Origin of the sequence: Pseudoalteromonas luteoviolacea, from assembly GCF_000814765.1 — a bacterium.
GTDB classification, from domain to species: domain Bacteria; phylum Pseudomonadota; class Gammaproteobacteria; order Enterobacterales; family Alteromonadaceae; genus Pseudoalteromonas; species Pseudoalteromonas luteoviolacea_H.
Map to the genome: position 1 here is coordinate 55,441 of NZ_JWIC01000006.1, position 57,671 is coordinate 113,111.

Consider the following 57,671-nt stretch of genomic DNA (forward strand, 5'->3'; position numbering starts at 1 on the left):
GATGCGGGACCTAACATTTCATTTGTTGGGTCTGCGTCGATGAGTCTCTGATATTCCTGCTGAAGCACCGTGAGCCTTGATATAACGTCATTTGGCTCTCCGTTATCATGAGAGGGCACCGCGACGATTGTTGGCCTGTAATCAATGGCCTCTTGATATAATTTTGCTGTGTTGATCGATTGTTTTAAAAGATCAATACATTGTTGGTCTGATATTTCTCTATATAAATTACCGCCTGCGTGCAGGTGACACATTGGCGGACCATTGACTAAGCTACTTTCTTTTTCGAAAAGAAATACATCAGCGCCTTGTTGGCTTAATTTCAATGCGATAGTCGCACCGCCAATACCACCGCCTATGATTCCTACGCGGGTATTGGCATATTTTGAGAGTGTATTTGGCATGTTTTAGACAATAAATAAATGATAAAATGTTAAACCTTCACAAGGTTCATATTCTTACTCTGCTGGTGCCGTTAAAGAGGCTAAGGTTTCAATGATGTTTGCAAAATCATCTAATACCAAAGTCGCGCCATGGCTATTAATGTCTTCACCATGATTATACCCATAGGTTAGACCGATACTTTGCATACCTGCTGCTGTGGCTGCAAAGATATCGTTTTTCGAGTCACCTATCATTAAACACGACGAAGGCGTAACACCAAGCTTGTCGCAAACATAAGTTAGTTGCATTGGATCGGGTTTGCGTTTTGGTAGGCTGTCGCCTCCAACAACCATTTCGAAAAAGTCGTTTAGGCCTAAATGTTTTAAGATAGGGCGAACAAACTGTTCGGGCTTATTGGTTACAATTACTAGCCGATAGCCGTGGTTATGCAGACTTTTCAATGTGCTTTTGACGTTAGGATATAACGTGGTCTCAACGCAAACATTTTGCTCATAATAAGTTAGAAATATTGAAAGTGCTTCCTCGACGAAGGTGGCATCTAGATCAGGATTGATATCGATACTACCTGATAATGCTCTCTGTGTAAGCACCGCCGCACCGTTACCTACCCAGCTTCGAATAGTGTCAGTTGGATAGGGGGTCATGCCTAATGCGTCTAGCATTTGATTAATACTAAGTGCCAAATCAGGCACACTGTCGATCAATGTTCCATCTAAATCGAATAGCAATACGTCTTTGTTAGTGAATTTCAATGTATATTCCTACTTTGTACCCTTATCTAAACTCGCGCTAGTGTATCTTTTAAAGGGTTCGCTTTCTACGGTCAACCTAGCTAAATTTGTGTTCAGTGTATGTCTTCTGAGATTTATTTTGATATTGGTTAGGTAATTGTGAATGCCATCCTTTGTTGTTAGTTCATCATAATACGGTCTTTTTGCTGTTTAGGTTTACACGCAGCAGGAATAATTTAAAAATTACTGAAAACGGCTCGTTATTTGCTTTTGAAAGGCGCTCAAATATTGTTGAGATTAAGGGGGGGGTGAATAAATAGCTTATGGTTTTGCGAACTCTGCTGAGTTGAGAGCTCGTTATTTCAGGGTCTAGTTTATCTAAATCAAAGAGGCGTGGTACGCCATCGAAACTTGAGACAGGCACAAATTTCTTGCCAAAAGAAATCGAACGGACTACTGTTTAAATATCCAGTTAAAGTTAAAGTGAACAGGAATGACAAGAGCAAGGAAAGCACTGATCGATTTGTCGTCGACATCCTACTATCATTTAGTCGCACGGTGTGTTCGCCGAGCTTTTTTATGTGGAGAGGATAAGTACACAGGTAAAAACTTTAACCATAGGCGCATATGGTTAGTGGAGCGTCTTAAGTTGCTAAGCAGTGTATTTGCTATTGAAATAGCGGCGTATGCCATTATGAGTAATCACTATCATTTGGTTGTAAAAGTAAATAGACAGCAAGCGCTCAATTGGCCAGATAACCAAGTAATATCGAGGTGGTACAAGCTGTGTAGAGGAAGTCCAATTATAGATAGATACCTCCATGGCGACACGCTTAGTGAGGCAGAACAGCTACAAGTATCTGAGTTGATTGAAAAATGGCGAACTAGGCTGTATGACATTAGTTGGTATATGAAAAATCTCAATGAATACATTGCAAAGACTGCAAACAAAGAAGACAGCTGCACTGGTAAATATTGGGAAGGGCGATATAAATCACAAGCCTTGCTAGATGAGACGTCATTGTTAAGCTGCATGGCTTATGTAGACTTAAACCCCATTCGATCGGGTGTGGCAAATACATTAGAAGATAGCGACTTTACATCTATTCAAGAACGTATTAACCATTTTCAAAACAAAGCGAACGTCAAAAAATCAAATCAATATGAATTCAAGTGTCAAGCCAATCAACCAAGATCACTTAAACCGTTTGGTGAAAGAGTGCATGAACACACATTACCTTTCTCGTTTTTGGACTACCTTGAACTACTCGATTGGGCTGGTCGGCACGTTCATCAAAAAAAGGCAGGGTACATATCAACGAACACACCCAGTATATTTGAGTCATTGAAAATTGAAGTAGTAACTTGGCTGGATAGGGTACAAAACTTTGGTACTCATTTTGGTAACTTCGCAGGCTCTCAAACCATATTAAGAGCACATGCCGCTAAAAATGATGTGAATTGGTACAAGGGTGTTGGCTAATAAATGCTAATTTAATCACATTTTCTTATTATAAGTCCTGCTTTTTATTTATATTAATATATTCCTAATTTCACCCTGCTAAAACTGTAAGGTAAGGTTTGGTATTGTTTTCTGGTGATTAAGTCTTATCTTTCAAGTTAATGAATTTGATTCGATTGGGATTCAAGAAGTGCCTGTCCTTTTAAATTGCTTTTAAGTTTTCTTTAAATTTTTCCATTTTTAGTTGTTTAAAGTTATCACAGGGGTGACGGCAGTTTGCTTTATCGGTTTTTAATTCTGGTTTGTTTTATTGGTTTTTAATGATAGTTTTTAACTTGGTTTAATTTAGGTTTTCAAATCATTAAATTTGTTTTTTAGTGCTCTCTGTGTGTGGTTTTTCTTTTGAAAGTTTTTTATATTTGTGGGTTGTTTTTGCTAGTAATGGTTTTTTGTTGATAATAAGTTGTTGCTCTATTAATATGCCAATTGTTGATGATTTTTATTTTTTAAAGTGTGATGATTGTTTTTTTGAAAAGGAAAGTCAAACACCACAAAGTTTTTAAAGGAGTTTTTATGAAATCACTTTTTCTTATTTTTTTATTCGCGTTTTTTTCTAGTCAATCGATAGCAGGAAACATAGATAGTTCAGGAAAATATGTTGGTAAGATAAAAAGTGTCGCTATAGGTCATTGGGGGCATGTAGGTGTGCAGCTAGACAATGGTGTTGTTTGTAACGGTAAAAAAGTTGTACTATTACGCACTGATGATCCATTATTTGATGCTTATTATTCATTGCTATTGACAGCTCAAACGACAAGTCAAAGTGTTGAGATAAACCGCATTACAAGCTCAGATAATCATCACTTGGGTTATTGTACTATTAAGTATATTGCTTTAGGTGATCTTTCTGAGTGGTAGGTTATTAATATATGGCACTTTTTTAATGAAGTTATGAGTGGTGTAATAAAAAGTGCCGTAATTAAGAACTTTTACTAGATAATACAAATAAAATGATAGTCACTAAACCGCCAATAAGTAGCCCGATCATGGTTCCATGGAGAGAATAGAACAATAATCTGTTTTTAGTGCCAAAAAGTGCCTGTCCACTTTTTACTTCATACGATAATGAGCCAAATCACTTGACTTGCATACCTTAGTCTCTTACTTTGCGGTTTTCATTGATACGTATTATGACGAGGGGAATCAATATGAAGGTTCAAATTACAAGTATTTCTGGACATCAGACGAGTAAGGTGTTTGCCATTACGATAGCAGTTTTAATGTTGCCAATGAGTTTTTTGCCACTCTTTTTCTTCTTTTTGGATCCAGGCCTTCAAACTAGTGATGGTGAACAAATTTCTAACTTCCCATTTTTGTTCTTTGCGCTTGCTCCCATATTGTATGGGGTCATGTTTTATTTTATGCAGCGTATATTTTGTTGGGCTTACAATTTAGTTGCTAAAAAAGTAGGTGGTTTTGAATTTGAAACCTCTGAATAAGAGGTTTAATTCAAGTGCCTTCGATTTTAGCCTGTCCCTTTGAGTTGCTTCCTGATAAATATAGATTAATTAACTTTTTTAAATTGGTAAATAATGAGAAGGCGATAGTTTTAATTGCGTGAAAGCACACTCTTCGTTGAAGTTCATCACACTGTGAAAGCTGCAATGTTTAATATTCAAGGATGTCGCTTTAATTATTTTCTTATTACCAATGGAAAGCGCCAATGTTTATACTAAAAAAATTGCTTGAACTATTTAACCCCAACAGAGCAATACCAATCAATTGGAGACCAAAGCAAGTCATCAGTGTTGGAGATATCAGTCAACTAATTATACCTGACTCTCTCCCTTATGGAGGTGCTTTGAAAAAGATTAGAACTGAGTTGGTTAACTCCGGGTTGATGATTGAACTCGATTCTTTTTATACACAGAGCCCCATTAAGCTTCATAACCACTTCAATGAACTTACTTATAATTTTGTTTCAGTCGATGGTAAAAATGCTATTGCTTATGAAATACAATGGAGAAAAGTTGAAGGGTCTACATATTATGAAGTCGATTACGACGGCAACGTCATCTTTCAGTGTAAGACGTTCGGTTGTGATAAATCATCTCCACATTTCGAGGAGTATGTTAGAAACATGCAACGTATTTTCTCTACCATTGGAGAGTATCAGCGTTTTACAGAGCTTGGTAAGTAACAAAGTGAATAAAAAGAACAGATAACAATTATTTTCTTCACTCGCTACACTTCAATCATTTATAACATTTTTTTGTCGTTGTATAAGGGTTTGGGAAGTGAAGATCTAGGTGCAGTTTATTTTTATACTAAGGAGATAAGCTTGTTATAAATCTGTTTTAGATATTTAACCAGAGGCGTAAAGTGTTGAAGATAAGCTTTTATTAGGATAGGCAAATAAGAATTGGTTTTGTGTGTTTCTATACTGCAAAAACACTGTTCTAAGTCGTGTGTTGTGGGTATGAGATTGGGCAATAAAATGAGAGTGTTTGTTTTAGTTTTGGTGTTTTTCTTAAGTCTAGACGTAGGTGCAAATAATACACAACGACTCGTTTTTACTGATTGTTGGTTTTCTGTTGCCTTTAACAAAGACTGGCAAGTCACTTCTAAGCCGGTGAAAAAAAATAAATGTCAATTAGAAGCTAAACATAAAAACAGTAGTGCTAACCTATCTATATCAGTTGGTTACAGCGAGTATTTACAAGTATTAAGCGAGCATGGATTTGATTATTTCAATCAACAGTGGGTGACTGTTGGAAGGCAAGGTGCAATAGAAATCGCTGAGCCAGTGAAATTTAAACATTGGCAAGGTTTAAAAGGGACTGTGGCTGTGGGGTGTCATGACGATGGTGGCTATATAGGTATATGCCCACATGATGTTCTTGTGTTACGTGAATCATCAATGCAAGATGGTAATGTTTTAATAATAAAAAGCTTTTCTGAAACTGAGATGGATTTTTCAGATATCTATAATACATTAGAAGCTGCGTATTAATAGACTGGTAGCAGTGTTATGCGTTGAAAAAACAATCTGGGTAGGTCGGTTTTTACACGTTTTAGTTCACTGTTTATGTAACTTCTGAGCGTGTTATATTGTACGTGGTTTCAAAAAGGATATTGTATGACGGCACATGATAAAATTAAACGTCTAAGCATGAGCAGGGAGTTTATTGCCGAAAACTACCAAACTTCTTTGTGTTTGACTGATATAGCTAAGCAGTCTTACATGTCTCCATATCATTTTTTGCGCGCCTTTAAAGAGGCTTATGGAGAAACCCCCAATGAACTGCTGATTAGGCTAAGGCTTGAGGAAGCGAAAAAAATGCTTATAACAGAGCATGTTAGTATTTCAGAAGTCTGTGAGAAAGTTGGTTATTCAAGTCTTGGTAGCTTTTCTTCACTATTTACAAAGCAGGTTGGTATTGCGCCGACCTTGTATCGCCGCAAGCTATGGGCCTTATCATCAGAAGCTTATCGGTTTCCGTCTCAGGCTATTCCAGCATGCTATGCCTATCATTTTTTAAAAAAACATGGGAAATGAGCAATATTGGAGAAATATCCTTTTTATTGTTTGTATAAAATGAGGATAAATTCACAACAGGAAATGTATCAATGATTACATCCATAGCGCACACAACAATTTATGTACTGGATCAGGACGACGCGCTTGATTTTTACAAAAACAAACTTGGTTTCGAGGTTGGTGATGATATGAAGGTGGAGGGCGATTTTCGCTGGCTGACTGTACATCCAAAATCTAAACCACAGCATCAACTGGTATTAGCTGAGCCAAAAGAAGGGCCGATGTTCAGCAAAGACGCTGCTGAAAAAATACGAGCTTTAATCCAAGAAGGGGCTTTTGGAGCAGGTGTTTTTGAAACTGAAAACTGCCAAAAAACGTATGATGATCTTGTGGCTAAAGGTGTAGAGTTTATCCAGCCTCCAACAGAACAGTTGTATGGTGTTGAAGCCATGGCACTAGACAATTCAGGTAATTGGTTCAGCTTAGTTCAAAGATAAAACATGATAAATTGAGTTAATATGACGTCGAATGCGGCGTCTCGTATTTTTAGATGTGGAAAACTGTAATGAATATGGACACGCGCTTCAAAGTTCTGGAGTCTCTGAATGCTGGTGATTTTCAACATTTAAATGGAGATCTGGAGCGCCATCTCAAAGGTACTGCTTCAATACTTGAAAGCTGGGGCGCTTCTGAGGTGTTGCAAACCGCGGGGTTGTTTCATGCTGCGTATGGCACAGCTGGATTTGATATGAATATGGTGTCACTTGAACAGCGAGATTCTATCGCTAAAACCATAGGCAAAGATCAAGAAGCGTTAGTCTATTTATATTGCTCATGTGACAGAGAGTTTGTTTTTCGGCAATTTGGTCATCAAGATAAAATCCAGTTTAAAGACAGGTTTAACGGGCGGTTCTTTCCACTAGATATTCACAGAACCAAGATGTTTTGTGAGCTAACCGTCGCAAATGAACTAGAGCTCGTATATTCAAGCGAAGCATTTAAACAAGAGCACGGGAAGGGCCTATATCACTTGTTTGTTAGAATGGAAGCTTATCTGTCCCATTCTGCTATTCAAGCGTTTAAGGTTGCATTAGATAGTGTGTTTTAATACTTAATATGCTGTGAGTAGATTTTGCGAGTCAACAGCAATCGACCAAGGGAAAAAAGAACCACATTTTAAGGCTTACTGTTGGGTGAAGCCTACAGTTGAACTATTTATAACAGGCGGCTGTTTCTTTAGCAAAGGGGGCAATAAGTCTTTCTTTTCAGCATTGGTTAGTCTGACCTCCGTTCGCTTTCAAATAACTACACTCATTAGTAGAGCAAGTTGTTCGTATTCTTTTGATGTTTCTTTACTTGTGAATGTGAGTTTAAGCCTGTGGCGCATGCAGGTATCTCTAATAAAAGGTGATTTTTATTATTAGGTTAATATATTCAGTATTGGCTTGTATATTTTATACTGCCTCAATCGTATCTGCTGTTTTTTGGGGCTATGTTGCTTGGAATAGTTATCATAAAAGCTGAATAGTAATGTATTAGTAATGCTAAGCATGGCAGTCATGCCACATGTCATTTCCCTGATTGTGGCTAGTTGTTGCTTAAACCGCAGAAGGGAAAAAATTAAAGGCATATTCAGATCTGTATCAAAACCAACGTATGCTTACTCGGGTTACCTACTGATAGTAATTAATCTCGTGTGTTTTTCGGCTGTTGGGCTTTTCGCTCTAGAAGTTGAGAGTAAATACGTCACATTGTCTTTTTTAGTGTTTACATATTTGGGGAGCATTTTTGTCGGGTGGAGTAAACAAGAGACTGTGCATTACTGATATAGCGGCGCTGTTTCTTCATACTGATTAGCCTCGCAGTGGTTATCAGTCGTTAGTTATTTTGATGTCACTGCTTTTGAATATATTGAACTTTAATGGTGGCTTTGCGCTATTGCTAGTTGTGTGAGATTAAGTGTTTATCAGTTGCCCCTCTATTCGTTGTTCGCGTTGCTCGCACCATTGGGGCTCTGTCACCCTATGTACTAACTCTAGTCAAATTACCCACATTGACTTTGTCTAAAGAGAAATGAAGCATAAGTGAGTTTTGCATTTAAGTCTTTTTGGACTGATAAACCCGCAGTGTATTGCCTGCTCAGTAAAAGCTTACGATGAAATGAGCCTGATAGGGTTACTGATCTGTGAAAATAGAATGTTAGACCATAAGCTTGGCAATCATTGTTTGCTCTGATTAGGGTTATGTCGGAAGAGAATAGGTTAAGTTACCAATAAACGATGCTGCATGGGTATTGGGGTTTTGATCAGTGTGAACCAATGCATTTGAGTAAGTTCTGCTCCGGTTCAGCCTATTAACTAGGCCACTTAACCTAAACAATATAGTTTGGGTTAAGCGTACAGTCTCGTTTTTAGTGATAATAACGGAGCGAATTGTGTTTAGTTAAGCTTTAAATAAAGGCTGGCAGAATCTTCTCGGCAATGACTTGTTTGAAAGGAATGTTGTTATCATTCGCAGTGTGGACAATTAGCAGATCGAGCTCTTCAATTATCATGATGATTTGGCCATTACCACCTTGGGCTGAAACACCTAAATAATGCTTATCTCCAACTTTCAAGTCGACTCCCCACCATAGATACCCATAACCTTGATTAGATACATCTTTGCCACCCCAATGCACCTCATCATCGCCAGTCATAATGAGTCTGCTGGTACCATCGGTGATAAATTTCTCGGGAATAAGTTGCTCGCCGTGCCACTTCCCTTTGTTCATAGCAAGCATGCCCCATTTTATCATATCTCTGGACGTCATATTTGTGCGCCACCCAGCTTCGGGCAAGCCAGATGCGCCATTTGTTCTCCACCGATAATTGTTGATCCCTATTTTGTCGAGTACTTCTTTTTTGATAAAGTCTTTAGCAGTTCCGGGGACGACGGCGTCGAGTACATGCATGACCAAAAGCGGACCATAGCCGTATTTGAAGGTTTGAGTCTCTTCAGTGACAGGCTGGCTGTGCTCAAATATCGCTTTAATTTCTCCTTGTCCCATTAATTGATTTGGCAGCTTTTCTATTTTCGCTCTTTGTTCACTATTAGTTCGAATACCGGATGTCATGGTTAATGCATGACGTAAGGTCACTTTATCAGCGCCTTGTTTTACCGATTTACTTAAATCTAACTCTGTCAGGAAGCTTGTTAAAGGTTTGTCCAAGTCATCCATAGAAAGATAGCCTAGCTGAATGGCACGACCAAGAGCTAAGCCGGTGTAGGTTTTTGTTACTGATGCTTGGTAATGAGGGAGGTTGACTCGCCCCTTTGCATAATAGGATTCAAAAACGAGCTTCCCATTATGCGCAATTAATAAACTGTCATAATGGCCATGTTTAAAACTACCAAGTTCTTTTGCAAACTGGGTGATCATCTGTTTTTTACCCCCATAGAGGTCTAACTTACCTACCGGGATCCCATCCTTTCTGTTTTTTGGGGAAGTATCTACGAAGGCAGTATCCAGATATGGGACTTCGGTATAGGTGATATGAGCATCCGCTTTTGACACTTCTGGGGCGTGATGCTCTTTGGTGTTTGCCATAGCCGTTGTCATGTTATTGCTTAAGAGTACTGCAATCGCGAGTAAGCTTTTTATGGTGTATTTGAGAGTCATAGCTGCTCCTTTTATTTGTTTATAAACATTACATAAATTGGAAAAAGTAATTGTATTCTGCTTTGCAAAACTCCAATTTAGCGGTTACCTACTACAGTAAACAGAAAAAAATATGGTGCTTGAGCTTCTTATGATTTTTTGGTTACACCTTTATGATTTAATAATATATTCAATACTATCAAGTTCTTGTATGAGGCTATTGAGGAGCGAAGATATAATCTCTGACTTAGTTTCAGATTGATATTGAGCACAGTCATGTAGACACAGGCTCTAAATATAGAAAGGGAATATGGATGAGGTGTGCAAAGTTTGTTGGAAGGGATTACCCGTAACTCGTCAGAGCGCGTTTTGAATCATTACGAGACTTAATATTTGAGGTGGCGAGTGAGCTTGATTTGGGCGCTGTTGAAGAGTCTATCAAGTGGTGAAAACCAAGTTATCAAGTAAAACAAGGCAGTCCTATTAGGAACGATTGGAAACTGGCTACACTTAAAAACTATTGGTTGTTCTTTTATCGCCAAACAAAGTGATTTGACACTTATAAAGTGCTTTATGATGAAGTTTTGGCGTTTCAGGGGAGATAGGGCTATTGTTTTGCCTTTATCGGAACCTGTACTAAAAGTTATTATAAAATGTTGTTTAGCGTTAGCGCTCACTTATCAGCAAATAAAGCACTTGCCACTTTTGGACGCCTAAATGTATTTTACCTTTCTCTGTGATACTGTGTTTATGTGACAAGCTGTTGAATTACTCATCCAAAGAGTGAGCAGCTCACACCTGTTAATAACGTGTTACCTGTAGTGTGTAAGCACATTTACTTATTACGCATATCCTAACGGGGTGGCTTGATTTTAATATGATGACGAGTAGGTTTTTCATCTATTCTGTTGATGTGTTAATTGAAGTATTTAAATGAGTTAAAGTCGAACTTTGGACTTCGAATGCATAAAATTTTGGTGACTTACCTTTTTGAGAGATTAACACTTTATTATCGCTGATTAAATTAAAGGCGCCGATATCCTGCAATACGAGACTTAAGTCTTTGCCATCAAAAGTTGATGTAAATAGCTTGGCTGAATCATCTGAGTCCAAATAGCCGTTTTGATTGGTATCTTCATTGATAATCAGATAAAGATTCTTATCAAGTAAATAGCCAGCCTCGTTTGTTGCGAACTTTGCTTTTGAGATTTCTAGTATCAACCCATCTTTTTTCAATAACATGTGGCGTTCGCCATTTTCTCTCACAAACATCAAGTTGACGGCGTTTTTGGATAAGTATGGCACGGTATACAAGTCGAGCGACACTTTTGGTTTGGCGAACATTTCAACGATTTCGCCATCGTGGGTTTGATTAATATCAATCTCTTTTGAACTTAGCTCAAAAATGTATACGTCTTTTAATTTAGCGAAATACTCTATGGTGTACTGTGTTTTTTTGATTTGAGTGTGTTCGTCTTTGTTATCGACAAGTGCAATTTTGGGGGGCTCATATTTGTTGTCGAGCAAATCAGTTATAAAGTCGATAGATACTACGATGATAAATAGTGTAACCGCGACAAAGAACAATACTTGGTTAGATTTTTTTATAAAGCTTAGCATTTTACTCATATTGGTTCTCAAAAGTGGTGGACATATTGGGTTTTACTGGCTCATTGTTTTTCAATGTCCGAAAAATAGTTTAGGCACTTTATCAGTTTATAAATTAACTGTAAGTATATTTAAAAAGTGGCTTTCCTTTACTTTATCTTCTCGATGGCATAAGCCTAAATTTTGACGTTATACAATGGAAAATATGAGGCTAAAGCCAAATATAACGTTATTCGTTGCAGCTAAGTCATGTTTTTAGTCACAACTTCAGTATTAGTTTTTTATTTTTGTATATTTCAGTAAAATTATCAAAAAAGTGTAACAGTGAGGCATTCACAGCTTTTGTCTTTGTGAGCTTAGAACTAACTCATTAATTTACTTAACATAACAGAGAGCGAATGGGAGGAAAAGGTGCTGAAATTTGATAGTGAAGATTCATGTTTTAATTGTCGCAGTGTCGCTGTCATTATTCATAATGGTCATATATTACTTCATCGAAATATTGATGATCCCTTTTGGGCTTTGCCGGGCGGTAGAGTCGAGTTTTTCGAAAATTCAGATTCGACAATAAGTCGAGAGCTGCTCGAAGAGTTAGATGTCGTTACGGTGGTAAAACGTCATATCTGGTACGTTGAAAACTTCTTTATATACGCAGGGAAAAAGTATCATGAGATCTCAAATTATTTCCTAACAGAATTAGCGGCACCAGAGAGGTTGCCTATCGGTAATACGTTTCGGGGGATTGAATCTGATATAGAGCTTGAATTTAAATGGTATCCAATAGGCAACTTGTCTAATTTAAATTTGAAACCCGCGTTTTTGAAGAGAGAGTTGCAAGCTATACCAGAAGAAACTAAGTATATAAAAGTAAACGATATCTCTAGCTAAAAGGTATATTTTTACTCTCGATTGTGGGTCGCAAACATTGGCAAAGCAGCCAGTATCATTACCGAAATGTATGGCTAAATTGCAGTTACGGATAAAGCATAGCGTGAGTTAATGACCATAGTCAGACGTACTGAGTGACTTACTCTAGGCTAATATCTAGCGGGCATTACAGGGTAAATGTGCTCTATATGTTTTGTTTGTAAAAACAGAATAGAGTGTATTTTAAATAGTCCCGATTGACAGTAAAATGTACGTTGCGCTGGCTGTCGTTGATTTTTGCCATCGGCATTACAATTAGACGTTTATGATATATGAGCTTCAATTAAATTCAGTGCCTATTCAATACTAAGTCATTCGAATCTTATAAAGCTATTTGGGAAATTTTAGTGAACAATTTTTTTATTTGTTTGGTTTTTCTTGTTTTCAGTATGTCGGTGTTTGCTGAGTGCCCAACCACCTCAACTCGACATGTAAAAGGGGATGAGCCGTTGGCTTCAGTATTATATGAAGCTGCAAAAAAAGCTGAAATGGGGTCATGGCAGGATGGTACCTTTAACTGGGAAGTCTTTTCTTATTTAGGGAGTTTGACTGACGAAAAGGGCCGAAAACTGTATGTCACGTACCTTGAAACAATATGGGGCGCTTCATCATGCAGAGGAAGCTATAGGCTTATTTTTTTCAATGAAAAAATGGAGCAAGTTGGTCAATATAGCAGCATCGAAAAACCAAAATTCATAGGGCCCAATAAGCTAGCATTTCCTTATGAAGATGAGCCAATTACAGAGTGGGAGTTTAAGGGTAAACTACCATCATGTTTGGAAGTTGCAGATGATTGCTTTGAACTCAAAAACGGGAAAAGTGCGCTCGGGTATTGAAAAGTAGTCTTATGATGAAAGCGTTAGTAAACGCGCCGATTGAGTTAGCGACATGGGTGTTGATTGGTTTGAGTTACGCGCAAGGCAGTATGGAATGAAAATTAGAACAAGAGAAGAATTAGCCGAGCATTTAAAAGCGGGTAATCAAGTTAAACACCTCTTTTTTTGGGGTCATCAAGAACGAAGTGGGCATGTGACAAAAAGCTGCTTTAGTCAGTGGTACGAAGCAAAGTTCGAAGAAAATGGGGGTTTATTTGCCACAGCTGAGCATTACATGATGTACCACAAAGCAAAACTTTTCGATGATAACGACGCATGCGAAAGGGTACTCGGTGCTAAAACGCCTGGGGCTGCAAAGGCCATAGGTCGTGAAGTACGTGGATTTGAACAGAAAGTATGGGAAAGAAAGCGCTTCGGCATTGTTGTAAATGCTAATTTTGCAAAGTTTTCTCAAAACCCAGCACTTAAAGCATTTTTAATCAATACCAGAGATAGGATACTGGTTGAGGCAAGTCCTGTAGATAAAATATGGGGAGTAGGGTTAGCACAAGATGATCCACGCATTGAAGATGTGTATAGCTGGCAGGGCCTTAATTTACTTGGGTTTGCGTTAATGGAAGTCCGTGAGCAACTGATAAATTGCACCGACGAGGAATTAAGCCCTTAAGGCGCTTTATTCGGTAAAACGCATTACTCCCAGATACAATGATGCGTGGGACTTACATCATACAACTGCCTGTGAGACATTGTGCCATTTAACACAATGCAGATATCAACAAAGTACATGAGGTAATTTTGGACAAAGCGAGCACTTTAAAAGAACCTAAATTTATATATAGCAAAATTATGGCTGTGATGAGTTTGACTCAAATTCTCATATTGGGGGGCTTAGCATCATCCAGTTTTGAGCTTTACCAAATTTTCACGAATTTAAATGTGCAAGATACACCTGAAGAGACAGCCCAAAGGATCAGTCATGCGTTAGTACCGTTAGCGACTTTTATGATTGTATCTTTTCCTGGGTGGCTCTGTGCAATGTGCATTTTAATGTTTACTCAATATCGAAATAGAGACTTTTACTATTTTAGTACTTCTATGTCTATTATGATGACTATTGGATTTCCCATAAGTACGCTATTTGGCATCATATTAGGCTTAGCTCTGTTCTTGAAGCGTAAGCAATTTAAGCATTGCGATTAATTTATCGTTATATTATTTGAGAGTAATTATGAAGATCAAAATAACGGCTTTCTTTTTCTTGCTTTTACAGGTGAGTGTTGCAATGGCAACCGACTACAAAGTTCGGGGAGTCGTTGCCTCTATGACACTACCGCCTAATCACATGTGTACAAAAAAACAGACATTAACTGCCAACGAGTATACAACCAGCCAAGCAACCAGTGATTTCTTAATTATTTCCGGTATTCACGGTAACCATGAGTTCTTTTTAAAAATGGTAGAAGACAGCTTTGAAACGAGTTCATTTAAATATGCAAAAAGTATTGGTGCGAATTTTGTTGTAAGCCAACCTGTGACGATAAAAGCGAATGAGGAGGTGCCGCACGAATACAAGCATTTACTTTTCACATTCGGCAGTAGTGAGAGAATACTGCTTTCGCCTCCCATCTTTTTCGTATGTAATGAAGGTAGTACCAAAAGTCCTTAATGAGTGAGCGCATATTGTTGGTTTACGGTTTTTACCCCCGCTAAATCGACATCTTTTACAATAAGAAAAATAAGGTCGTTTTATGAAAGCAACAACAGAATTTCGGTCTGTTATTCTGGCAGTTCTGTTTGGATTTTTGGTTGCCTGCTTTTTTGTATCTCACAGTATACATGCGAATTTAGCCAGTGAGCGACATGGACAAAAAGTGGTGATAGATGCGTCAATGTCAAAGATTGAATTGACAGGCTTAGAGCAGTATGTTGAGGCATTGATTGAACGGGGGATAGCGCAACATACCATACCCGGAGTGACTGTCTCTATTGTTAAAGACGATAAGATAGTGATGCTCAAAGGATACGGTTTTAGCGATGTCAGTAGTCAAAAAATGGTGAACCCTCATACGACTTTGTTTCGCATTGGCTCAATTACAAAAACAATGACCGCGATTGCGGTTATGCAGTTAGTGGAGCAGGGAAAACTCGCATTAGATGTTGATATAAATGAATACCTCACCGAATTTAAAATCCCTGACACCTTCGAAGACCCTATCACTATTGCCGCTTTATTGAGCCATCGAGCGGGGTTTGAGGAAGCTGATGCTGGCAATTTATTAAGTGGTCATGCCGAAGAGGTGTTGAGTACATCGCAGTATTTGGCGACCTACATGCCGAGTAGAGTTTGGCCCGTAGGTTACAATATGTCTTATTCGAATTATGGGTTTGGTTTATTGGGCTATTTGGTGGAGTTAAAGTCTGGTTTAGATTTAGCCACTTACATGGAGCAACACATTTTTTCTCCGTTAGGTATGCATAACACCACACTGCGAGAGCCGCTGGGATCTGAGGCGACATCTATGCAGCGCGCTTTGCAAGCGCACTTAGCAACAGGCTACTTCAAAGACACAGCGGGACGAAATTTAGCGAAACCTTTTGAGTTTATAGGGCATATCGGCGGTGCGGGCGCTGTGTCAGCCACAGCAGAGAATATGGCATTGTATATGCGCTCGCTGCTGCAAGAACGACGTGGGCTAGTCTCACCGCTTACCGACAGCATAATGAAACAGAGGTTGTATGACGATAGAGTGCTTGCTACAGGGGTTGCACATGGCATGTTCGAAGGTAATATCAGGGGATATAAGTACTACCATCACTCGGGTGCAACGCTGACTTTCTCTGCCAATATGATTGTCTTTCCTGAAATACAGCTCGGTATTTTTATTGCTAGTAATATGGTGGGGGGCGCTGCTCAGTTAGCAGACTTCTTACCTAGGGCTATTCTTAATAAATACTATAAAAGCCTGCCTATACAAATAGACGAATCGCCTCAATTGGGCGCATATAATCAATTTATGACAGCGCCAATTGTGAAGCGTCAATTAGAAGAATATACTGGCTCTTGGTTGAGTACGCGTCGTTCATATACTCAATTAGAAAAAGTGTCGGCTTTAGACAGTTCAGTGATCATTTCCCTTGATGCACAAGGCCAGTTGGTTATGCGCCGCTTGGGAAGTCATACTAAATTTGCGCTTAAACGACTCAAAGAAAACGTATTTCAAGCGCAGTCAGATCAGGGTTCTATATTTTATTTTTATCCTGACAGTTCAGGGGAGATAACGCGTTTTTCAGCAAGTATGTGGTCTGGTGACTATGAGAGAGTAAGCTTGTTCCATAGTCCATTTTTCTTTTATTTTGTCTTGATCCTTGCGTCATTACTGTCTTTGTCCACCCTGTTACTGACGAGTCTTCAAAAGCGTCGAGCTAAAACCCTCCATGTATTTAAAAAAGTGACACGTATCGTTGCCGGATTGTTACTGCTTACTGTGATAGGCTTTATTTTTATGAACTCTGGTCTCGTTTTAGACGAGTATAACTTCCTGATTAATTTCCCGACATTGGAAGTAAAGCTGTTACTTTACTTGGTACTGGTTATTGCGCTTTTGACGTTAGTCAAAGTGGTGGGACTCGCATATATTTGGCGTCATGAAGAGTCTGGGATGTTATATAAGATCCATTATTCGATGTTTACTTTGAGTTGCTTCAGTTTTCTGTATGTATTTTGGGTATGGAATGCGATAGGCTTTAATTATGTCAATTAAAGCCATACTTTGCGCGATATGGGCGCAAGTTGAACGCTGGGCAAATTAATGTGTGTATACCCGCCTACTCAGAGTAATTAACAAAGAGTAAGTGGGTGTTTTCTATATGACTATGACGGCAACAAGGTCACCTTGTTATTCGCTTACCTTTTTTAGGTTTAAGTCATGAAAGTTATAGGAAAAGTCAGTACTACGACTTATCGCTTTCATTTTGAATCCCGAGATATTCCCTTCAAAATCAACGTCAAAGTTAACAAAGGCATCAGCATTAAGTGTTCTGTCAGTCCATTTGGCGGCAAATCGATTGCCTTGCAGGTGAACCAAGGCCCCCCTCAGCGCTTTACCGCGAGAGAATTCAATTAATAACTTTTCGTCAGACACAATGACTTTAACACTACCATACCAGTCATCTTGGTAAGTGCCTGCGTATTGACTCAGCGCTAAAGGCGGCTTAGTTGAACTTAATTCGAGTGGCTTCTCGGCCTTATTTTGTTGTTTTAGGTACTCTTTGTAACGTTTATTACCTTCTATATAAACATCAATGTAATCGGTTGGCTGTTGTTCAATGTAGTGTTCTAATATCGTTGCCGTCAGTCCTTGCGCCGCGCGCGACCACTGATTAGTTAGCGCTATCACGGCGATGTCTTTTTCAGGTAGAAAAGCGATATGAGAAGTCATGCCTTGCACAGCACCGCCATGTGACGCATGTAAATGACCATGGAAGTCTTTTAAGCGCCACCCCAGACCATATGCTTGAAAGTGAGTTTGCGCATATTTTTGGTCAATGTAGGAGACTTTTTGCAATGTAACTGATTTCCACATTTCTTTCTGCTGTTGTTCTGTGATTAATACTTGCCCTTCAGGTAATTTACCTTTGGATAGGAACATTTGCGCCCACTTGGCCATACCTGTTATGTCGCAATTGATGTGTTCATCGTCTTTGAAAAAGGTGGTTTTTAATTGCCCATTGACTGCCATGTGAGGTATGGCACGTTTATCTTTTTGCGTAATTCGTTTGGGGCTGGCTACGCATCCGGTCATTTTTAAAGGTGAAATCAACGCTTTTTCCACGTATTGATCCCAAGGCATTTTAGTGACGACGCGAATCACTTCTTCCGCAACGGTATACATTAAGTTGTTATAGGAATACTCAGATCTAAATGAGCTTGTTGGCTTTAGGTACTTTAATGCGGCAATAATTTCGTCTGGTTGAGCGTGTGCGTCTGGCCATTGCAACAGGTCTCCTGCTCCAAGTGGTAAACCTGAGCGGTGGGTTAATAAGTCCCTAATGGTAAATTCTCGCGTGACCCAAGGGTCATACATTTGAAAGTGAGGGAGGTGGTCAATGACTTTGTCATCCCAGCTGAGTTTACCCTCGTCAACTAATCGCGCAAATGCCGCGGTTAAAAATGATTTAGAAATGGAGGCAACTTGAAATAACGTGTCTGTATCTACAGGTGTATTTGTTTCAATTGATTGAACCCCATGTCCTTTGGCGTACAAGACTTCATTACCGCTCACCACGGCTAAAGCGATACCTGGAATATTGAGTTTACCCATTGCTTTTTCGACCAAGGCATCAATTTGCTTGTGCTCTAGTGTTGAGCCAAAACACGTTGGTGTAAAAAGAAATTGTGACAAGATAATGCCTGTAAAAATTGAGTTTTTGATATAGTTCATTAATATTCGCCCATTGAAGCAATTTAATCATTAGTAAGGACATTAACAATTACTTCTTATCTTTCTAGTACTTATATGCAAGCGGTAGGGTATTTTCTGCAAGTGGCAGTGAGGTATCTTGGGTTCTTCTCAATAAGTACAAAGCAGTGGTGGTTTTCAACCAATACGCTGAAGACTATACTATTTTTTGTATTTGCTTTGCTTTTTATTTCTCATAAAGTCCATGCTGATAACTTTAATAAGTATTTTATTCAAGAGGTTACGGTGTGTTATGACGATGTTGGTGGGCTAACAGCTGCGAATTTTTTTGAGCAAAAGTGTGAGCAAGTATCGTTAGATAAAGTCGAGCCTACCAGCAAACTCATTTGGATAGGTACATCTTTTGACTTGGATTTACCAAAATTGACCGATAAACCATTGGGACTGTTCTTTTCTGCCAAAGCATCTGGGGAGTTTTATTTGAATGGGCAGTTAATTGGTAGTAACGGTACTCCCTCACTCACCAAAGAGGGTGAGATAGAAGGGGTGATGGATACGGTGATATATGTGCCTAAAGAGCTCATTAAAAAACGCCAAAATGAGTGGGTAGTAAAACTCTCTGCACATCATAGTCGTCACACAATGAGTAATTTTATTTCGTTTGCGATTTTTACTCAGTATGAGTCTCCACAAGATATTGTGTTACGAAACTATTTACCATCCTTTGTTCCTTTAGGGGTTTTGTTCATTGGTTTTGTGTTTTCTTGTGCATTGGCTGCGCTTCAATCAAAACGTCAACGTAATGTTTTATTGCCTATTTTTGCGCTACTTGTGGCGCTTCAGTTGTTAGTAGAGGTGTCTAGAGGATTGATATCATATGAATATTCTTTTCAAGACACGAGACTATTGGCTATCTTATTGTTAAGCATCCTAAGTGGACAGTGTCTGTTGCTCTATACAATACGTAGTTTTGTGAGACAGGGTCAATGGATTTGGTTTGCGCTTTCAATGTCATTCACACTGGTCATAGTATATTTTGGAGCGACAATTGAAGACAAGACTGTGCTGGCTTTTCAAATACCTGCTGGAATATGTTTATTAATTACTGGGTACGAATCATATCGTAAGCACGCGCTTGCCATTCAACACGCAACTGCTTTTTTTGTTTTCTCCGTGGCCATAGCTGCGAAGCCAAATGCATTTCTAGACATATATTATTATTATTTTGTGGCTTTTTTACTGGTGTTTTTTTCTATACAACACGCGGTTGCTTACAAAGTGGAGAAATCACAGAAGTTACTTGCGCAAGCGAACGCTCAGCGGCTGCAACATGCATTAGATGAATACAAAGAGCAGCAGCAACCCTCAAAAATTAAATTAAACCTTTCAGGCAAGATTGAGTGGGTATCAAGTGATCTAATATGCTTTGTAAAAGGGGCGCGGGATTATGTGGAAATCACGCTTTCAGATGGGAGGTGCCTTCTTCACAATGAGGGGCTTGCGATAATGGAAGATAAATTACCCGCGACTTTCTTGAGAGTTCATCGCTCATATATTGCCAATAAACACTTTATTCAGTCATTAGAAAAGTTGTCTTCAGGTGGTGGTAACCTCTCATTAACTACTGGTGACAGTTTACCAGTGAGCAGGAGAATTATGCCAAAGGTGAAGGTGCAACTTAATTGATAAATGTAACCAGTATTCTAGGTGGTTAAATTATACCCTGCTGATTTTTTATTTTTCAATGCTTATATAAAATCACTATATAAAATATAGCTTCACTATTTTAATTTGATTTAAGCTAAATGATTAATGTAGGATCCGTGCGCTCAAAATTTGGATTAAATTTTGGTGCTAGAATGGTTTTAATATTGGAGTAGTATATGAAAGTTAAAGTGTTATTTTTGCTTGCGAGCTTGTTTTTAGCTGGGTGTGCATCTGGCCCTAGTGAACTGGAGATTGAACAAGCGGTAAATAGTTTTGAGTTGAAGCCAGTTTCTGAGGGTAAAGCACGAGTTTATATATACTATAGAATGTCTAGTCATGAGCTTGGGGATATTGCTTTTAGTCTTTCACCGGATGGAGACTTTGTCGGCAAAGTTTTTTACGATGAGCACACAACATTTGAAGTACCTGCTGGTGAAAACACCATTTATTATAGAGGTTTTGGCAAGTCCAATAAGGGAGTTCACCTTGACTCGGAAAAGTTTACTTTTGATGAAGGTAAGACTTATATTTTAAACGTGGTACATGGCACTATTTTTAATCAATATGCAGATGATGGCCAGAGCTTGATCAGTTCCTTAAACTTAAGAAAAAATCAAAATGCAGCAATCTACTACTTGGCTAAAACAAAAGAAGCATCAAGCAGTGAGATATGTTTAAGCGAGAAAAGCGTTAGTCTGTTTAAAGTTGTTTTTTGTGGTCAGTGACCGAGTAACTTGATTTACTTTAGGAGAAGAGGGCTAGGGTGTGGTTTTCTTTTATGTTGAATGACCCCACTATTGCAAGTGCTCCATTATGTATAGCTCTCTCTTTTATGAAAGTATGGCAGGTCAGCTGGTAATGGAAAGTGCACAGTGGTTTTTAGTCCATTGTGCACACGCCCCTTAGGGTTGATTATAAATGTCTCTTTAAAGTCTTCTAGATCACTTGTGAGCGTTACCTCTGGGAATTGAATCTCTTTTAGCTTGGAACAAAGCTCGTTTTTCTGGGTCGGATGATTTTTCAACTGCTTTAGCAAGAAACTGTTCGGTTTTTTCTTTATTACCTTGCGTGTTATAAAGTTTAGCAAGTTCAAAGTAAGGTTCTGGTATATAGGGCGTTTCATAAATAACTTCTTCAAGTTGTTTGATCGCCTTTTTATATTGGCCTTTATCAATCGCTCTTTGAGCCAATTGAATTTTATCAAATGGTGTTGATACGTTACTCTCTAGTAGACTTTCTAAGCGACTAATTAGTGAGCTATCAGACTGACTCTTTGCGACCAATAGATAATTTGATAACAAGTTTGGACTAGTAAAATGATTTTCCACAGCATATTGATAAATTGTATTAGCCTGCTCGGTTTGTCCACTGCGGCGATGCAATACAGCGGCAATATTGATTAGCTCAGGGTGATAAGGTCGATAGTATAAAGCTCTTTTAAGCAAACTATAGCTTTGATTAAATTGCTCGCTGATCAGTGCATCAACCGCTTTGTTCGCATAATATTTTGAAACAAGGTCTTGGTAAGTCGCGTTGTTTATAAAAAAGCTATCTTGTGCTGGAAAATAATCTACAACGGTACCAGCACGAAGAATGACAAATGCGCCTGGTTGTAATGGTTTTTCTGGTGCTAATAACTTGGTACGGAAGTGATTGGAAATTAAAATGGTATCTTTGTTTTTGCGAAACACAGGCATAGTGCCCACTTCAATGAAGGTCGTATCTACCTTGGCTAAGGATGCATAGGCCTGTGTGAGTATTGCCAAAGATATGCAGTTGCCTTCATTTCTCGTTAAAGACTCTTTAGCTGTCAACGTCTCACCATCATAAGTAAAGTTATCTAAGCGGTTTTCGAGATATTTAAAGATGGCTTTGTCTGGTCTCACGCCTTGCGCTAGTGCATTGTGATAAAAAGCTAAGAACTTGTCTCTTTCGTATTTCGGTAGGTCAAAGATTTGCTGTTCATTGATTGTTGGCGCATCTTCAAAGGCGTGATTGCTCAAAAGCTCTGTGACTGGTGGTATATCGGCAACGACTGAGGTGTTAGTACTGGAGCAAGCCGTTAGCGATAATACAAAGATTAATAAAAGTATGCGATTAATCACGAGAACTCCTTTAAAGTGAATGTTTTTAATATATGCCACGAACTAAAGTTTTTATCAACTTATTGCATAATATTAAAATTGAGTTCGTTTTAAATATCGCCACATGTTAAATGCGTGTGCTTTGTGATTTTTTAAGTGAAATTTGTTATTTTTTTGGTTTATATTATTAACTTGGTTTTTAAAGAGGGGATATATTGAATAACGCATAAGGATTAATCAGGGTTATTAATGATGTGAGCGTGAACTTGAGCGTTTGACTTATCTATTTGGTTTTTGCCATTGCGCATCTTGTGGGAAGGTGGTTGAATCATAGCCAAAATAATGTACATGGTGAGTCAGCGAGCATTTTGGCAATGATAGCTGATGACGTTAGTGTTAAGGATAGCTAGGTATAAATTATGAAAGCAGTCGTTCTAAATCTCAGTCTTGACGATGAAAAGAAGATAGCCGATGAGTACGAGTTAGTCATAGGAAACGGTTATGAGCTGATTGAGCGTGCACGCAGTATACGTTATGAGGTGTTTACCAAAGAACAAAATATTGCGACAGAGTTAGATCATGATGGTTTAGATGAAGAGTCACTTCATGTACTGGTGAGTAATGAAGGGCGAGCCATTGCAACTGCACGTTTAACGGTGGGGATCAAGCAACAGTCGTCTATGACCAGAGTGGCAGTATTAAAGGCTCATCGTTCTCAAGGTATTGCGACGACGGTAGTAAATGCATTAATAGAACACGCGAAAACGCTCAACATAGCGTCAATTCACATTCATGCTCATAATTATTTAAGACAATTTTATGAAAAGCTTGGGTTTAGATTTATTGCAGAAGTTGAGGTCGTATGTGGGCATCAATTGATTGAAATGAAAATAAATCTTTGTGCTGATAGTTAGAGTCATTAATTACAAGGTGGAATAAAATATCATCAATATTGAATGATGTTGGATTTTAAATGGGCTTTTTGGGGTAGAGTGGTGCCGGTTGCGAGTTTATTGGTCCACATCATAGTCTATATACACTTAAATTAAATATTTATTTCTTGAGTGTGAATTTTTGTTTAGCCACCACTGGAAACTTTTTTAACAAGCTTTTGCTTTCTTCACTTTATTCTTGACAAATACGCTATTTAATTAAAAGATTGGCTATTATTCATATCATTAAAATTATAATTGTGACACCTTCAAATAATTTGATGTCGAAACTGACATCCATCGTAGAAGCCAAATCATTTCAAAACTTTTTGGTCGCTGTGATCCTGTTCAATGCAGTAACATTAGGTCTTGAGACAACTCAGTTTGGCAAAGATAATGCATTGTTATTGCATAAAATAGATACAGTCATCTTACTTATTTTTACCCTCGAGTTGTTACTTAAACTGATTGTTTACCGACTTAAATTCTTTAAATCTGGTTGGAATTGCTTCGACTTTATTATCGTTGCGATATCTTGGATCCCTGCTGGTGGAGCACTTTCTGTTTTACGTGCATTTAGGATCCTCAGAGTCTTGAGGTTGTTCTCAATTGTGCCTCAGATGCGAAGAGTAATAGGAGCCTTGGGGCATTCATTACCTGGAATGGCATCTGTTATTGGTGTGCTAGGTATCGTTTTTTATGTGTCAGCGGTTTTAACTACGAAATTATTTGGTCAACATCCAGATCCAAATATGCAAGAGTGGTTTGGTAGTCTGGGTGCATCAGCATATACACTTTTCCAAGTCATGACGCTGGAAAGTTGGTCTATGGGAATAGTGCGACCTACAATGGAGCTATTTCCTGAATCTTGGCTATTTTTCGTGCCGTTTATCATTATCACCAGCTTTGCGGTATTAAATCTATTCATTGGTATTATTGTCGATGCGATGCAAGTGATGCATGACGAAGAAGTCAAAACAGAGCAAATGTCCGCAACCAAAGAAGACATTGATCGTCTTGAGGCCAAGCTGGATGAATTGTTGAAGCAGAAAAAACACGACTAAGTGTAATTAAGTGGGTTGATGGGTTTAGGCACTCAACTCACTTAATATTTAACCTTAATTATAACAGAACGATCAATTAGATTGCGCCATATAATCTAATGTAAATTCAGTTAAAGCGCGGGTGCCCAACTTAAATGCAGATTCGTCAGCAAAAAAGTAGGGTGAGTGATTACTCGGAGCGTCTTTTGGATGAGTCCCTTTTGGTGTGCCCCCTAAAAACACGAATAACCCCGGCACTTCCATCGCGTAAAAAGAAAAGTCTTCTGCACCAGTGACCTTTGGCATTTCAATGAGTCCATCACTCCCAACTACTTTCGCAAGTGAAGGAAGCATTTTGTCTGTTAAGGCGGGATCATTGACAGTAACAGGGTAGCCTTCTTTTATGACTACTTCCGCTTTACTCCCTGAAGCTTGGGCAATATGCTCTGCTGTGTGCTTTATTTTGTCGAAGATTTGCTGTCGATTATCCATATCGAAGTTACGAATAGTGCCCACCATGCTGACTTCTTCTGGAATAATATTATTTCGAACGCCACCGGAGATTTTACCAAACGAAACGATTGCAGGTTCTTTTGTAATATTGATTTGACGACTCACAATGTGATTGATGCCAGAAACAACTTGCGCAGCCGCTGCAATGGGGTCTGCACCAGCCCACGGAGTTGAGCCATGAGTTTGCTCGCCCTTGACTGTGATTTCGAATCGATCTGCACTGGCCATTGTTGGACCACTACGATAGCCTATCTGGCCGACATTGAGTTTAGATGTGATATGTAACCCAAATGCGACATCGGGTTGATACCTTTTAAATATCCCTTCTTTTAACATCAACTCAGCACCGCCTTCTTCTCCATCTGGTGCCCCCTCTTCAGCAGGTTGGAAAACAAACATGACATTACCAGCGAGCTCACTTTGCATGCTTGCAAGTACTTCAGCTGCGCCCATGAGCATCGCAACATGGGTATCGTGACCGCAAGCGTGCATGATACCTACATCTACACCGCGGTAATTTGTAGTTTTGGTTGAGCTGAAAGGGAGGTTGGTTTTTTCAGTAACCGGTAATGCGTCCATGTCAGCTCGCAACATAATGGTAGGTCCGGGCTTTGCGCCCTTTAAAAAGCCCACAACTCCGGTATGAGCCACTTGTGTTTCAACTTGCATGCCTAACTTTTTTAGGTGCTGCGCTACCAAGGCTGCTGTACGCACTTCTCTGTTACCAAGCTCTGGGTTTTGGTGAATATCTCTGCGCCAATCGATGACTTTAGATTCAACTTTTTGCAATAATTTAATATGGTCAGACGAAGCAATTGCGTTGTGATTCACGCCAGAGAGCAATAGTGATACACCGATAGCTTTGGTTATTTTATTCATTTCCTTTCTCGTATGTTAGTTGTTGTTATTCTTCATTAGTAACATAAAAAATCATTAGTAATTTAGAAATGCGATGAGTGATACTTTGCAGCTATCACAGTATTAAGTGCTGGTTCAATGTGATGTGTTCGGATAGGCGCTCAGTAGTAGTGAGTTGGTATTTTTTATTGCGCGAATGATCAGTTTTATTGATGTAACTAGGTAGTTCATGCCATGGAGAGCGTTGAATGTTACTAAATTAATATGCTGAATATAAAGCTTATTTTTTTGCTTTTTCCAATGAATCTGCAACAGGAAGGGACTTTCATAAAAAATCAATTAGAAGTCATGTACACGTAAGGTTTTTAGTCGTTGGATCCGCTAATTTGGTAGTGAATTTAATCGATATCAACGTCAATAAAAGCGTTTACCGAGCCTACAGTAAGGAAAAAAAATGAAGCGACTTTCACATTCAATCTCTCTAATACTTTTGGTTGCTGTGAGCAATACAGTATGTGCTAAAGATACCTCCCCTCTAGTAACAGGGCCTTATTTTGGGCAAACCCCTCCGGGGATGACTCCCGAAGTGTTTGCGCCGGGTATTGTGTCGAAGGAACACAGGGATTGGACTGGCTGGTTTACACCCGATATGAAGGAATACTATTTTACTCGGAATAATCGTCAAGCCAGAACCAGTACTAAAATGATGCTCAAACTTGTGGATGGGCAATGGCATGAAAAGGTACTTGATTCTGGTATTGGGGGGTCTATCTCTCCAGATGGAAAAATAATGCATTCAGGGAACTTCTACCGAGAGAGAACTGCTCAAGGTTGGTCAGAGCCTAAAAGCCTTGGCAAAGCATTCAGTGATATCCCCATCATGGTATTGAGCGTTTCTGCTAATGGCACCTATATATTTGATGAACGTGAGGTGACAGGTACGATTCGTTATTCTCGGCTAGTTAATGGTAAGCGGGAAGCCCCTAAAGCCTTTGGGAAGCGCATAAATTCAGGTAAATGGACTGCTCACCCATTTGTTGCGCCAGATGAAAGTTACATTATTTGGGACAGCGAACGGGAAGGGGGGTATGGAAAGACGGATCTGTATATTAGCTTTCAAAGTAAAGATGGCATATGGAGTGAAGCGATTAATTTAGGAGATAAAATCAATACAACAGGGCCTGATACTGGCGCGGTGGTTTCTCCTGATGGAAAGTATTTATTCTTCAACAGAAAATTTAGTGAAGATGATTCAGATATCATGTGGGTGGATGCGCAGGTTATTGAGCAGTTAAGACCTAAAATATAGTGTCGCCATCATCGCCACATTATCAACTGGGTTAAAGCTTGATGGTTGTTATGCTTGAGTCCAGCTGATGGTCACATTTTGTGGGTACTAAAAAGGAGAGTAGTCCCCTAATGCACGAATACTTCCTCGTTTTGTTTTGTTCAAGTTTGTGCCAAGCGCTTGTTAAAGCCCGTATTATTAATGTATATATACTTAGCTGGTGACTTACCTTTGGTATATTTTTGCCGTACACTGCAATGTTAAGTTCATTACTTATTTTTGCATAAGATGTCATATATGGCGCGGTAAATTGAATGCGGCGAGGAGAATTACTTGGCTAAAAAATATTACGTTGTTTGGAAAGGTCGGCAAACGGGGATCTTTGATACATGGGCGAAGTGTCAGGCTTTAGTCGATGGGTTTGCAGGGGCGAAGTTTAAGTCGTTTCCAAGTTTAGCCGAAGCAGAAGCTGCATTTGGCGGGAAAGCCGCGTTTAAAACAAACACCAGCAAGCCGAATAAGGCACCTAAATCTAGTCCGCTTTCACAATCACAAATTGACTCATTGCCATATGATATAAAAATATTCACAGATGGGGCTTGTGACCCTAACCCTGGTGAGGCTGGTACGGGTATTGCGATTTATCAAAATAATGTCCTAACTGAGCTTTGGTATGGCTTTTATCAACCCGTTGGTACAAATAATACGGCAGAGCTACGCGGTTTAAATCAAGCATTGCACTTAGCAAAGAGTAGGCTGGAAAAGGGTCAGTCAGTAGGTATTTTTTGTGATTCAAAGTACTCGATAGATTGCATTACAGAGTGGGCTAGAGGCTGGCAAAAGAAAGGATGGGTTAAATCAGGTGGTGAAATTAAAAACCTAGACATTATTAAACCGGCCTTTGAGGTATACCAAGAAATTGCCTCCAAAGTTATGGTGCATCATGTAAATGGGCACGTTGGGATCGAAGGCAATGAATTGGCAGATAGAATGTCAATTGTTGCGATTGAAACTCAAAATGAAAATTTAAAACAGTTTGAAGACACGGATGACATTGCATCTATTTTAGCATTACGTGCTGGCTAATGCCGTGGTTGTCGGTTATTGCTTTGTGCACTAGTGCACTTTAAAGCTGGTAAAAATAGGCGTGTGATCTTGTCGCACCAAGGTATGTCAAAGCAAGCAGGGAAAAAAGTATATGCAGTTTGGTTTTATATTTATAATGATATTACTCGTATCGGGTTGTACATCGCAATTGTGGCAGCCACCAAGTTATAAAGAAAGAGTCACAGGCTTTTATGCACAGGAACAAGCACGTTTGCTATTAATCGCGGGCGAGCAATATAGTTATGTGTTTACCGTCAGTGATGTCTTGATCAAATCACTTCAGCTCAGTAGAGAAATGGAACTTATTCCACACTACAGTGTTTTTAAACTGGATGAAGACAATCACATTAGAGGTACATTTAAACTCACGTCGAATAAAACTGAAGACAACAAAGTGCTGAAAGAGCAGGGTTTTCCAGTGGATAAATACGGTAATGTCGTACTTGAGTTTGAATTAAAAGGAAAGCGGTATACTGCGCAAGGAGATTACCCTTTTCAAAGGTTGGCTAGCGCGCATCATGTTGTGGTTGAAACCCCAGAGTCAGGAGCATCTACAGCGGGGAAAATAATAGTCACACCACTGACTATCGCAATTGATGCCACAACTGTCGTGCCAGTTGGTGCTTTTTTTACTGTACTTGGTGTACTAAACAAGAGTTAGAATAAACTTATTTGTGGCGTGGTACACATGTCGCAAATTAAAGTATTTAAACTGGTATTTGGGGTTTGTAAGTGAGCAATAAAAACTCAGTGATCACGTTAGAAGGGGTGCCAGCAGTTGGTAAAAGCACGGTGGCTAAGTTACTTGAGCAAGATCATGGATATTGTCGAGTCCCCGAAGTGAATGAATTATTTCCAAATCGTCCATCTCCAGAGCCCGCTCATTGGTATGCATTAAAGCAATTAGAAAGAAGCCATATCGCAACGCAGAATGAATATAGTCTATTGGATGGAGATATTTTTCAGGTGATATGGCTTAGTTGGATTTATCCCGACAGAGGGTTTATCGAGTATCAAACCGCAGCAGATTTATTCATTGAAAATATTGATTTACTGAGGCTACCGTCGTTGTTTGTCTACTTATATGTCAATGATGATACTCGCTATCAGCGGGAGCTTGAGAGAGAAACGAGGCGGGGCCATGATCATCAGCAATTTATTAAAAAGTATCAGAGATATAAATCAATGAGAGGGCCTCAACAATCGCTATTTAAAGCAATCAACAAACAATATCCAGGATGGGTGTTATTTCTCGATAATCATGACTCTCACTCAAGTGTGAAGAAAATAGCTCAGCGACGCCACAATGCAATCATGCCATCACCAAAAGAATTTGTTGTTTGGTTGCGAGGCTGGTTATCACGACATAACCCGATAAACCCTTAACGTTTACTCACAATTTACACTATAGCAGTCTGAACATTGACTGGCTGCTTTTACACTTCTTCATATTCACTCTTTGCAAGAGTACGGAATAATCACTTTCTTTTATGCTCATCTCGCGCTTTTTTAAACACTAAGCCCTTCGTTCAACTTCAAGGCATACTTAATGTTTTACATTAGTTTACACCCACTTTTTCTGTAAGTTGTTACATTGACCTCAGCTGCCTAACTGGCCAGTTTAGCCTGTGTAGTCATGAACTTGGTTGTTGCTGTATGACACCAGTAAAGATGCTAGGCAACGAATTATAACAATCATAAAAATTAAAAGACCCAGAGTGGCGCTTTGGTTCTTATAAACAAAGGATGTAGGCATGAATAAAATACAATCGTTTATCAACGCAGCGTGTTTGGCAGTGACCATAGCTGGGGGAGCTAACGCGACGGAAGCATTTCCAGTCTTAGAAGGTGATTGGTTTGGACAGCAAGTACCAGGTTTGACACCTGAGCTATTTGCGCCAGATACAGTGTCAATGGAAGGGCGTTATGAATTTGGCATCTCTTTTTCTCCCGATTTAAAAGAGATGTATTTTACGGCATTGGATGAAATTGAAGGTGTAGATACCAGCCCTAAAATCATGTTTTCAAGTGTAGAAAATGGACGATGGACAAAGCCTAAAGAAGCGCGTTTTACTAAAGGGAAGATGGCGTATGAGTTGGTGCCTTATGCAAGCCTAAATGAACCAAGAGTCTATTTTACAGGGCGTACATCTGGCTCAAAAGAATCTGGTATTTGGTATGTGTCTCGTCAAGACGGAGGCTTGAGTGATGCAAAAAGGTTTGAATCGCCATTAAATACAGGGCGTCTCTCTGATTTTAATCAGGGCATTGGTGGCGATATGATTTTTACCAATATGTCAGAGCGGAAAATGTATATTTCGAAAAAGGTAGATGGCCGATTCTTAGATGCTAAGCCAATGGACATTGAGTTTGGGATCCATGGATTTATTTCACCGAATGAAGACTACTTGTTGGTCAATGCTCGAAATCGAAATGATAAGAATAGAAAAGACAGTGATTTATTTGTTTATTTCAAAGAACAAGACGGCAGCTGGTCTAAACCCATTAATTTAGGGGCGACTGTTAATTCGAAATATTCGGAAACCGTAGCAAGGGTATCGCCAGATGGTAAATTTCTTTTCTTTGCTCGTTACAATGAGCCAAATGGTATTTCAAATTTATACTGGGTCAGTACAAAAATTATTACGCAGTTAAGGGATACACATTTTGACACACAGTAGCGGGAGGTAAATTTTGGGCAAGTGGAATTTACTGTGCCCCTTAATTTATGGTTATTATATTGTGAGTCACTATTTTTTGCTATTGATGAATGAAGTACAAAAAGATAGTCGATGAGTTTCGTGTCAAAAGTGAAATTAAAATGAACCTTATTATAAAGTTAATATCTATACTCCTTGGGTACGCTGTGCTTTAAAAATAAGCGTATTTTGAAAACTTTTCTCCTCACTGTGTTTACATTAAGTTAAAACTGCGCCTTAAGTGTTAGAGCTTCAATGGGATGCATCCGGTGGTTGATTAGGTGAGATAGTAAAAAATAAAATAAATCAAGGGTATATGGTGTATAAAGTCGTACTTATATTAGTAATGCTGTTTCAATTTAGTGCTTTTGCAGAATCTGACGTTAGCATAGCGAAAAGTTTTGAATTTAAGTCAAAGTCGCTGAGAGAAAATAGAACCATTGTGGTTTCTTTGCCTGATGGGTATGAATCTTCAAATGCGCACTACCCTGTACTTTACCTTTTGGATGGTGTTCAGAATTTAAAGCATGTTGTGGGTAGCGTAGATGTTTTGACCCGGGTTGGCGGTATTCCGCCAATGATCATTGTAGGTATTAAAAGTAAAAGTCGAATGAAGGACTTCACACCAACAAAGGCCGCGGGTATTGAAGAAAGTGGTGGCGGTCAAGCATTTCTGAATTTTTTGGGGGATGAACTCATCCCTTATATTGATGGTAAATATAGGACTAATGAATTTCGAGTGTTAGAAGGACACTCCGTTGCGGGTCTATTTACGGCTTTTACGTTTATGGAATCGCCTAATTTATTTGATGCTTACATTGTTATGGGCCCCCGCGTTTTGGTGGAACAAAGAGGAGCCTGTAAGAGAAGTTAAATCATTTTTGAGTACAACCCCAAAGTTTGATAAAAAAATCTATTTTGGAGTTGGTAAAGAGGATGGTAACCGACACGCTTTAAAACGGTTTGTAGAAGAAATCAAAGCTGCTGCGCCTGGTCAATTAGTATGGAAACATGAAGAGTTTGATGATGAAGGGCATATGTCGGCACCTTTGTTAAACAACTATTTTGCACTTAAGTTTATATTTTCGGATATGAAGTTGCCGCAAGAGATCAAGGATAACTTTACGAGCAAAAAGTTTTTAGAACATGAAGCCGGTATTATGAAAAAATACGGAAGCGCAGCAAGGCAGCCTCAAGAAATTTACGTTCCGTTGGCTATGGAGCTAATTAAGCAAAAGGATTATGCAGGTGCTGTGAACGTGTTTAGGCGCAATGCTGAGGCATACAAGATGAACAAATATCCACAAAACTACGTGTGGTTAGCAGAAGCGTTAGAGAAAAACAAAGAGCCTGCAGAAGCACTTAAAGTTTATAAGCAAGCATATGAGTTATCAAAAGAAACTGGCTATGGGGAGCTTGACAAGCTTGCTAAAAAAATAGCAGAGTTAAAAGCAAAATTATAGAACAGTAGTCTTGATGTAAATCGGTGGACAGCTCAAGGAAAGCATTACTATCCTTGAGCGTACTTGACGTACAACAGGGCTTATCCTAGGTGATTAGCGCTTTCTGATACCAGGCACACAGCGGTAGAAATTAGTTTGCGGCATACCAAACCAGCCCATTGCTTTAGAATCTTGAACTGCATAGAGCTCATATTCTGCGCCTGGCTCTAAAGTAACAGCAATAGAAGTCATCCCTTTGAAGCCAGCTTGCTCAGGCTCCTTACTTAAGTTACATTCAAGGTTAAGTACAACTTCGCCTGACATGACTTCACGAGGTTGGCTCCCTTCACCTGTGTAATATATAAAACCATGTTCATCATATTGTACGCCAGGAATTTGTTGTGCGTTATTGTTATCAAAATCGAAGTCAGAGACAGCAACAATTTTAACGACATCTACATGTGCGTAAATAGTTGGATCTGCAACGACAGGCGCATTCAGTACTTGATCATATGAATAGATGGTTGCCGTTGTTGCCATTGCTGAAGTAGAAAGAGCTGTTAATGCAAGTGCTGTAAGTAGTGTTTTCATTTTTTATCCTTATAAAGTTAATTTTACTTAGCGAAGTGCCTGTTGACGGAAGCATAATATCCATGGTTTATTTTAATTTGGTTTATTATTTGTTAAGTAATTATTAATTTAATTCCGTGTCTTTATATTTTAAATGGTGTTTTTTTGGGAATTTAATATTCCAGTTTGTTTTAGGCAATAATGACGTCGGGTGGTTATCAGTTTGAAAAGAGGTTGTATTTCAAGGTACGGCTAGAAGCAATCTAGGGGTGATTACAGAGGTGGATTGCACATTAGTTGTAGTGATCCTGTGTTTATATTTTGCTATTGACGAGACAAAGCAGGGTTGCATGTACTGTTCACTGAATTGAATTATTAATATGCCAGCTTAACAAGCTCATTGAACAACGTTACCATAGCGAAAATTTAAGTATTGCAGCCTCATTGTGAAGCTGGGGTTTGCACAATAATGAGTAGCGTATGCGTAAATCAGATAAAAAACTAGAGAAAGCCATTGTTGCAGCATTGACTGAAGCGTGCGAAGACGCCCTGAAAATATATGAAGGTTTCGAATGGTTAACTCATGTGGTCAACTATCAAACATTTCCGGAGAGCTTTACCATTGTGTGTATTTTTGACAACCAAGATAGCTTATTGAAGGCGCTGAGTGAAAATAAGGGGGAGGCACTTAAAACGGCTATAGAGAGCAAGCTAAATACGCATAATATAAAAATAAAAGGGGTTAAAAAACGTATTTTGTTTGATACAGAAGAAGCCTGTGCTTCAGAGTCTGGAGGAAAGTGGGGGAAAAGGCTCGAAGGTATACATCTTGCTCGCCATGTTTAATGGACCTTATTGTCTAGATAATACGGTTGGTTACCTCATACTTTTTCGCTTGTATTGATTATTGAATGTTAACCAATCACATAAGCGAACGGTCATGGGGGTGCTACCTTAATTGATAAAAAACGTTGTATGTTTAATTTGGATTAGAATAAAAGCTCTAATATTTTAAGGTGGCTATTGATAACTGGTTATACCAGTTGTAAGCTATCATGACTTTGTCATCAGATTGTTTACCACTATGCCGTTCATTGTTTGTCGAGAAATCACAATTCACTGCGAGGATAAATACCCCCTTGCTGCAACGGTGTTTTTACCTAAAGGCACTTTAAAAGGGGCTGTTGTCATTGGCCCTGCAACGGGCATCAAACGCCAATTTTATACTGCATTTGCTGAGTTTTTAGCAGGCAGCGGTTATGGTGTACTTACCTATGATAATAGAGGGATAGGTCAATCTCTACACGGTGAAATTGACAAGCATCCAGCGACATTACAAAGCTGGGGGCAGCAGGATTTACCCGCGGCTATTTCCGCTTTAAAAAGCGAGTTTCAAAATGTGAATTATCACTTAGTAGGGCACAGCGCTGGTGGTCAGCTTATTGGATTGGCACCCAATGCGACAGAGTTATCATCTATGTTCAATTTTGCCAGCTCTTCGGGGCGTTTATTGAATATGAAAGTCAAAGATCAGTTCAAGTCCCATTTCTTTATGAATGTGTTTATTCCCTTTTCAAATTTGGTCTTTGGTCATACTAAGTCACATTGGTTTGGTATGGGGGAGCCATTACCAAAGGCGGTAGCTGCTCAGTGGCGCACCTGGTGTAATGGTTGTGGGTATGTCAAAACGGCTTTCGGCAAAACCATAGATACTCACTATTTTAATGAACTCACGTTTCCAAGCATGTGGGTCAATGCAGTGGATGACTTTATCGCCAATCACAAAAATGTCAAAGATATGATAGCCGTGAGTCCTAACTCTGTGGCAGAAACATTAACGTTAGTACCAAAAGAGTATGGGCTGAAAGAAATTGGCCATATGAAGTTCTTCAGTCGAAAATCTAGTATACTGTGGCAAATCTGCTTAGATTGGCTTGATAATTACGGCAGAGATAAATCAGCTAACCTAAACTAAAAATTGATTTTTTATCATCATAAGTTTGATTTTTATATAGAGTAAATAACTGGCATTTAGGGTTTTACATCGTTAACTTTTAATATGAATAAAATCAAAGTCACTCTCGTTTATTGCCTTTTTGCGCTAATAACGATGAGTCTTGGACTCTTTTCTAGAGCAGATATTATTGAATTTCCGACTTGGGTTAGTCTTTATTTAGGCGATTTTTTATGGGCATTAATGGTTTTTTGGCTAATATGCACGGTCAGACCAAGCATGTGCCCTCGCCAAGTGTTTGTTATCGCATGCTTGTTTTGTTTTTCGGTTGAGCTTTCCCAGTTGTATCAAGCCGATTGGCTCAATTCGATTCGACAAACTTGGCTGGGTGCGCTGGTACTAGGTTTCGGTTTTAAATTCAGTGATTTAGTTGCTTATTTGTTGGGTAATGCATTTGGTGCTTCTATAAGGTATAGGCTGCGTGGTATCAGCGAGAGTTTTATCGTTTTGAAATAGGGAGTAGCCATAGTTTATCAAACGAGCTGTGGAGTAATGAGCGTACGAGTCAATCTACACATTCAATAAACGTTTATTAATATAAATGCCTTTTTTCAAAGGTAAACTGTGTATACTTTACTGATATTTTAAATACACAAACTTGTCGTAACACGATTTGTTCAATTACAAAATAGAGGCTATCAGTGGACTTATCACCTGCAATGGATGGATTGATACTGCTTGTGAGTGGATTGATCATTTTACTCTTTGCTTTTGGGAAATTGTTTCCCGATGTGCTTAAACATGAAAAAGGGCATGGTTTGGTAATGCCGCTGTGTATTGTCGGGGGAGTCATTTCAATTATCGGTGTTTTATCTTTTTTTTAAACGTTTTATCAATTCACTAGTATTCCTAACACTTTGCAATGGCACCAAAAAGTTTATTACTCTATGGGTAATCTAACTCCTATCGAATTTTAGCTATTCAAGGTTTACGAGCATCACCTCTCACAGTCAAAATACAGAGCAAACAATTGGCAAGGTGTACGCTTTGCTTAGTATTTTTTCTTAAATCTAAGGCACTGTGTGTTTATCATGCTTAGAATCCGGACAACATTGAACTCTAAGCTAATGATGGTGAAATTAAAGGAATGACTTTATTATTTTGTATATCTAAACAATGGTATGATTATCGGGCCAGCTGCATACCAAGCAGCGTCGAGATATACCAGCTAATCGAAGCATTACATCTCAACAAGTCATTTAAAAAGCTTTATATAGGAATTGAACATGAGACGAGTCGATTACTCCACTTACTCAATTGAAGAATTGTTAGAGGTCAAACAAAACATTGATCCGACTTCAGAGAATTACCCAGCATTGGTTGCTCAAATTGAGAAACGTGAAGGGGAGATCTCAGTATCTGAGGAGAATAAGCGGGAATCGCATCTTAATTTAGCCGTAAATAGAGTGAAAGCGATTGGCTATCTGCAACTGGTAGCTGCTGCTATTATCCCGACCATGATATTTATGTCGGGTGATGTTTCTTTAGGTACAGCGGTGATTACAATCCTATTAACATTGCTTAACCTTGTTGCTGGTTACACAGCAGTCAATGCATTAACTCGTTTTTATTGGATCTCTATATTGAATCAGTCTTTGCAAGTGGTCAGTTTTGGTATCGGTAATACTGTATTGAACTATTCAGGTTTGGGAGGCATTAATCTAAAGGTCACGCTGGCAGAGGTGTCTTCTTTTGGTTTTGCTATTCAGTTTAACCCTGGGTTTTCTTATGTAAAGTACACAGGGCAAATCGCTGAGCAGTTCATCACAATTGACGTGCTAGGGGTTATTTTTATTGGCGCATTAGTGTCCACTGGCTTTTGGAAAAAGTTTGATAAGCGCGAAATAAGTGACTAGGTTATCTATTAGAAAAACCAAGCTAAACCAATGAAAGGCATCCAGTTTAAAAAAGTAGTCAAATTTCTTGACCCTCACGTTACGTGATAGTTAATCATGGTCTTGCCTTTTAACAGTACACAATGGATTCTGAGTTGAATAAGAGAAAACGTTTTAGCGTAAGCCAATTGAGTGAATTGGCAGGGGTCAGTGTTCGTACATTACATCATTACGACAAAGTAGGTTTATTGAAGCCTCATAGAGGTGTTAATGGTTATCGCGAGTATACCTCGACGCACTTAATGCGCTTGCAACAAATTATAGTGTACAGGGAGCTTGAGTTTAGTCTTGAAGATATACACAACATCCTCAACGCCACTGATTTTGATTTATTGCAAACCCTCAAAGATCAGAAAAGTATGCTGTTGAAAAGGCAGGAAAAAACACAGTTAATTATCAATAGCCTGGAGAATTCAATGAGCATATTAAATGGTCAAACTAATTTGGATATTTTATTTAAGGATTTACCCCTAGAGAAAGTAGAGCGCTGGAAAGATATGATGGCTCAGAGTACAGAGGCGGGGTCTTTGGATGAGTATTATCTATCTTTACAACATTTGGGCCGTGAGGATGCAGAGCTTGAACAGCAAGATTTTGAACAGTGGGTATCAAGTTATAAATTGTCACTAAACTCCCCCATAGACAGCAAAGAGGTGCAATCCTTAGTCGAGCAGCATTACGTCATGACCAATCGCATTCTAAATAAAACAAAAGAGAGCGATGCTGAGTTTGCAGGAGTGAGCTATGAAGGCTATTTAGCGTTTGCCGACGCAGTATTATCCGATCCTATTTCTCGGGAAATGTATGAACATTATGGCCAAGGGATAGCAAGCCATCTTCACGAGTCGATGATTTACTTTGCTGAAAATACGTTAAAAGAAAACGTTGATAAATATAGGAAACTTGGACTTGAATAAACCTAACAAAGGTTAGTACTTATTATAACGCACTACGTAAGGGCCAAGCATTGGCCTTTTTTAATCTCAGAATGCGTAACTGACTTTGCTCTGTGTTTACCATTGATAATGTCATTCACTTTCAGTATTGCATGGTTTTGCGCTTGTGAGTCGAGTGTAATCAATTTGAAACATAGGTGTGACCAGTTAATTACCTTGATTCCTTTTAAGTTCCTACCGTTTTATGTAGTCTAGACGGGTTTTAATTTTTGGAGGCTTTTCGCTATGTTGCGAATTCTTATCTCTGCAAGCTTAGGGTTTGCAGTAAGTGCAGGTGTGTCAGCGCAAGAGGTGATGACCCCTGAAAAGTTATGGGAAGTCAAACGTGTTACTGCGTTGGGATTAAATAAAGATAAAACCCATGTCATTTACAGTGTGACAACTCCGAGTGTGGCTAACAATGATTTTGCCAGCAAGGTGTATCAGGTGCCAGTCAAAGGTGGAAAAACTCAGCTATTAGAGGCATATCAAGGCTTATTGATTGATAGCAATATCTCTCCAGATGGCAGTAAAAAACTCTTTCATGAAAAGGTAAATATTGAATCGGTGTTAGCAAGCCATAGGCATAAAGACCTGTCACAAGCAAATGCATATGTATTCGATGACTTGAATTACCGCCATTGGGATACTTGGAATGATGGCGGCTTTAAACATGTCTTTTATCAAGATTTAGCGACCGAACAGAAAGTCGACATCATGAAGGGCAAGCCTTACTCGAGCCCAACCTCTCCATTTGGTGGTTCGAGTGATTATATTTGGGGTCCAAAAGGTGAAAATATTTACTATGTGAGTAAAAAACTCACGGGTACAGAGTATGTGACGAGTACTAACACAGACATCTATCGTTACAACCTAGCTAGTAAAAAAACAACCAATATCACTGAAAGTAACTTAGGGTATGATAAGAGCCCTGCGTTTTCTTCAAAAGGAAACTTAGCATGGTTACAAATGGACGTGCCAGGTTACGAAGCAGATAAGAACGACATCATCGTACGTATCAAAAACAAAGAAGTAAATTTGACTGAGCATTGGGATGGCACGGTAAACAGCTTTAAGTGGAGTCCAGATGGTAAGCGCATTTACTTTGTTGCACCAACCGATGGTACAATCCAGTTATTCCAAGTATCAGTCAGTACTAAGCCAAAGATCAAGCAGTTAACGAAAGGCCAGTTTGATGTCAATGGTATTGTCGCGGCAATGGATAGGCACTTAGTCGTGACACGCAGCAGCATGAACCGCGCATCTGAAATTTTCCGTTTTGACCTGCGTAAGAAAAAACTAACTGCGCTGACAACAGTGAACGACGCTTTTTATGCAGGCCTTGACTTACCAACCGTTAAAAAGCGTATGGTGACGACGAAAGATGGTCAGCAGATGCTAACTTGGGTGATTTATCCACCTAACTTTGATGAAAGTAAAAAATACCCAACGCTGCTTTATCTTCAAGGTGGGCCTCAGTCTGCGCTTTCACAGTTTTATTCGTTCCGCTGGAATTTCCAAGTGATGGCATCACAAGGTTACATCGTTGTCGCGCCAAATCGCCGTGGTATGCCGGGTCATGGTGTTAAGTGGAATGAAGACATCACCCAAGATTGGGGTGGTAAGGCGATGCAAGATTACCTGGATGCCATTGATGATGTATCAAAAGCATCATACGTTGATAAAAAACGTATCGGTGCTATTGGCGCGAGTTTTGGCGGTTATTCTGCATTTTATTTAGCGGGTAACCATGATGGTCGTTTTAAAACCTTTATCTCACATTGTGGTATCTTCGATTTACGCAGTATGTACGGCACAACTGAAGAGTTATTCTTCGTAAACCATGAATTTGGTGGCCCTTACTGGGATCAAGGCAATGCGTCTATCAGCCAAACTTACAATGAGTTTAATCCAATTAACTATGTAGATAAATGGGATGCACCTATGTTTGTGATCCATGGTGGCAAAGACTACCGTGTACCATTAGGTCAAGGGATCCAAGCATTTCAAGCTGCAAAGCTACGTGGATTAGAAAGTCGTTTCCTATATTTTCCTGAAGAAAACCACTGGGTATTGACGCCGCAAAATGGCATTGTATGGCAACGTGAGTTTTTCAAATGGTTAGAAGACACACTATAAACTAGTTAAGTGCTAGTGTGTGAAACGTTTTAATGCCTGAGTACACATCTGTGCTCAGGCATTTTTATAATTACTTATGCTCGGGCAGGTTTATATGAAGTTATTACCTTTGTTCATGATACTTTTATTGTCTGCATGTCATGCGGTTACAATTAATAAAAGCGAACCCAATATATTGCACTCTGAGCAAGGTCACTTTAAAGCGGGTGACGTAGAAGAACATCAAATAGTTGATGAACACTTAGTGGCATACAACAGCAATGAGTATGAAGCATTTAAAGCTCTTTTTCACCAAGAAATAGAGGTTTACGATTTTCCTAATAGCTTGTCTTTTAAAGGGCTGGAAGCACTTGATAAAGTATATAAATCGTTAGTTGAAAAACTAGATAAGCAAGCTTTTATCAGTAAAAGGATCATTGATGGCAACTTTGTAGTGGATAAAGAAGCCGTTAAGTTTCATGTTGCAGGGCAAGGAGAGCAATTGTTAGAAGTACTTGTAGTTTATCAAATCAAGGATAATTTAATATATAGAATTATGTTTTTACAAGATGAATGACAGTGCATTCGAGTAGGATAGATAACTCGTATCTTTACAAAAGAGCATTATTTATCCTACTTTGGGTTTCAAAACAGTTTATATATTGAGTTCCACCACATCCTGATTTAGCTCTATAAGCTGCTCTAATAACACGTGTTCACCTTTTATGTCTGATATTTTCCATGCGAAGGGCTTCAGTGGTTTTAATTTCCTGATGAGTTCACCGTTTAAGTCGTATTGCGTTAAGTAATCTGACTCCATGTCATAACTGTAAAAATACTGTTTATATAACACCATACTGTGTCCATTCAGTGTCGGCATTGGCTCATAGTCAGTGGTGTCAGAGTTCAGCGGTCGCTTAAACACTTGCCCATCAAACTTGCTGAGATAAAGCGTGTGGTCAGTGAGCCAGGTTGACTGGACATCGTCCACTGCATAGGTGGTAAAAACCTGTGTTTTTAAATCTAGTCGCCAAAGTGTATGGGCCGAAGGGCGTAATGCGGTGACCAAGATGCCAAAGTGTGGGTGCCAGTTCAAGACTTCGATCAGTGGCTCTGGGGCTTTGATAATTTGAGCACCTCCCTGTAAATCAAGGATGTTGAGTTTTGCATTACTGACCACTGCAAGCTTTTGGCCATCGGGAGACCAGCTAAATTGTTCTATTTTACTCTGCTTTGAAAAGTAACTTAACTGAGTGGCTTGATTGCCGTTCCATAGCCATATTTGGTCTTGCCCACTGCGGGCTGAGATAAAGGCTATCAGCTCACCATTTGGTTGAAATTTTGCATATTTTTCTCGGCTTTTTGAGCGGGCAAAGCTTGGATAAGGCTGAACATGTTGATTCATTATTCGCGTTATAGACGTTTCTTGTTCGCCGTATAAAGGTATGCGAGCGATATCGGTGTCTTTTGTGCCTTGAATGGCAATCATGCTTGGTAGCGTGGGGTGGGATTGAGCGCTGACAATGTTATGTACCGCTGAATGGTAAGGCGTGGTTTTGCCATCGAGTGCTAAGTGATAGAGTTTGCCATTGAGCACAGCTAATAATGCATCGTCATGGGCTGAAAAACGTATTGAAAGTTGGCCAAGTTCCCCATGAGTGTCTATTTGGTTTTGATGCAGCAATTCGCCATGTAGATTCAATAGACTCAGTAAATGCCGACCTTCACGATTATAAGATAGTACGGCATATTGTGCTTTGATTGGGTCGTAATCATAAGTGTAAATTGTTTGGTGCTCTGGGCTAAACAGGCTGGTGGTTTGCTGGTTAATGGCGTTGAATCTTAGGAGTGCTTGAGCGTTTCCTTGCTGGCTTAGAAATGCATACTGATGGTTTGCTAGTGCAACTGGGCGTTCAATCGCGCGGTTTTGGCACTGGTAACGTACCGATGCTGCCTGCGGTGCATTTAATGCTTCAGCAAAATCGATCATATCTATTTGCCAGCAGTTTGCTTGCAGTGGTTCGTGAGCATTGATTTTATCTTGGTGGCAGCTTTTTTGTTTTGTAAAGATGATGCTTCGCCCATCTGGTGTAAAGCGAGTATCACGATAAAACCCAGGGTGTTTGGTAAGTTGACTTTCAACGCCTGTTTTTAAGTTTTTGGCCCAGATATGACTTTGGCAAGCGTGCACATTGCGGTTGAAGAGCATGTGAAGACCATCAGGGCTATATGTTGCTTCACTCTCAAACGCATCAGTATAGGTAATTTGCTTTAAACTATGAATACTCCGCTTTGGCGTTTTCATGCTCTGCCATATACCCAACACGGTTGTTAATACTAAGATTAAAGTAATCCCTATAAAGCCAAGAGTTTTAAGGTTGGGTGGACTTGCTATTGTGACTCCTTGCCGTGTCGTTTGTGGAAGCCATTGCACATCCACCATTAATCGGTAGCCTATTTTGGGATGTGTCGCAATTATTCTCGGGGATTTAGCATCGTCACCAAGCACTTTTCGAAGCCGAGCAATACATCGTTGTAGAGCATTGGGAACCACTTCGCTGCCTTGCCATACCTCTTCCATGATTTGCTGATGACTAACCACCTCTTGTGCATTTTGGGCCAGCAAGCGCAGTACTTGCAATACTTTGGGTTCGACCTTGGTGGTTTGCTGTGCAAAAGTGACCTCAGATCGAGATAAGTCAATAAGGTGTTCTTTAATATAAAAACGCTGAGTTGTTGACATAAATCCTAGCTTACTGCTTTTAGTAAGCTCGAGTATATGAAGTTAGCTTGATGCTGTCGAGCATCACATTATTTTGTAACTTGTTGTAAGTTATAGATATCAGCTATTCATCATGATTTCCTCAGCCTGTCATTGTTGTGCTTTTGGTGCCTCAAAGCAAAGTAACGACTTTAAAGTGTGCAAGTTAAGGAGTCTTACTATGTGTTTCTATTTTTTGAAAAAAGTGCTGAGCATACAAGCCGTAAAGCGATGCTTGATAAGCGGGATTGCAGTGTGTCAAAGCCACTTTGTTTTTGCTGATGATGTAGCCTTTGATGTGATTAAGCAGGCCGTTGCCGCATATGGTGTGCAGGCCCTAAGTTCATTAAAGCAGTTAAAAGTGGAAGAGGAGCTTTATCGATATATGCAAGGTCAAAGCGGTCACGCTGAATCAGGAGCACATGGTTTTGTAATGCATAAATACCAGCAACAGCTCGATATTGATTTTGCGCTACGCGCAAAAGCGTTCAAGCGCAGCGATCAGAATGTGATAGGTAATTACGGCTATCATTCGCTGGTCACAGTGGACAGGCGCTTCAGAGAGGGAGAGGGGGTGAGTGTTGACCATTGCATGCAAACTTACCAACACAGTGAACGAATCGACTGGGATTCGGTAGCGCTGAATATGGAGCAGGCAATAGATATTCTGACTATTAAAGAGCTCAGTGATAATAGTAAGCTGGTGAGTAGTGCAGGGACTGTATTTCTGCAAGGGCGAGCACATAGCGTGTTGAATTGGGAGAAGAGTAAGGTAACAAAAACGGCTTATATTGATAAAGCATCAGGCTTATTATCTCGTTTACTCACTAACAATAAAGGTCAAATAGCTCACTATGACTTTTTAGCACACCAGCAAAATGCACAGGGCCTAAAGTGGGCAAGTCAAACAATTGTCAGTCATGAGCAACGTGTTACGCGGCACATCACAAACAGATATCTTTCATTGAAAACGTCTGAAGGCGCACTTTTTCAAACGCCCGAGTATTACCAACCCCGAGCGCAAGATAGGTTCTTGGACTTTGCCGAGCCAAGCGTCAATGAAATTGTCAGAGGCGTTTTTTTGGTGGGGCAAGGCTGGGGGTTTACCTTGTTTGTCGACGTGGGCACATCATATATTTCAATGGGCTCATGGCAAATGCCTGATGATACTTTTACTTGGAAACACAGGCTTGCAAAGTTGCACCAGTTTACAGGCAACAAGAAACCCGTGTCTCAATTTATAGTGACACACCATCATGATGACCACTTAATGGGGGTAAGTGAAGTAATCGAGCATGGTGCGCAGATACGGTTGTTGGCAGAGCATCAACAAGCGGTAGAGACAAGTTTGGGTTTGCCTCTTGCTCCTGAGCAATTCGGCTTGTTATCTCATGGGCTTAAGTTTGCAAATGATCAGGTGCAGGTGTTTGATGTACCAAGCAGTCATGCAGATCACAATGTTGTCGTGTACCTTCCTGAACAGGAAATATTATTTGCTGAAGATATGTTCGGCAGCAGCTTGAAAACAGGGTTTCATTCTCCGAATAGTTGGCCCAGTCGAGATGTTTATTATCGTGCAGAGGTACTCAACAAACACCTTAAAAAGGCAAGGGTGAGTGTTCAATACTATGTTTCATCTCATCATGGTAGAGTATTCTCAAATGCTGAATTTATGCGGTTTTTGCGCTTATCATGTCCAGATAATGACAGTTTGTTAGCACGCTTATATGCTAATGAATCACAGTAGCGATATATTAATTTGGCCAACAAGGCAGATATCGCAGAGTATCCTGAGGCGGTTTTATTAAAGTATAAATATCACTCAGTCGGTATGTTGCTATTATAATAAATGAGCACTAAATTTTACCAAAATATCTAATACATTGAGGGGCTGATGGAGTTAACCCACGCGAGTCTACATTACCAGATCATGAGGCACTTCATTGAGTATGCAAGCGCGCCCAGTGTCAGCGAGTTAAGCAATATATTTGGGAGACAAGCGGTTTGCATTGTGGAGGCATTAAACGCATTGCAAGCCTATCATGGCGTGGTGCTGCAGCCCAATACGCACGAAATATGGGTTGCACATCCGTTTTCTTCTGCGCCAACAAACTTTTGGATCGAGTCTGGTGATATGGGCTGGTGGGGTAACTGTGCGTGGTGTGCATTGGGGGCAGCGGCATTACTTGAGCGGGATCTGACCATTACGACCACGCTTGGCAGTGAGTCAAAGCAGGTTGTGATTACAATCAAAAATGGAAAAATAGAGAACTCGAACTTGTATGTCCATTTTCCTATACCCATGGAAAAAGCATGGGGCAATGTGATTTATACGTGCAGTACGATGCTGATGTTTAAGTCTGAATCTGACATTGATAGGTGGTGTGAAAGACATAATATGTGTAAGGGCGATGTTCAACCTATTGAGCATATTTGGGCATTTTCAAAAGTGTGGTATGGACGTCATTTGAATGCTGATTGGGTCAAATGGACTGTCAAAGAGGCTTCAGAGATATTTGAGCGCTTTGGGTTGACCCATTCGATTTGGAAATTGCCGATAGAACAAGGCCGGTTCTGAGCAGGCTAAATAGCCTGCCCCTATATGTTTACTTGGTACAATTGCTTGGCAGTAAAATATCTACCCATACTAACCTGTGGTCAGAAGAGGCAGCTCTATTTGCAACGAGCTCAGCACCAGGCTCATGCTGTGCTGGCCAAAATACGCCACTATCAATGATATTAAGGTCACTAGATGGCAATACATAATCAGCGCGCATGCCCCAGTGTGCAGTATGTGCGATAGCATTGGCATTTTGCGGCTTATTTAATCTACCACCTTCAGACTTAGGTATGGCCAAGTTATTTACTCGACTGTGTGTCAGGAGTTGTCTGATGGCATTTGGATGGCCATCTCCATCGACATCACTGGCATTTAAATCGCCGACAATCACAAAGGATGAACCGCTAAACCCGCCTTTTAACCCTGCATCATCGTAAATGTAACTGTGACCAGTTGCAGAGATATAGTCTTTCCATAGCCTAAGTTCATCATGATTTCTTTTCCCGTTTCTATCCTCAGGCCCATCAAAAACAGGCGGAGTTGGGTGACTGGCAAGTACATTGATTTGTTGGTTACAAACTTGTACTGGAATATCCCAATGAGACTTTGAAGAAAGGCGCATGATTGCACGCTCAGACTGTGCATACCAGCTCTTGCCACCCTCGGTTGTTGGCATCATATTGTTTGGCATATCTTTCCATAAAAAGTGTTGGAAAGTACGAACTTGATCAGCGTCTATCGGAAATTTTGATAGTAATACCATGCCGTATTGGCCCGGGTATTTACCAAAACCATAGTGTGTCAGTTTACTGTCTTTGCTTGTTAAAGGTGTTTTTACGCCAGTATTGACCGGTGCCAAATACACATGTGGGTAAGAAATTGGTTCAAACCCATTTTGTGACACTTCTAAATACGCTTTTTTGAATAAGTTGATGCCTTGCTCAGGGTCGGCAATATAATCAAATTCGTTAAGAAGTATGATATCTGGACGAGTGCGTTGGATGATTTCTGCAATATTATTAATTTGCTGTACTTCACCGCTTCTCAGTGCGTTGGTTAATACATTACCAGAGACATCTAACGTTTTATCCGCTTGATAGTTAGTTGCTTCCATACTTACGTTGAACGTTGCAACACGTATTGTAGTGTCGTTAACTGTGGCGGCATCCGTTGTTTGAGTTGATGTTTGTTGGCAGCCAGTGCCCAGCAAAGTTGCTGTTAAGGCGATTGATACTAATGATGGTTTCATTATTAACCTAATACAAAATGCAATTGTCGATAGTCTACCTCTTTGTTGTTCAAAGAGGGTTTAAAAGTATGTTAATTATTTGGTTTTTTAATTTATTTAGAATAATTGCGCAAGGGCTTCACAAAGTAAAGATAACTTGATAGGTTCTTAATATGGGTACATTTGTGAGCGGATTGAATGTTATCTGGCCTATGCTTTTTTGAATTGAGGTCCTGGCTAAGTCAACATTCATCTGCAAGCATCACCGAAAGCCTTTGTCGTAGAATTTTAAAGTAGGGAGCATGACCTTGGAAAAATTTGAAGTAAGCGATGAAATCAGTCTGAAGTTATTGTCTCTATCGGATGCTCCAACTTTATTTGCACTGGTTAATGATAACAGGCAACACCTTAAACAGTGGCTTCCTTGGCTCGATTCTACTCAGACGGTACAAGATTCTGAGGCGTTTATTAAAACAACGCACCAGCAATTTCAAAGTGGCCTTGGGTTAATGGGGGGCATATATTTGAATCATAATTTAGTTGGCATGTGTGGCTATCATCCAATTGATAAGGTGAATGGTAATGCGTCAATTGGATACTGGCTTGCGCAGCAGTATCAAGGTCAGGGCGTGGCAACTAAATGCGTACACTTTTTAATTGATCATGCGTTTAGTACATTGGCACTTAACAAGGTTTCCCTCTCTATTGCAGAACACAATTATAAAAGCCAAGACATTGCACTTCGTTTAGGACTTGTGAATAAAGAGTTCAAGCCAGACGCCGAGTTTTTATATGATCACCGAGTAAACCATCTCTGTTATTGGGTTGAGTATACAGAATGGTTGGCACAACAGAGGCACATTGAAAACACTGAAATTGACAACACATAGTCTTATCAAACATAGTGAATGGTTATAAAGGACGGATTAAAACTTGGCTTTTAGTCCTCCGAACAGCCGTGAAAGGGCTATTTTATAAGATGCCACCGTTAATGAGAGTATGGGTATCATGAACGAGTAATTGATTTTGCTAAATCGATAAAGTCAGCAAAAGTGAGAAGACCCAGCACTACGTTATCAATAATAAAACGTCAGCTGAAGTGGAGCAGTATGCAGTTAAGTCAACTTGATGAAAACATCTTTGTAATTCACGGGTTCCTTTCAGTTCAAGCATGTCACGAATTGATTGCTCAATCTGAATTGATTGGTTACAGCGATGCAGATGTACAAGTGGGCGCTGGCCGTTCTTATCTGAGCAACATACGAAACAATGATCGGGTGAATTGGATATCAGAAAATTTGGCTGCGCAATGGTGGGATAAGCTCTCTAACATGTCACTGCCAAACATTGAAGGTCAATGCGCCATTGGTTTGTCACCTCATTTTCGTTTTTATCGCTACACATCAGGACAGAAATTCAATATGCACAAAGACGGACGGCAAAGTGTGTCAGGGGGTGTAACGATGATGACTTTATTGGTGTATTTAAATGACAGTTATGAGGGGGGAAGCACACAATTTAGGAAATCAAACTTGGAGGTACATGCCGGTATAGGTAAATCACTGATATTTGAGCATCATTTATGGCACAAAGGAAATGAAGTACTATCAGGTGTTAAGTATGTCCTCAGAACAGATATTGTTTATCAATAAATAGCCTGTTCCGACACTGGTTACGCATCTCATCTTAAACGACTGTATTGCCTGCGTGATTTAGAGTATAAACTGATTTTTTCCAGTGGGTAAGAACATGACACAACCTATACAGCAGCAAATTGGCAACATCGCACTGGTCGTTGAAAGTTACGATGATGCGATTGAATTCTATACACAAAAACTACAGTTTACGCTCATTGAAGACACAGAACTAGGGGCTGGAAAGCGTTGGGTTCAGGTTGCTCCGCCTAATTCAAATGGGACTAATTTGCTGTTAGCACAAGCAAGTACTGATGAGCAGCGTCAGGCGATAGGTAATCAAAGTGGCGGACGCGTGTTTTTATTTCTGCAAACCAACGATTTTTGGCGGGATTATAATTTGATGAAAAATAATGGCGTGGTTTTTCATGAAGCGCCACGAGTTGAGGAGTATGCAACTGTGGTGGTTTTCGAAGATTTATACGGCAATAAGTGGGATTTATTGGAACTAAGAAATAAGCGTTAAGTTGGAAAAAGGCACTTCGCCAGTCGATTTTATTGGGAGAATCCCCACAGGCTCCCAAAATACATATCAATATAATCATTTAAAGTTGTTTTACCTCAAGTTAACCTTTAATAAATATGTCTTGTTGACATTTTTTATTAATTACTGAGTTTATGAAACGTATTCTAAGTGCATAGGATTGCAGCATGTGAGCGTATCAATGCGCAGGCATGGTGAATGATTGTTTTAATATACAGACTGAGTAAATTAACATGGATATACGCCTTTTTTCTCCTTACTTCCTTGGCTCTTATGGTGAAAATAACCACGAGTTTGAAGATATCTTTTTAGAGTTCTTTCGGGACCACGTTTATTGGCGGCGCAGCTTTCACCCAGAAGATTTACCCCCAGTCTCAATCATTGAAAAACAGTCTTCGCATTATTTAGAAACCATGGCTAAAACTAAGCAAGAGTTGCACAAGTTGAGCGCTGATTTAAAGCAATCAGTGCCGTTTTCAAATCCCCGTTATATCGGGCATATGGCATCAGACTTGTTGCTACCGGGAATGCTAGCGCAATTTATTACCTCGTTGTATAACCCCAACAACGTCACGGAGGAAGCCGCGCCAGTCACGGTTAAAATGGAGCTAGAGGTTGGTAATAAGTTGGCAGAAATGTTCGGCTATAACTTAAATGCAGACGAAGGCCCTGTTGCATGGGGTCATTTAACCTCCGGCGGTACGGTGGCAAATTACCAAAGCTTATGGATGTTTCGTTCCGTGAAATACTACCCATTGGCGGTAAAACGCTGCGGTGAATTGGCAGACATTGACTTTGTGGATGGTCAAGGGCGTTCATTGCAAAGCATGTCTACTTGGGCGTTAATGAATCTCTCGATTGACGAAGTCGTGCAAATTCGTGTCAATTGCTTAAATAAGCTCAAAGCGATGGGCGATGGCAAATATGATGAACTGATCGAGTTATTGAGAGAACAGCGTATTGAGCATCAAGGTCACATTGATTTCTTTGACCAACATAAAGACTTAAAACAGCCCGTGGTGTTTGTGCCAGCGACCGCTCACTATTCTTGGATAAAAGCCATGAAGATTTTGGGTATAGGCAGTAAAAACTTATGGCAAGTTCCTACGGATGAAAAAATGCGCTTAGATCCGGTCGCACTTAAGCAGTTATTGCTTAAAGCTAAATCTGAAAACCGCACAGTCCTTGCGGTAATTGGTGTATTGGGGACTACGGAGTTTGGCACTGTTGACCCAATCTCAGACATTGTGTCATTACGTGATGAAATGAATCGAAATGAGGGACTGAATTACTATATTCACGTGGATGCCGCATGGGGTGGCTACCTGTCGTCTGTATTTAGAGATGAAAGTAATCGAATGCGCGGCCATGAAGCGGTCAGAGCAGGGTTTGAATACTTCCCATCAGACAAAGTCTATAATGCATTTGCCGCGCTATGCGAGACTGATTCCATTACGGTTGACCCGCATAAGCTAGGTTATATGCCATTTGGCAGCGGTGCATTTATCGCGAGAAACAAAAACATGTGTGGGTTTGTGGTGCAAGAAGCGGCCTATGTATTTGATAAAAAGAACCGATTTGTTGAGCCTGAACCGAAATTAAATCAGCTAGGCCAATATATTATGGAAGGTTCAAAGCCGGGGTCCGCAGCCGCTGCAAGTTATGTCGCACAAAACGTATTACCACTCAACGCTGAGCATTTTGGTAAATTGCCTGCAAGCACCATTCGCACTACAGAAGTGTTTTACCACAAGATTTCAGCTCTGAGTGAAAAGCTGGCAGATAAAGCAACCTTGATCGCGCCCATAGAGCCTGACACAAACTTAATTTGCTTAGCCATTAACCCCGCAGGTAACACCAGTACACGAGTCTTAAATGACTTTACACGCAAAGTGTTTGAATACATTAAAATTGAGAAGTCGACGCCAATGTTTAGCAAAGAATTTATCGGCTCTTATACCTCTATTTTTAGAAAAAACATCAACGATGAAGTGGCGCATAGCCTATGTATCAAGCTGGGTTTAGATCCCAACTCGTTTGTAAGAGATGTTGAGCATGTTGCGTATCAGGACAATGCGCTATTTGTCCTGCGACACACTTTGATGAATCCATGGTTATCAGATGATAAAAATGGCGTAACTTACATGGATATGTATCTTGACTACCTTGAGGAAATCATTTTGCAGGTTGTTGAGGGCTAATTTATGGCGTTGTTGGCTGGTAAAAACAACCAGCCAACAGACACACTGTTACAACCGCATTAAAAGATTATTTACCCCTTATATTTTTGCTCAATAAATATGCACTCACGCCGATAACCAAATTACATGGATGGGCTTGGAGGAGCTATGAAAATTGAAAGTGCACAAATTGAGATGCGTAACAAACATGAAGGGCAATTTCACGTCAGTGAGCAGCGGACAGAAGTTACAATACCTGAAGAGGAGCAAAGTGCTTTACCCATGGCTGACACTGAAGTTACTAAGGCAGAGCAAACTGCAAGTGACATGGAAATGGGCAACGATGCTAAGCTGTATATTCTTAAGTTATTGGTACAGAAGCTAACCGGAAAAGAAGTGAGTTGGTACGATGACACCATAGGAAAGGACGTAGCAGAGGCTGAAGCTGCCGCTGAGCTTGCTGCTGCAGATGCCGAGCAGCCCGAACCAACTCATGTTATTGTTGAGCGTTTAAGTCACGAGCACCAATCTAATGTATTTAAAGTAGGTGGGCAAATTACACTCCAAAATGGCGAGCAAATTGCTTTTGCGTTTAAGTCTGTATTTGAGCAATCTCACACCAGTTACGAGCGTACGATTGAAGATATAAATATGAAAGATCCGCTGATTATCAGCTTTACCAATAAGGCAGTTGAGCTGGAGAGTGAGCAGATGCAGTTTGATATTGATGCCGATGGCAAAGCAGATACATTCTCTCATCTTAAAAAAGGCTATGGCTTTTTGGCGCTGGATTTAAACAATAATTCACGCATTGATGATGGCACTGAACTGTTTGGTGCGTTAAGTGGTAATGGCTTTGCTGATTTAGCCCAATACGATCAGGATGGCAACGGCTTTATTGACGAAAATGATGAGGTATTTGACAGCCTCAAAGTGTGGGTAAAAAACAAAGATGAAGACAAGTTGGTGACACTGTCAGAGGCCAATATTGGGGCTATTGGGTTGCAAAATGCCGATACCCCGCTGAATATTCGCGAGCAAGGTGAGCTGAAAGGCGCAATCAGAAAGTCAGGTTTTTATCTTGATGAGCAGGGTAGGCCAAATTTAGTGCAGCAGATTGATTATGTGGTTTAGTTAACCGTGCACTAGCTAAAGATAAAAATCGACTTGGGCAGTTACAATAGGTATTAAATAATTAAGGTTCTAGTTTAAGGGTCTGTTTATATGTTTTATACCGCCGGTTTACCATTGCTTTGTACCTTTCGTAGTTAGAAAAGGCATCCGAGAGCTGCTTCAAGTCAATATCAAGTTTTAAGCCTTGTAATTGAATGAATGTAAATAAGTTAATAAATAGGCATTGCGAAAGCCTGAGTTCATCTCCAGAGTAAGAAAACGGTACCCTGAGAATTGCAATGAAATTTCTCATTTCGTTCATAGAGATTAATGTATTACCTTTTCGCCATCTATCAAATTTTTTCTTTATGGCGGTGATATCAGGATCATGTAACTCAGGAGAGTTTGAACTAATGGGCGGGTTTGTGATATCTGGATCTTGCATTCTCTTTTTAGCTATATCGCGATATAGTTCAGCCCATTTGATAGACCGCTCGTTGGCATAGCCATACTCGTCACGTGACCATGCTTTTTTGAAATTAATAAGGAACTGTTCTGTTGAAAGGCTTAGCTTGTTAATTTTCTCATTGAAGGTTGGTAAAACTTTGTTGAGATATGAATATTCAGTAGTATTAAATTCAAGCTCTAAGAATAATTCAAATAGAGCTGCCCAGTACATGACTGATTTAACCAAATAAACATACCTTGTGTTGCTGTCTAGCTCAAAGAGCTCCTGTGTCTCGATGTTCAGCCATGTTTTCAAGTAACTTTCTACTAACTCAATATTTTTAGTAGAACTTAGTTCATCCAAAATTGTATGCTCAAGGTCACAATGAGCCTCCAGAAAACTCCAGTAATATTTTAAAGCAATGGCTTCTTCCTGATCACTATACTGAAAGCTTTTAACAAAGGATTTTAAAAAGTACCAGCTACCTATATTTTGTGGGGTAGGCTCCAGACTAAAGTTTAGCTCAAGACAATCAGTATCAATATTGAAGTACGATTCAAAAATTGATAATCGTCTTCTACCATGCCTTATATCTCTAAAAATTTGATGATCGTGTGAAATGTTTTTATCTCTTTTAAGTTTTCTGGCGAGCTTAACTAATAAGTCTGATTCTGATGAAATGCACTTTAATGAGATTATGATTAACTCAGGAAGGTGATTAAATAGTAATCCTTTATTCATACATATAGGAAATATCATATTTCAGTGAAAAGTCCCTTTTTTCTATTTGCTTATATGAAAAACTAACACTCAATTAAACAATAGAAAAGGAAATATTATGACAAAATCTAAAATTACACCTCAAAATAACTCTGCAAATATGCCAAATGCTAATAAGGGTACACCAGGAACTAATAGGCAACACGATCAAGTTCATGGGAACCGGAGTAATCAAATTCAAGGGAGGCGTCAAGGGCAGAAATAACCTATAACAATTGGAAGTCTGAAAATATATGTAGGTTGGAGTAACCTGACTTTTGATGATTATAGATTTTACTAAAAAACAATTAAGGAACAAACATCGCTCTTTTAATTGTTTTTTAGTATTTATTCAGATGGATATTATTTCACTTCATCATGTCGATTTGACGCAACTGCCTTACTACCTTCTAAATCCAGCATATACACCGCGCCTGATGAATTGCCGTTATCATCACGATGTGGTGCGGCAACGATGGCATGTTGATTTGATAGGGCTAGATTCCAGCCAAATCTGTCTTCGGCTTTCCCGTCTTTGGCGACAACTTTAGACGTGTATTGCCACTGACCACCGTGTTTTTTATACACATAGACAGCACCTGCATTACTGCCGTTGGCGTCATGGTGCATGGCACTGATTAAGGCGGTGTCTCTAGAGAGCGTTACGCCACGTGCAAATCGGTCATCTGCATGCGCATCGGGCGCAACCAGCTTTTGTGTTTGCGACCATGTTCCATTCGTTCGCTCAAAAATATACGCAGAACCTGCATCCTTACCTACACCTTCAATATCGTCCCTTCTGGCGGAGATCAGTGCAGTATTGCCTTGCAGCGCAACTCGTACACCGAAGATATCTGTATGTCCGCCATCTTTTGCCATCAATTTGGCTTGTTGTTGCCACTGTTTACCATTAAATTCAAAGGCATAAACAGCACCAGCTTCTGGTGCAATTGCATCATGCAAGTCTGCACCGACAAGAATAGTATTACCATCAATTGCCACACTGATCCCAAACAAATCGTCTGCTGCTCCGTCTTTGGCAGTAAGTTTTGTTTGATATTGCCAAGCGCCGTTTTCGCGAGTGAACACATAAGCTGATCCTGAGTCTTTATGCGGTGCATCACTGTGTGGCGCGCCAATGACTAAAAAGCGTTCAGTCAATGCGATGCTTTGTCCAAATACATCGCCAGCTTTGCCATCAACGGCGGTTAAAATTTGCTGTTGCGACCAAGTCCCACCATGCTTTTCAAAAGTGATCACAGCCCCGGAATCTTTGCCGTGACTGTCTCTTCGCGATACACCTAACATGGCCATATTATTTTTGAGTGCCACATTGCCACCAAGTGTGTCCTCACTGAAGGCAGGCTCTGCCACCAACTTTGCTTGTTGGTACCAGCCGTTGTTTCCAAGTGCATACACGTAGGCGGCCCCTGCATTTTTAATAGTTTTTGTATCCGCTTTAAAAGCACCGACTAAAGCGGTTGTGCCGTCTACAGCAACACTGAATCCAAAACTGTCATCGGCTTTGCCGTCATGAGGTAAGAGTTTTTGTTGATTGGCTTCGCCCTGAGAAGCAACAAGTAGCGTTAGACAAGACAACACTTTAAGTAGAGCACCCGATTTCATTATTATTTTCCTTGGGTTAGATAATCCTGTGCCAATATAGGAAACTTTTAGTTGTTAGACAAGAGGTCAGAGAAATAGACCACATTAAAAGTAGTCGAGACAAAAAGTAGAGCGAAGCGATTGTAATCTCTCTATTTTTTGGTATGAGTTAAGCGAGTCAACGTCTTCTATAGTTACGCCTTCTATTACGTTCCTCATCCATACACAGCATTTTTGCTTAATTTCATCGATAACAAATGGTTACATTCACGCATAAGAGGTAGAGTTCATACCGCTTAAACCTTGACTATACTCAGGTCTAATTTAGGTTTTGGCTCTCAAAGCGACACTTTTGAGTGTTATCGGTTTAATTAAGCGGATTAATAGCATGATCAAATTTACACTTGCTGCGCTGACTATGTTGGCTTCAAGCATGGCGCACGCGCTCCCTAATATTCAATTCACTAAACTCGACTTAACGCAGAACAAACGTTTAATCATTTTTGTTGATAACGCTAATTCATTAAGCGGGCTTGCGGCGCAAGTAAACACAAAAACAAATGGTCAATTGCAAGGCGCAATAGAGAGCGCAGGCTTTAAAAGTGGATTTGGTAAAACACAAACGTTTTATGGTCTGGCACCTTTTGCGCAAATTACAGTAATTGGCACAGGCTCTAATGCATTAACACAAGCTCAACTGCAAGATTTAGGTGGCTACGCAGCGGCGAGCACCCCAGATAATGGTAAAAATCAGTATGCTGTGATTACTGACGCGCTTAAGACGCAAGTATCAACCCCTTCAGCTTGGGTAGCAATGGGCGCAGGTCTTCGCGATTATCACTTTGATAAATATAAAGCAGAGACAAAGCAATCTTCACCTCGTAACTTTGTGCTTCATAGTAACAACGTTACTGCAGCCACTAAAAAATATAATGACGATTTACAGTACATGGTACAAGGCGTGCATCTAACTCGTGATATGGCGTCAGAGCCGGGTAAATCTATTTATCCGCAGAGCTTTGTGGACAGAGTAAAAGACGCATTTGATGATATTGATAATGTTGATATCAAGGTGATGAAAGTCAGAGAAATGAAAAAGCGTAATATGGGCGCGATTCTAGGTGTTGGCTTAGGTTCTATCCATGAACCACGCATGTTGGTGATCAACTACCGTGGCGGTAACAAAAAAGATGCGCCTATCGCATTGGTGGGTAAAGGGATCACATTTGATACAGGTGGCATCAGTTTGAAGAAAAACAGCGGCATGTGGCAGATGAAATCTGATTTATCTGGCGCTGCTGCAGTGGCTGGTACACTGCTAGCAGTGGCGAGCCGAGGTGAAAACGTTAATCTAGTCGGTGTGATGCCACTTGCTGAAAATATGCCAGCGGAAGATGCTATTCGTCCGGGTGACGTACTGACAACAATGCAAGGCACGACGATTGAGATCATCTCAACAGATGCGGAAGGCCGTTTGTTACTCGCCGATGCCGTGCGTTATGCACAAGATGAATTTAAACCTAGCATGCTGGTCAATATTGCGACGTTGACAGGATCGGCTGCGAGAGCGTTAAGCGATGAGTATGCGGCCATGGTTACACGTGACTGGTCTCTTGCTCAAAACATGATGCAAGTGGGTGAAACCAGTGGTGAAGCGGTTTGGCCTCTGCCTTTACACCCGAATTTCTTTAAGCAAATTAAGTCAGACATTGCAGATATTAAAAATTCTGGTGCTGGTAACCCAGGTGCAAGTATCGGTGCAGCGGTAGTCGCGACGTTTGTAGATAAAGATATTCCATGGGTACACCTAGATATTGCAGGGGTTGATTGGTTAAATCAGCCGATTGCTGTGGCACCGAAAGGTTCTCAAGGTTGGGGTGTACGCTTTCTAGATCAATTGGTTAGACAAAACAGTAACTAATCAATATCGAGTACTTTTTGGAGTGCAGCCGTTTTATCGTGGTGCACTCTTTTCTAATCTCTATCTGAACTCTTTTCTAATCTCTCCCCCTAGTAAGAGGCGTTTCACTCGTTTAAATGTACAGTGATTGCGCTACGCTGCTTGCCTTTATTGACTTTGAAAACAGTTTGTTTACAGTTTGCTTACCTTGCATTGAATTACAATAATTTACCGCGCGTTATGGATTGGCTAACTTAAATGAAAAATGATATCACTTTATTGATTAGTAAATGGAAACAAGGCTGTGAGGCATCAGAAAAAGCGCTTAAGTCAGCGGTTTTTTTACATTTAAAATCCAGCTTGAAAAAGCATAAGCAACAATTAGTTCGTAATCATGATGAGTTTGACGTGGTGCCTAATACAACCTCTTTTATCAATGAATACTTTATCCACTTTGCACCTCCTGTTAAAGATTATGAGAGTAGGAAACAATACTTAAAAGATGTATCGACGTTTATTCGTAATGCCTTAATTAGCGAAATCAGAAAGAACAAAGCGTACAAGCGTGGAAATTTATATGAACACACCTCCATAGAACAATTAAGCCAAGTCACTGAGTATGCAAATGATGAGCAGTACAGCACATTTGACGAGGCTATTGGGCTTTTAAAAACAAGATCAGAGTCATGTTATGAAGTGGCATTATTTTATTACTTTTTAGGTATGACTGCAGATGAAATTGGGCGCGAGTTGAGTTTGTCTAGAGGGAAAGTATACCGCCAAATAGAAGTTGCAAATGCGTTTTTACGCAGTCAATTTATGGATGCCATGTAATGCTTACTCCTACCGTAAATGTTATCAGTGCATTTGATATTTTTGAGCAATTGTTAGAGTTACCGGCTGATGAAATGATGCATAATTTGCATGCATTTGAAGGGATAGACAGAGCAATCGTTGAAGAGGTAAAAAATCTAATTCAAGCCCACTTCCTCAACAAACAAGATATGTTCTTATCGTCTTTGATATCACAGTCTGCAAAGTCTGCGCTAGGTTATGACGAGTTATTACATCTCAGAGGAGTAATAATTGAGGGCTTTGAATTAACCGCTTTACTAGGAGAGGGCGGGCAAGGTGTAGTGTATAAAGCGATTCGGTGCGACGGCA

The 57,671-nt window shown here is 39.8% G+C and carries 54 protein-coding genes (2 of these 54 only partly in view); 42 read left to right on the forward strand and 12 right to left on the reverse strand.

The features are described 5' to 3' along the window. Positions 1-404, reverse strand: the 5' end (the start) of a protein-coding gene (locus JF50_RS11720; RefSeq protein ID WP_039609665.1) for an FAD-dependent oxidoreductase. Its footprint begins 1,066 nt before the window's first position; 404 of the gene's 1,470 nt are visible here — the first part of the coding sequence; its start codon is at positions 402-404; its stop codon lies beyond the left edge, outside the window. Between the two features lie 54 nt (positions 405-458). Further along, a complete protein-coding gene (locus JF50_RS11725) occupies positions 459-1,157 on the reverse strand; it encodes a phosphoglycolate phosphatase (RefSeq protein WP_039609666.1) in 699 nt (232 codons plus the stop codon). Positions 1,158-1,629: 472 nt separating this feature from the next. On the opposite strand from JF50_RS11725, the gene JF50_RS11735 reads away from it, so the two are divergent. The 8 genes from JF50_RS11735 (at position 1,630) to JF50_RS11770 (ending at position 7,247) form a co-directional block, all read left to right on the forward strand. Beyond that, the gene (locus tag JF50_RS11735) at positions 1,630-2,619 is read left to right on the forward strand and encodes a transposase (RefSeq protein WP_039609668.1); all 990 of its coding nucleotides are present in this window, start codon (positions 1,630-1,632) and stop codon (positions 2,617-2,619) included. Between the two features lie 552 nt (positions 2,620-3,171). After that, positions 3,172-3,516 (forward strand): hypothetical protein, encoded by a 345-nt coding sequence (locus JF50_RS11740; protein WP_039609669.1) that lies wholly within the window; start codon positions 3,172-3,174, stop codon positions 3,514-3,516. Between the two features lie 290 nt (positions 3,517-3,806). Then, the gene (locus JF50_RS11745; RefSeq protein WP_039609670.1) at positions 3,807-4,097 is read left to right on the forward strand and encodes a hypothetical protein; all 291 of its coding nucleotides are present in this window, start codon (positions 3,807-3,809) and stop codon (positions 4,095-4,097) included. 224 nt (positions 4,098-4,321) lie between these two features. Further along, complete coding sequence (locus tag JF50_RS11750) at positions 4,322-4,798, forward strand: hypothetical protein (RefSeq protein WP_039609671.1); 477 nt, start codon at positions 4,322-4,324, stop codon at positions 4,796-4,798. A gap of 285 nt (positions 4,799-5,083) precedes the next feature. Beyond that, positions 5,084-5,611, forward strand: a complete 528-nt coding sequence (locus tag JF50_RS11755; protein WP_152614534.1) for a hypothetical protein — start codon at positions 5,084-5,086, stop codon at positions 5,609-5,611. Positions 5,612-5,737: 126 nt separating this feature from the next. Beyond that, entirely contained in the window at positions 5,738-6,157 is a 420-nt protein-coding gene (locus JF50_RS11760; protein WP_039609673.1) for a helix-turn-helix domain-containing protein, read from the forward strand. Between the two features lie 71 nt (positions 6,158-6,228). Further along, positions 6,229-6,636 (forward strand): VOC family protein, encoded by a 408-nt coding sequence (locus JF50_RS11765; RefSeq protein WP_039609674.1) that lies wholly within the window; start codon positions 6,229-6,231, stop codon positions 6,634-6,636. A 68-nt stretch (positions 6,637-6,704) separates the two neighbouring features. Then, on the forward strand, positions 6,705-7,247 hold the full coding sequence (locus JF50_RS11770) for a DUF6817 domain-containing protein (RefSeq protein WP_200890407.1): 543 nt from the start codon (positions 6,705-6,707) through the stop codon (positions 7,245-7,247). A gap of 1,341 nt (positions 7,248-8,588) precedes the next feature. Here JF50_RS11770 and JF50_RS11775 read toward each other — a convergent pair. After that, the gene (locus tag JF50_RS11775; RefSeq protein ID WP_039609675.1) at positions 8,589-9,800 is read right to left on the reverse strand and encodes a serine hydrolase domain-containing protein; all 1,212 of its coding nucleotides are present in this window, start codon (positions 9,798-9,800) and stop codon (positions 8,589-8,591) included. Positions 9,801-10,679: 879 nt separating this feature from the next. Next, positions 10,680-11,408 carry a hypothetical protein gene (locus tag JF50_RS11780; protein WP_039609676.1) on the reverse strand — a complete coding sequence of 243 codons (729 nt, stop codon included), beginning with the start codon at positions 11,406-11,408 and terminating at the stop codon, positions 10,680-10,682. A 390-nt stretch (positions 11,409-11,798) separates the two neighbouring features. Here JF50_RS11780 and JF50_RS11785 point away from each other — a divergent pair, with 390 nt between their 5' ends. The 5 genes from JF50_RS11785 to JF50_RS11810 all read left to right on the forward strand — a co-directional run bounded on the left by JF50_RS11785 (position 11,799) and on the right by JF50_RS11810 (position 16,911). Beyond that, positions 11,799-12,275: an NUDIX hydrolase gene (locus JF50_RS11785; protein WP_039609677.1), complete on the forward strand. Its 477-nt coding sequence runs from the start codon at positions 11,799-11,801 to the stop codon at positions 12,273-12,275. A gap of 386 nt (positions 12,276-12,661) precedes the next feature. After that, a complete protein-coding gene (locus tag JF50_RS11790) occupies positions 12,662-13,150 on the forward strand; it encodes a hypothetical protein (protein ID WP_039609678.1) in 489 nt (162 codons plus the stop codon). 94 nt (positions 13,151-13,244) lie between these two features. Continuing rightward, positions 13,245-13,817 (forward strand): NADAR family protein, encoded by a 573-nt coding sequence (locus JF50_RS11795; RefSeq protein ID WP_039609679.1) that lies wholly within the window; start codon positions 13,245-13,247, stop codon positions 13,815-13,817. A gap of 561 nt (positions 13,818-14,378) precedes the next feature. Beyond that, complete coding sequence (locus JF50_RS11805; RefSeq protein WP_039609681.1) at positions 14,379-14,816, forward strand: hypothetical protein; 438 nt, start codon at positions 14,379-14,381, stop codon at positions 14,814-14,816. An 82-nt stretch (positions 14,817-14,898) separates the two neighbouring features. Then, positions 14,899-16,911 carry a serine hydrolase domain-containing protein gene (locus JF50_RS11810; RefSeq protein ID WP_052262259.1) on the forward strand — a complete coding sequence of 671 codons (2,013 nt, stop codon included), beginning with the start codon at positions 14,899-14,901 and terminating at the stop codon, positions 16,909-16,911. 135 nt (positions 16,912-17,046) lie between these two features. On the opposite strand, the gene JF50_RS11815 is transcribed toward JF50_RS11810, so the two are convergent. Beyond that, a complete protein-coding gene (locus tag JF50_RS11815) occupies positions 17,047-18,591 on the reverse strand; it encodes a serine hydrolase (RefSeq protein ID WP_052262260.1) in 1,545 nt (514 codons plus the stop codon). Between the two features lie 102 nt (positions 18,592-18,693). Between JF50_RS11815 and JF50_RS11820 the strand changes: the two genes are divergently transcribed. Together JF50_RS11820 and JF50_RS11825 are read left to right on the forward strand one after the other, a co-directional pair. Next, entirely contained in the window at positions 18,694-20,256 is a 1,563-nt protein-coding gene (locus JF50_RS11820; protein ID WP_160290469.1) for a LytR/AlgR family response regulator transcription factor, read from the forward strand. 197 nt (positions 20,257-20,453) lie between these two features. Further along, positions 20,454-21,002: a hypothetical protein gene (locus JF50_RS11825; protein ID WP_039609683.1), complete on the forward strand. Its 549-nt coding sequence runs from the start codon at positions 20,454-20,456 to the stop codon at positions 21,000-21,002. A gap of 216 nt (positions 21,003-21,218) precedes the next feature. Here the strand turns inward: JF50_RS11825 and JF50_RS11830 are convergent, their stop codons facing one another. Further along, positions 21,219-22,382: a tetratricopeptide repeat protein gene (locus JF50_RS11830; protein WP_052262261.1), complete on the reverse strand. Its 1,164-nt coding sequence runs from the start codon at positions 22,380-22,382 to the stop codon at positions 21,219-21,221. Between the two features lie 398 nt (positions 22,383-22,780). Here JF50_RS11830 and JF50_RS11835 point away from each other — a divergent pair, with 398 nt between their 5' ends. Together JF50_RS11835 and JF50_RS11840 are read left to right on the forward strand one after the other, a co-directional pair. Beyond that, entirely contained in the window at positions 22,781-23,275 is a 495-nt protein-coding gene (locus tag JF50_RS11835) for a GNAT family N-acetyltransferase (RefSeq protein ID WP_052262262.1), read from the forward strand. A gap of 299 nt (positions 23,276-23,574) precedes the next feature. Beyond that, positions 23,575-24,357, forward strand: coding sequence for an ion transporter (locus JF50_RS11840; RefSeq protein WP_039610136.1), 783 nt, complete (start codon positions 23,575-23,577; stop codon positions 24,355-24,357). A gap of 72 nt (positions 24,358-24,429) precedes the next feature. Here the strand turns inward: JF50_RS11840 and JF50_RS11845 are convergent, their stop codons facing one another. Continuing rightward, positions 24,430-25,728: an amidohydrolase gene (locus JF50_RS11845; protein ID WP_039609684.1), complete on the reverse strand. Its 1,299-nt coding sequence runs from the start codon at positions 25,726-25,728 to the stop codon at positions 24,430-24,432. A 433-nt stretch (positions 25,729-26,161) separates the two neighbouring features. Between JF50_RS11845 and JF50_RS11850 the strand changes: the two genes are divergently transcribed. From JF50_RS11850 to JF50_RS26075, 7 genes are all read left to right on the forward strand, one after another. Then, entirely contained in the window at positions 26,162-27,016 is an 855-nt protein-coding gene (locus JF50_RS11850) for a PD40 domain-containing protein (protein ID WP_039609685.1), read from the forward strand. 312 nt (positions 27,017-27,328) lie between these two features. Continuing rightward, entirely contained in the window at positions 27,329-28,081 is a 753-nt protein-coding gene (locus tag JF50_RS11855) for a ribonuclease H family protein (RefSeq protein WP_039609686.1), read from the forward strand. 112 nt (positions 28,082-28,193) lie between these two features. After that, positions 28,194-28,763: a hypothetical protein gene (locus JF50_RS11860; RefSeq protein WP_039609687.1), complete on the forward strand. Its 570-nt coding sequence runs from the start codon at positions 28,194-28,196 to the stop codon at positions 28,761-28,763. Between the two features lie 71 nt (positions 28,764-28,834). Then, positions 28,835-29,488 (forward strand): AAA family ATPase, encoded by a 654-nt coding sequence (locus tag JF50_RS26070; protein WP_052262263.1) that lies wholly within the window; start codon positions 28,835-28,837, stop codon positions 29,486-29,488. A 368-nt stretch (positions 29,489-29,856) separates the two neighbouring features. Then, on the forward strand, positions 29,857-30,783 hold the full coding sequence (locus tag JF50_RS11870; RefSeq protein ID WP_039609688.1) for a hypothetical protein: 927 nt from the start codon (positions 29,857-29,859) through the stop codon (positions 30,781-30,783). 334 nt (positions 30,784-31,117) lie between these two features. Continuing rightward, entirely contained in the window at positions 31,118-31,675 is a 558-nt protein-coding gene (locus JF50_RS11875) for an alpha/beta hydrolase (protein ID WP_052262264.1), read from the forward strand. Positions 31,676-31,682: 7 nt separating this feature from the next. Then, a complete protein-coding gene (locus JF50_RS26075; protein ID WP_052262265.1) occupies positions 31,683-32,264 on the forward strand; it encodes a hypothetical protein in 582 nt (193 codons plus the stop codon). Positions 32,265-32,357: 93 nt separating this feature from the next. On the opposite strand, the gene JF50_RS11880 is transcribed toward JF50_RS26075, so the two are convergent. Next, positions 32,358-32,834 (reverse strand): hypothetical protein, encoded by a 477-nt coding sequence (locus tag JF50_RS11880; RefSeq protein ID WP_039609689.1) that lies wholly within the window; start codon positions 32,832-32,834, stop codon positions 32,358-32,360. 459 nt (positions 32,835-33,293) lie between these two features. Here JF50_RS11880 and JF50_RS11885 point away from each other — a divergent pair, with 459 nt between their 5' ends. From JF50_RS11885 to JF50_RS11920, 8 genes are all read left to right on the forward strand, one after another. Further along, complete coding sequence (locus JF50_RS11885; protein WP_039609690.1) at positions 33,294-33,659, forward strand: hypothetical protein; 366 nt, start codon at positions 33,294-33,296, stop codon at positions 33,657-33,659. Between the two features lie 238 nt (positions 33,660-33,897). Further along, positions 33,898-34,788, forward strand: a complete 891-nt coding sequence (locus tag JF50_RS11890) for an alpha/beta fold hydrolase (protein ID WP_039609691.1) — start codon at positions 33,898-33,900, stop codon at positions 34,786-34,788. 84 nt (positions 34,789-34,872) lie between these two features. Next, positions 34,873-35,283 carry a DUF2809 domain-containing protein gene (locus JF50_RS11895; RefSeq protein ID WP_052262266.1) on the forward strand — a complete coding sequence of 137 codons (411 nt, stop codon included), beginning with the start codon at positions 34,873-34,875 and terminating at the stop codon, positions 35,281-35,283. Positions 35,284-35,468: 185 nt separating this feature from the next. After that, positions 35,469-35,651, forward strand: a complete 183-nt coding sequence (locus tag JF50_RS11900) for a hypothetical protein (RefSeq protein WP_039609692.1) — start codon at positions 35,469-35,471, stop codon at positions 35,649-35,651. A gap of 402 nt (positions 35,652-36,053) precedes the next feature. Continuing rightward, the gene (locus tag JF50_RS11905) at positions 36,054-36,683 is read left to right on the forward strand and encodes a hypothetical protein (RefSeq protein WP_039609693.1); all 630 of its coding nucleotides are present in this window, start codon (positions 36,054-36,056) and stop codon (positions 36,681-36,683) included. Positions 36,684-36,817: 134 nt separating this feature from the next. Continuing rightward, on the forward strand, positions 36,818-37,639 hold the full coding sequence (locus JF50_RS11910) for a MerR family transcriptional regulator (RefSeq protein WP_160290470.1): 822 nt from the start codon (positions 36,818-36,820) through the stop codon (positions 37,637-37,639). A 264-nt stretch (positions 37,640-37,903) separates the two neighbouring features. Then, entirely contained in the window at positions 37,904-39,796 is a 1,893-nt protein-coding gene (locus JF50_RS11915) for an alpha/beta hydrolase family protein (RefSeq protein ID WP_039609695.1), read from the forward strand. Between the two features lie 94 nt (positions 39,797-39,890). Further along, positions 39,891-40,352, forward strand: a complete 462-nt coding sequence (locus JF50_RS11920; protein ID WP_039609696.1) for a nuclear transport factor 2 family protein — start codon at positions 39,891-39,893, stop codon at positions 40,350-40,352. Positions 40,353-40,430: 78 nt separating this feature from the next. Here JF50_RS11920 and JF50_RS11925 read toward each other — a convergent pair whose 3' ends face one another. Next, the gene (locus JF50_RS11925) at positions 40,431-42,518 is read right to left on the reverse strand and encodes a winged helix-turn-helix domain-containing protein (RefSeq protein ID WP_039609697.1); all 2,088 of its coding nucleotides are present in this window, start codon (positions 42,516-42,518) and stop codon (positions 40,431-40,433) included. 199 nt (positions 42,519-42,717) lie between these two features. Here JF50_RS11925 and JF50_RS11930 point away from each other — a divergent pair, with 199 nt between their 5' ends. Continuing rightward, on the forward strand, positions 42,718-44,283 hold the full coding sequence (locus tag JF50_RS11930; protein WP_039609698.1) for a hypothetical protein: 1,566 nt from the start codon (positions 42,718-42,720) through the stop codon (positions 44,281-44,283). Between the two features lie 147 nt (positions 44,284-44,430). After that, entirely contained in the window at positions 44,431-45,114 is a 684-nt protein-coding gene (locus JF50_RS11935) for an alkylmercury lyase family protein (protein WP_039609699.1), read from the forward strand. A gap of 28 nt (positions 45,115-45,142) precedes the next feature. Here JF50_RS11935 and JF50_RS11940 read toward each other — a convergent pair whose 3' ends face one another. Further along, the gene (locus tag JF50_RS11940; protein WP_039609700.1) at positions 45,143-46,345 is read right to left on the reverse strand and encodes an endonuclease/exonuclease/phosphatase family protein; all 1,203 of its coding nucleotides are present in this window, start codon (positions 46,343-46,345) and stop codon (positions 45,143-45,145) included. A gap of 287 nt (positions 46,346-46,632) precedes the next feature. Here JF50_RS11940 and JF50_RS11945 point away from each other — a divergent pair, with 287 nt between their 5' ends. From JF50_RS11945 to JF50_RS11965, 5 genes are all read left to right on the forward strand, one after another. Continuing rightward, positions 46,633-47,214 (forward strand): GNAT family N-acetyltransferase, encoded by a 582-nt coding sequence (locus JF50_RS11945; protein ID WP_160290471.1) that lies wholly within the window; start codon positions 46,633-46,635, stop codon positions 47,212-47,214. A gap of 219 nt (positions 47,215-47,433) precedes the next feature. Then, a complete protein-coding gene (locus JF50_RS11950; RefSeq protein WP_039609702.1) occupies positions 47,434-47,976 on the forward strand; it encodes a 2OG-Fe(II) oxygenase in 543 nt (180 codons plus the stop codon). Between the two features lie 97 nt (positions 47,977-48,073). Next, complete coding sequence (locus tag JF50_RS11955) at positions 48,074-48,484, forward strand: VOC family protein (RefSeq protein ID WP_039609703.1); 411 nt, start codon at positions 48,074-48,076, stop codon at positions 48,482-48,484. A 251-nt stretch (positions 48,485-48,735) separates the two neighbouring features. Next, entirely contained in the window at positions 48,736-50,703 is a 1,968-nt protein-coding gene (locus JF50_RS11960) for a pyridoxal phosphate-dependent decarboxylase family protein (RefSeq protein ID WP_039609704.1), read from the forward strand. Positions 50,704-50,850: 147 nt separating this feature from the next. Next, complete coding sequence (locus tag JF50_RS11965; protein WP_039609705.1) at positions 50,851-51,816, forward strand: hypothetical protein; 966 nt, start codon at positions 50,851-50,853, stop codon at positions 51,814-51,816. 61 nt (positions 51,817-51,877) lie between these two features. Here JF50_RS11965 and JF50_RS11970 read toward each other — a convergent pair whose 3' ends face one another. Both JF50_RS11970 and JF50_RS11975 read right to left on the reverse strand, forming a co-directional pair. After that, positions 51,878-52,984 (reverse strand): hypothetical protein, encoded by a 1,107-nt coding sequence (locus JF50_RS11970; protein ID WP_039609706.1) that lies wholly within the window; start codon positions 52,982-52,984, stop codon positions 51,878-51,880. A 381-nt stretch (positions 52,985-53,365) separates the two neighbouring features. After that, positions 53,366-54,628: an FG-GAP repeat protein gene (locus JF50_RS11975; protein WP_052262267.1), complete on the reverse strand. Its 1,263-nt coding sequence runs from the start codon at positions 54,626-54,628 to the stop codon at positions 53,366-53,368. A gap of 367 nt (positions 54,629-54,995) precedes the next feature. Here JF50_RS11975 and JF50_RS11980 point away from each other — a divergent pair, with 367 nt between their 5' ends. The 3 genes from JF50_RS11980 to JF50_RS11990 form a co-directional block, all read left to right on the forward strand. Further along, positions 54,996-56,528 carry a leucyl aminopeptidase gene (locus tag JF50_RS11980; RefSeq protein WP_039609707.1) on the forward strand — a complete coding sequence of 511 codons (1,533 nt, stop codon included), beginning with the start codon at positions 54,996-54,998 and terminating at the stop codon, positions 56,526-56,528. 237 nt (positions 56,529-56,765) lie between these two features. After that, the gene (locus JF50_RS11985; RefSeq protein ID WP_039609708.1) at positions 56,766-57,341 is read left to right on the forward strand and encodes an ECF-type sigma factor; all 576 of its coding nucleotides are present in this window, start codon (positions 56,766-56,768) and stop codon (positions 57,339-57,341) included. Further along, on the forward strand, positions 57,341-57,671 hold the 5' portion of the coding sequence (locus JF50_RS11990; protein WP_039609709.1) for a serine/threonine protein kinase. Its footprint extends 1,838 nt past the window's final position; 331 of the gene's 2,169 nt are visible here — the first part of the coding sequence; the start codon lies at positions 57,341-57,343; the stop codon falls past the right edge of the window. The genes JF50_RS11985 and JF50_RS11990 overlap by 1 nt, the downstream gene beginning before the upstream one ends.

Bases quoted from the DNA above. Each gene is read 5' to 3' on its own strand.
- JF50_RS11950 (WP_039609702.1), top strand. From the start codon at position 47,434: ATGCAGTTAAGTCAACTTGATGAAAACATCTTTGTAATTCACGGGTTC.
- JF50_RS11860 (WP_039609687.1), top strand. From the start codon at position 28,194: ATGCAGTTTGGTTTTATATTTATAATGATATTACTCGTATCGGGTTGT.
- JF50_RS11890 (WP_039609691.1), top strand. From the start codon at position 33,898: ATGCCGTTCATTGTTTGTCGAGAAATCACAATTCACTGCGAGGATAAA.
- JF50_RS11745 (WP_039609670.1), top strand. From the start codon at position 3,807: ATGAAGGTTCAAATTACAAGTATTTCTGGACATCAGACGAGTAAGGTG.
- JF50_RS11765 (WP_039609674.1), top strand. From the start codon at position 6,229: ATGATTACATCCATAGCGCACACAACAATTTATGTACTGGATCAGGAC.
- JF50_RS11815 (WP_052262260.1), bottom strand. From the start codon at position 18,591: ATGAACTATATCAAAAACTCAATTTTTACAGGCATTATCTTGTCACAA.
- JF50_RS11980 (WP_039609707.1), top strand. From the start codon at position 54,996: ATGATCAAATTTACACTTGCTGCGCTGACTATGTTGGCTTCAAGCATG.
- JF50_RS11740 (WP_039609669.1), top strand. From the start codon at position 3,172: ATGAAATCACTTTTTCTTATTTTTTTATTCGCGTTTTTTTCTAGTCAA.
- JF50_RS11985 (WP_039609708.1), top strand. From the start codon at position 56,766: ATGAAAAATGATATCACTTTATTGATTAGTAAATGGAAACAAGGCTGT.
- JF50_RS11775 (WP_039609675.1), bottom strand. From the start codon at position 9,800: ATGACTCTCAAATACACCATAAAAAGCTTACTCGCGATTGCAGTACTC.
- JF50_RS11975 (WP_052262267.1), bottom strand. From the start codon at position 54,628: ATGAAATCGGGTGCTCTACTTAAAGTGTTGTCTTGTCTAACGCTACTT.
- JF50_RS11895 (WP_052262266.1), top strand. From the start codon at position 34,873: ATGAATAAAATCAAAGTCACTCTCGTTTATTGCCTTTTTGCGCTAATA.
- JF50_RS11885 (WP_039609690.1), top strand. From the start codon at position 33,294: ATGCGTAAATCAGATAAAAAACTAGAGAAAGCCATTGTTGCAGCATTG.
- JF50_RS11870 (WP_039609688.1), top strand. From the start codon at position 29,857: ATGAATAAAATACAATCGTTTATCAACGCAGCGTGTTTGGCAGTGACC.
- JF50_RS11795 (WP_039609679.1), top strand. From the start codon at position 13,245: ATGAAAATTAGAACAAGAGAAGAATTAGCCGAGCATTTAAAAGCGGGT.
- JF50_RS11880 (WP_039609689.1), bottom strand. From the start codon at position 32,834: ATGAAAACACTACTTACAGCACTTGCATTAACAGCTCTTTCTACTTCA.
- JF50_RS11825 (WP_039609683.1), top strand. From the start codon at position 20,454: ATGAAAGTTAAAGTGTTATTTTTGCTTGCGAGCTTGTTTTTAGCTGGG.
- JF50_RS11925 (WP_039609697.1), bottom strand. From the start codon at position 42,518: ATGTCAACAACTCAGCGTTTTTATATTAAAGAACACCTTATTGACTTA.
- JF50_RS11845 (WP_039609684.1), bottom strand. From the start codon at position 25,728: ATGAATAAAATAACCAAAGCTATCGGTGTATCACTATTGCTCTCTGGC.
- JF50_RS11970 (WP_039609706.1), bottom strand. From the start codon at position 52,984: ATGAATAAAGGATTACTATTTAATCACCTTCCTGAGTTAATCATAATC.
- JF50_RS11750 (WP_039609671.1), top strand. From the start codon at position 4,322: ATGTTTATACTAAAAAAATTGCTTGAACTATTTAACCCCAACAGAGCA.
- JF50_RS11805 (WP_039609681.1), top strand. From the start codon at position 14,379: ATGAAGATCAAAATAACGGCTTTCTTTTTCTTGCTTTTACAGGTGAGT.
- JF50_RS11920 (WP_039609696.1), top strand. From the start codon at position 39,891: ATGAAGTTATTACCTTTGTTCATGATACTTTTATTGTCTGCATGTCAT.
- JF50_RS11940 (WP_039609700.1), bottom strand. From the start codon at position 46,345: ATGAAACCATCATTAGTATCAATCGCCTTAACAGCAACTTTGCTGGGC.
- JF50_RS11960 (WP_039609704.1), top strand. From the start codon at position 48,736: ATGGATATACGCCTTTTTTCTCCTTACTTCCTTGGCTCTTATGGTGAA.
- JF50_RS11835 (WP_052262262.1), top strand. From the start codon at position 22,781: ATGAAAGCAGTCGTTCTAAATCTCAGTCTTGACGATGAAAAGAAGATA.
- JF50_RS11850 (WP_039609685.1), top strand. From the start codon at position 26,162: ATGAAGCGACTTTCACATTCAATCTCTCTAATACTTTTGGTTGCTGTG.
- JF50_RS11760 (WP_039609673.1), top strand. From the start codon at position 5,738: ATGACGGCACATGATAAAATTAAACGTCTAAGCATGAGCAGGGAGTTT.
- JF50_RS11965 (WP_039609705.1), top strand. From the start codon at position 50,851: ATGAAAATTGAAAGTGCACAAATTGAGATGCGTAACAAACATGAAGGG.
- JF50_RS11915 (WP_039609695.1), top strand. From the start codon at position 37,904: ATGTTGCGAATTCTTATCTCTGCAAGCTTAGGGTTTGCAGTAAGTGCA.
- JF50_RS11935 (WP_039609699.1), top strand. From the start codon at position 44,431: ATGGAGTTAACCCACGCGAGTCTACATTACCAGATCATGAGGCACTTC.
- JF50_RS11840 (WP_039610136.1), top strand. From the start codon at position 23,575: ATGTCGAAACTGACATCCATCGTAGAAGCCAAATCATTTCAAAACTTT.
- JF50_RS11930 (WP_039609698.1), top strand. From the start codon at position 42,718: ATGTGTTTCTATTTTTTGAAAAAAGTGCTGAGCATACAAGCCGTAAAG.
- JF50_RS11735 (WP_039609668.1), top strand. From the start codon at position 1,630: ATGACAAGAGCAAGGAAAGCACTGATCGATTTGTCGTCGACATCCTAC.
- JF50_RS11770 (WP_200890407.1), top strand. From the start codon at position 6,705: ATGAATATGGACACGCGCTTCAAAGTTCTGGAGTCTCTGAATGCTGGT.
- JF50_RS11780 (WP_039609676.1), bottom strand. From the start codon at position 11,408: ATGAGTAAAATGCTAAGCTTTATAAAAAAATCTAACCAAGTATTGTTC.
- JF50_RS11905 (WP_039609693.1), top strand. From the start codon at position 36,054: ATGAGACGAGTCGATTACTCCACTTACTCAATTGAAGAATTGTTAGAG.
- JF50_RS11955 (WP_039609703.1), top strand. From the start codon at position 48,074: ATGACACAACCTATACAGCAGCAAATTGGCAACATCGCACTGGTCGTT.
- JF50_RS11875 (WP_052262264.1), top strand. From the start codon at position 31,118: ATGGTGTATAAAGTCGTACTTATATTAGTAATGCTGTTTCAATTTAGT.
- JF50_RS11810 (WP_052262259.1), top strand. From the start codon at position 14,899: ATGAAAGCAACAACAGAATTTCGGTCTGTTATTCTGGCAGTTCTGTTT.